Source organism: Streptomyces sp. TAA040, assembly GCF_000424845.1.
On the sequence record NZ_AUKR01000014.1, the window covers coordinates 57672 to 114485 of the forward strand.

Consider the following 56814-nt stretch of genomic DNA (forward strand, 5'->3'; position numbering starts at 1 on the left):
GGCAAAACTGGCCCGCAGCTTCTCCAGGGTCACCGGAGCGTCAGCGCGGAAGTGCACGCGCATGAAGAACAGTCCGGTGTCGTGGTCACCGAACTGCTGACTGTCCTCGATGTTGCACCCGGTCATGAACAGGTAGCTGGAGACCGCGTGCACGATCCCCTTGGTGTCCGGGCAGGACAGGGTGAGGACGTACTGATCGGCGGCGGCGGGCGGCGGCGAGCTCATGCGCACCAGGGTGGCACATGTCCCGCCGGCGTCAGACCGCCCGCAGCGTGATGGCGAGGACGTCCAGCGACTGGGGCGCCTGGTCCGGGTCGTCCCCGTCGTTGAAGGCGAGGAGCACGTGCGCCTCCCTGGCCATCCGCACGGCCTCGGGCCAGGCCGCGTGCTCCAGGTAGGCCGCCACCGGGGCGTCGGCGCCTATCTGGTGCATGAGGCGCAGCACCTGGAGGACCGCGGCGTCGACGAGCGCGGCCTCCTGGGCGTCCCGGAACACCGTGCCGACGTACTTCTCGGCGGACCAGTTGTCCAGCCAGGTGTCCTCGACGAGCCGGTACACGGCGTCCGTGACGTCCCCGTAGCCGGGACGGCCCGTCAGCCAGCACTCCTGCTGGAACACCGGGTCGGAGAGCATGTGCAGCGCCGAACGCACGTTGCTGCGCCAGCGCCACCAGGGCATGTCATTGAGCGGCATGGCGTCCATGGTGCGGGACCGACCACCGCGACGGGAAGACCTCTCCGGAGCTTGCACGGTTGCCGATCGTACGTTCCGGGTCTCCGGTGGACGGCACGGCCCCCGCACCGCCCACCGCGCGGTCACACTGTGTCAACGAAGGATGAGCGCTGTGTCACCGGTGGCTCGGCAGGGTCCTGGTACACGACTCCACGGCGCTCCACCCGCCTCCGTACGGGCCCGCAGCCCGCCGCGCGCTCCCTGGGGCGTCCGCGCACCCGTGCGCTGCGGCGGGCCGCTGCCACGCTGGCCGGTCCGCTGCCCGCCGGCTACGGTTCGCTGCCCGGGGGATCCTCGGCCGACGGCCCGATCACGGTCATGACGTGGGCGCCGGTGAAGAACCGAGCCACCAGCATGCCCTTCGTCACGGTGCTGGCGCACGCCTACGCGCGCTCGGTGAACAGCACCGGCGGCATCAACGGCCGCGAGTTGAAGGTGCTCACCTGCAACGAGAACGTCGGGGCCGCCCGTTGCGGCAGGCGGGCGCAGCGGGAGGGGTGTCACCTGTCGTCGGCTCCTCCAGCCAGCACGGACGGATGTTCATGCCGGTGCTGGAGAAGGCCATCCGGGACGGCTGACGCCCGGGAGCGCCAGCACGCCTGACGGCCGGCACGGACGCGCGCGGCGGCCCGTGCGGGGACGGTCCGGTGCGGGCGGTCGCACCGGAGCGGGTCAGGTCCGGCGGGCGGCGTCAGAGCTGTGTGGGCTCGCGCTCGGTGAGGCCGTAGTCCCTGGCCGTCGGGTTCCACAACCCGGCCGCCTCCTCCTTGGCCGCCGTGGCGTCTCCGCTGGCCCGGTTCCCCTTGGCCTGCCGGTCGGTCGACCCGGCCGAACCGCCCTCGCAGCCCTTGGGCTTCGCCACCTGGTCCGCCCAGGCGGCGTAGTGGTCGTCGGCGGCGGCCGAGGCCTTCCACGCCTTGGTCAGCTCGTCGCCCAGCTTCTCGTGTTCGGGCAGCTCCGACAGGTCCAGCTCTCCCAGCCGGACCACCAGGTCGTTGCGCTGCTCGGCGGCGTCGCGCAGGTCGTCGGCGGCCTCGTCGAGCTTCTCGCACTTGCGGATGTTCTCCACCGAGCGGATCACGGCCTCCCGGCTGTTGTTGCTGTCCGCGAGCAGCTCCTCCAACGCCTGGGCCTGGGCCTCCGCCGGGTCGCCGGCCGCCTCCTCGTTCTGCCCGCCGGCCGTCTCGGCCCGGCCGCCGGATCCCGGAGCCTCCTCCTCTCCGTCGTCCCCGCCGCTCAGCGCGGCCCCGCCCAGCAGCGCGGCGGCCACCAGAACGGCCAGGCCGATTCCGGCGAGCAGCTTCGGATGAAGCTTGTGTCCCGCCGCACGCCGGTTGGCCGAACGTCCTCCGCCGGGCGGCGTCGGTCCGGTGGGCGGCCCCGCGGCAGCAGCGGACGCGGGCGGCGCGGCGTCCTGCGGTGCACGTCCGCGGGCGGCGCGGCGCCCGCCCACCGGGCTGCTTTGCGTGTGCAGTCGCCGGCCCGTGTCGGGGGCGGGGGCGCCGGGCTCCGGCCGGAAGAGGTTGTCGAACTCGGCGGGCGGCTGGCGCTCACCGGGCGTCTCCGCGGACGCGCCGTAGGCCTCCTGCGTCGACGGGGCGGCCTGGTGGCCCTGTCCGGCGTCCCGGGGGAAGCCGCCGCCGTGACTCTCCGGGCCCCCGTCGCCCGGGTACTGCCCGCCGGAGGCGGGCGTCTCCGGTGGCAGCGGGCTGCGGACCGCGTCGGACGGCGGCCCCTGGTCGTAGCCGGCCGGGGCCGGGCCCTGGGGGTAGGGCGGCAGGAACTGGGTCGCGTCGGCCTGCGGACCGCCCTGCGGCGGGAGCATCTGCGTCTCCTCCGCTCCCGCCCGCGGACCACCCTGCGGCGGGAGCATCTGCGTCTCCTCCGCCTGCGGCAGCTGAGGGGGCTCCCGGTGCGGCTCCCTACCCTGCTGGGCGGCGAACCGACTGCGGTACTCAAGGGGTTGGCCGTCGTCCGGGTCCAGCGACGGTCCGGCGTACACCGGCCCGGACCCCGCGGGCGGCAGCTGGTGCGAGGCCGGCAGGTTGCCGTGGGACTGCTGCGGCGGATAGCCGTAGCCGCCGCTCTCCTGCTGCGGCTGCCGGTGCCGGCCGCGCTGTGCGCGGTGGCCGTCGCCCTCCGCGGTGGGCGGCTCGTACGGCGAGGGCGGCGGCACCTGCGGTCCGGACCCGTGCGCGGGCGGTTCGGCGACTGCGGACGTCGGGCCCCACGGCTCGTCCCACGGCTGGCCGACGGGCGGGCTGACCTGCGCAGGTTCCTGGCGCCCGGGAATCCAAGGCTCCCCGGTCGACGGCAGCACGATTCCCTCGCGCGGTTCGTCGCCCTGTCCGCTGTGCGCTGTCACGGGACTCCTCGTTCGCTTCGTTCGTCCGAGCATTTGATCCGACTTACGCAACCAACGGGCTACGCTACCGGGTACTTCGCACCCCGGACCACTTCCGCCCCGGTTGCGGAAGCCGCCCCCGGCGGCCCCCGCACGCCGTGCTCGGGGGGCGGCTCCCGCGCCGCCGCACCGGCCTCTGGCGCACGCCCGGCCGCCCCCGGCGGCCCGGCCGCCCCCGGCGGCCGGGCCGCCGCCGGGGGTCGATCGGACCGCCGACCGCGAGGCTCAGGCGACCGCCTCCAACCGGGCCCGCGACTGGAATTCCCGCACCACCGGCTCCTGCGCGAACGGCTCCAACCGGGACCTGAAGTCCTCCAGGTACCCCTGCCCGCGCTCCGAACGCACACCGCCCAGCAACTCCACCGCCTGCTGGGCGGTGTGGCAGGCCCGGTCCACTTCCCGCTGCTGCACCTGCGCGTCGGAGAGCAGCAGCAGGCCGATGGCGCGGCGCCTGGCCCGCCCCTCACCGAGCGCGTTCAGTGCCTCGGCCGCCCGCCGGGCCGTCTGGACCGGCTGTCCCAGGTCCCGGTGGCAGTGCGCCAGTTCGTCCGCCAGATACGCGGAACCGAAGTGCCCGATCCAAGGCGGGTCGTCACCGGCGTCGGTGGCCGACTCGGCACGCTCGAACGCGCTGAGGGCCCGTCCGGCGGACTGCTGGCAGGCGCGGGCGTCACCGAGCAGGGCGTGCCCCCGCGCCTCCGCGGCGTGGAACATCGCGTCCACCCGCGGTGTGACGTGCCCCCGCGCTCCCTCCTGGGCGGCCCTCGCCAACTGGGCGATCTCCCGGGGGTTGCCCAGTTGACCCGCCACGTGGCTCATGCTCGCCGCCAGGACGTATCCGCCGTATCCGCGGTCACCGGCGGCGTGCGCCAGTCGCAGCGCCTGGATGTAGTAGCGCTGGGCGAGCCCGGGCTGACCGGTGTCCACAGCCATGTAGCCCGCCAGTTCGGTGAGTCTGGCCGCCGCGGCGAACAACCGGCGCCCGACCGCGTCCCGATAGGAACCGGTGAGCATCCCGGCCACCACACCGTTCAGGTAGTGCACCACGACCGGCCGGACGTGGCCGCTGCCGAAGCGGTGGTCCAGGTCGGAGAGCGCGGCCGTGGTGGCGCGCACGGCCTCCACGTCGGCCGCCCCCACCCGGGCGCCGCAGGCGCGGGCGATCTCCGCGTCCGGGGCGCTGATCAGCCAGTCCCGGCTGGGCTCCACCAGCGAGGAGGCCGCCACCGAGCGTCCGGTCAGGAAGTCGCGGTGCCCCACGTCGCTGCGCCACAGCTCGCAGGCCTGCTCGACGGCGGCCGTGGCGGTGGAGGCGAATTGCAGGCCCACTCCGGCGGCGAGGTTCCGGCCGCCGGCCATGCCGATCTCGTCGATGCTGACGGTGCGGCCGAGCTTGCGGCCGAGTGCCTCGGCGATGATCCCCGGCGCCCGGCCGCGCGGCTGCTGACCGCGGAGCCAGCGGGCGACCGAGGTCTTGTCGTACCGCAGATCGACCCCGTGGTCGGCGCCGACCATGTTGACCCGGCGGGCGAGCCCGGCGTTGGAGCAGGCCGCCTCCTGAATGAGCGCTTGCAGACGTTCGTTCGGTTGCCTGGCGATGAGCGGTCTGGCAGCCATGGGCGGTCCCCCTTCGGGACGACGACTGAACTGGCGACCGGCGACCCGGCGGTTGTCCACCGCGGATCGCCGGCGACCCGCCGGACGGTCCTTCCCGGCGGCAGCGAACTTCACAACGGATCGCCACGAAGGTCACTGCCCAGTGCATTTGCAATGAATTCCGGCGGAACCCCGGCAACGCACCGCAGAGGTGACTACCCACCCGCGACCGTCCTCCCGCGCACGCGCCCCCAGCTGTGCATCCGTGCGCCCTGCGCCCGGGGTTCGGCGCCCCCCGCGAAGCGTGCGACCCCTTCCCCGGTGACCGCCGCCGTGACCAGCACCGGGCCGGGGCGCCCGGACGCCTACCGCGCGCCGAGAGGAGCGTCCGGGACCGTAACCCCGGCCGACGGGCTCAGTTGTGATGTGCGTGGAAGAGACGATCGAAGTCAGCCCAGGAGTCACGACAGCCCCGCGGATCCCGCAGCAGCGTGGCGAGCCACTGCTCGAACACGCGGTCCGGTACGCGAAGGAGAGGCACTGGGACGTCTTTCCCGGGACCTGGCTGGAGACCTCCGACGGCAGCGGAGGGACTCCGCGCTGCACCTGCGGGACCCTCGACTGCCCTGCCCCCGGCGGCCACCCGGGATCGGCCGACTGGCCGGAGCAGGCCACCGGCAGCGCCGCGGCAGCCCGGCGGCTGTGGGAGCGACAGCCCTCCGCGTCGGTCCTGCTGCCGACCGGACGCACCTTCGACGCCATCGACGTGCCGGACGTGGCGGGTTGCCTGGCGCTGGCGAGGATGGAGCGGATGGGACTGACACTCGGCCCGGTGACCTGCACCCCGGACGGCCGGATGCTCTTCTTCGTGCTGCCGGGCGCGTCCGCGAAGGTGCCGGGCCTTACCCGGAGACTGGGCTGGTCCCCGGGGGCCATCGACCTGGCGACCCACGGCGAGGGGAGTTGGATCGCCGCCCCGCCCACCCGGCTCGGGCTGCGCGGCTCGGTGCAGTGGGCCCGGCAGCCCACCGCGGCGAACCGGTGGCTGCCGGACGCGGAGGAACTCATGCCACAACTGGCCTATGCCTGCGGACGGGAGGCCGCGGCGGCCCGCGGGGACTGACCGGCGGGCGCCGGTCGCCGAACCGGCGCCACCCCGGGTCGGGTCGGACGGGTTGAGAGGCGCGGGTCAGGCGGGGGCCGCGGGAGGCAGACTGCGCTGCAGGAACGGCTCCACCACCTGCCGCCAGCCCTCGGGCTGGTCGTAGTGGACCAGGTGGCCGGCGTCCTCAACCTCGGCGTAGCTCCCCCGGGGCAGCACCCGGACCATCTCCTGCGCCTCGGCGCGGCCGAGTTCGCCGTAGAGCCCGCGGACCACCAGGGCCGGGCAGCGCACCTGGGCGAGTTCGTCCCAGTGGGCGTCGTAGACCCAGGTCTCGCGGGCCCGCAGCATCTGCCGGCGGGAGAAGACCGGAAGCCAGCCCTCCGCCGTCTCCGTCATCACCTCGGCGTAGAACTCCCCGCGCGAGGGGTTGGGGCGTTCGAGCGTGGGGTCGTCCTCACCGAACCAGCGGCGGACGTCGGCCAGGGTCGCGAACGGCAGTGGCCAGTACTGGAACCACTCCTCCCACTCGCGCTGCGACTGCTCCCCCAGCGCCGACGCCCGCATGTCGCAGATCACCAGCGAATGCACCAGATCCGGCCTGCGGGCGGCCAACTGCCAGGCGGTGAGGGCGCCCATCGAGTGTCCGATCAACGCCACGGGGCCCAGTTCGAGTTGCTCGATCGCCTGTTCGGCGTCGGCGACGTAGGCCTCGCGGTCGTACGGGCCGTCCTCGGGCTTGCCGCTGCGGCCGTGCCCGCGCTGGTCGAGGCCCACGGCGCGGTAGCGGCCGGAAAGCCATCTGGCTGTGCTCGCCCAGTGGGAGGCCCGGCCCATCAGGCCGTGCAGCAGCAGCACTCCGGGCGGGTCCCCCGGGGCCGGGCCGCCGGGGCCAGGCCCCGGGGGACCCGCCCCCTGCGGCGGCTCCTTCGGGGGGTCCGCGAACTCCCACGCCGCGAGCCGCACTTCATCCGCCCCGGTGATGTCGATACGTCGCACCATGCGTCCTGGCACCCCCATCCCTTTCGACCGCTGCCCCTGATATCCGGCTCCACCAAGCTATCGAATACACCTTCGATTAACTCCCCTCCGTGCCGTACAACCCACTTTCGAGTGACATCGCTCAAGGATTGCCACCGCGCGCCGAGGGGAGACAATGAGTGGGAGGCAGGGGCCGGATCGGGGCAGGGGGAATCCGGCGCCTGCGGGGAGCTCCGGGCCGCGTCAGGGGAGCGTGGGGAGGCGGGAGTCCGGCGGCTCGCCGCTCCGGCGTCCTGGTTCCTCGGCAGGCACATCAGACGGCTCCCCTCCCGTCCTGCGTACGCGTGGATGACAGCGTCCCACGCCGAGCCCCCGGCCGTCGCTGTTCCGGCCAACTGGGCTGGGCAACTGGGCTGGGCAATCGCCTCGTTGGCGCTCGGGCCGGTCCGCCTGCGGCTCGGATCGAGCGGCGGGGAGCAGGCCCCGTCCGCGCCGCGCCCCGGCGTCTCCGCTTCTTCCCCAGCGTGCTCGGGTTACGCGCAGGGGCGCAAGCGGGCGCCGCAGCAGCGGTCTTCGGGCGCCGGGAACGGCCCACCGGGCCCGTTCGGGCACCTGGGAGCCACCGGGCCCGGCGGGCCCGGTGGCTCCCACCAGGGCGCCGCGTCAGCGCTTGGCGACGAAGACGTGCGCGGCGACGTCCGACTCCAGCTCGGCGGCCTCACCGCCGCTGCCGACGTGCAGGTTGCCGCCCGGGCCCTGGGTCACGGTGACGACCGACCCGGGCTGCGCGCCCGCCCGGCGCAGCGTGTACATCACCTGGGCGTCCGTCTGGATCGGTTCGCCGATCCGGCGGACGACGACCGTCTTGCCGTCCACGCCCGGTGCGAGCTCGGCCAGGCTGACCATGGCCTCGTCGAGGAAGGGGTCCGCGCCCGCCTCCTCGCCCAGCTCCTCCAGCCCCGGGATCGGGTTGCCGTACGGCGACTCGGTCGGGTGCCGGAGCAGCTCCAGCACCCGGCGCTCGACCGCCTCGCTCATCACGTGCTCCCAACGGCAGGCCTCGGCGTGCACCTGCTCCCACTCCAGGCCGATGACGTCGACGAGCAGGCACTCGGCCAGCCGGTGCTTGCGCATCACGCGGGTGGCCAGCACCCGACCCTCGTCGCTCAGCTCCAGATGGCGGTCGCCTGCGATCGCGACCAGGCCGTCCCGCTCCATGCGGGCGACCGTCTGGCTCACCGTGGGCCCGCTCTGATCGAGACGCTCGGCGATGCGGGCTCGCATGGGGACGACGCCTTCCTCCTCCAGCTCCAAGATGGTTCGGAGATACATCTCCGTGGTGTCGATGAGTCCGGACATGCGTGCCCCTCGTCGGTTGGTGCGATGGCCCTGGTCCAATTCTCTCCCATCGCGGCGACGACCGGCCCCGGCCGGACGCCCCACGCTCTTGTAGCGCACTGGTACAGACCTCTACGGTGTGCGCCATGAGCGCCCGCGAGCTTGCCGACCAGTTCTTCGACCGGGCCATCGGCCTGCTGGAGAAAGTCCGGAAGGACGCCGCCGAGGACCTCGGAGCGGCGGGTTCACTGCTGGCCGACACGGTCGCGAACGGGGGCCGGCTGTTCGCCTACGGCGCCGGCCACTCCTCGCTGGCCGCCCAGGACACGGTCTACCGCGCCGGGGGGCTGGCCGTGATGAACCTGCTGCCCGTCCCGGGGACCACCGGCGTGGACGTTGTCCCCGCCACCCTGGGAAGTGCTCTCGAACGAGTGAACGGACTGGCCGCCGCCGTGCTCGACGCGAGCCCGGCCCGCTCCGGCGACACTCTGGTGATCATCTCGCTCTCCGGCCGCAACCCGCTCCCGGTGGAGATGGCGCTCAACGCCGGGGCCCTGGGCATCCGGGTCATCGGCGTCACCTCCGTCGCCTACGCGGAGGGCACCAGGTCCCGGCACGCCTCGGGCACCTTCCTCAAGGACCACTGCGACGTGGTGGTCGACAGCGGCATCCCGATCGGCGACACGACCCTCACCGCCCCCGGCGTCCCCGCGCCCTTCGCCCCGGCGTCCACCGTGGTCACCAGCGCACTGATGCAGGCGATGACGGCGGCCGCCGCCGGGGAGCTGCTGGAGCGCGGCATCGAGCCGCCGCTGCTGCGCTCGGGCAACGTGGACGGCGGGCACGAGTGGAACGACCAGGTGATGACCGCCTACGCGGACCGGATCTTCTACCGCCACTGAGCCCGCCGGCCGGCCCCGGCCCTGCCGCCACCGACCCGCCGCCGGCCCCCGGGGCTCCGGCCCCGTACGCCGGGCTCCGGCCCCGTACGCAGGGTGTCGGCACCGCGGCGCGGACGCCGAGTGTCAGCGCCGCGGGCCCGTACGCCCGTCCGGGTGGTGGCCGGCGAGGTCCACCGCGGCCGCGATCCGCACCGCGACGTCCTCCGCGTACCGCGCGTCCGAGCGGTCGAAGGGGCGGCGGGCGGCACTGCGCAGGAAGGTGACCACCCCGAAGGTGCGACCGCGGCTGCGCAGTACCGAGCAGAGCCCGTGCAGGGTGTCCACGGGCCAGCACCGGCCGGCGGCCCAGCCGGGCACCGCCGCTCCCCCTACACTCGTACGGACCGAACCGGCCCGCTCGTAGGCCTGCAGCGCCGGGTGCGCGGGCGCGTAGCGCATCGGCAGTCCGCTCTCCGCGCCGGGCGGGCAGGGCCCGGGAGCGCCGGACGGCGCCTGGAGCGCCCGCACCAGCGCGGGCCCGGCGGCCAGGTCGAGCAGCGCGTGGTCGGCGAAACCAGCGAGCGCGAACTCCAGGTGCGCGGCGGCCGCCTCCCAGGGGTCCTCGCATTCCGCGGCGGCACGGGCGGCGCGGTGCAGCTGGACGTCACGGAAGCGCACCCGGGACGCCTCCTGCTCCGCCAGCTTCGCCGCGGTGACGTCCTGGAAGAGCCAGGCCACCCCCATCGGCACCGGCTCCTCGGCGAGCGGTGAGGCCAGCCGCAGGAAGCCGCTGCGCCAGCAGCGGCGCAGCTCCTCCTCCGCGCCCGCCACGGCCCCGTCCTCCGCCGCGTCCTCCTCGTTCGGCCCGCCGGAAGGGGCGTGTGCGGCGCCGCCGTCCGGCCCGCGCAGCGTCACCCACAGGTCCGCGGGGGCGGGCGGGCTGCCCGACGCCAGCACGTGCTGGAGCGCACTCTCCAGCTCCTCGCAGCCGTGGCCGAGCAGCTCCCCCAGCGGCCGGCCCAGCATCGCCACCCGGCCGACCCCCATCGAGCGGGCCGCCCGGGCGTTGCCCACCGCCGGGCGGAGATCGGCGTCGACGAGCACCACCCCCCAGGAGGCGTCGTCGAACAGCGCTTCGCTGAGGGCCACGGAGCGTTCCAGGTCGATCTGGGTGTGCACCTCCTGGAAGGCGCAGTACACGCCAGCGGGGCGGCCGGCGGCATCGCGCACCCCGGAGGACTGAGTGCGGACGAGTATCCGGCCGCCGTCCTTCGTGACCAGGGCGAATTCGTGCACCTGACGGCCGGGGGACGTCATCGCGGACATCAGGCGGGACTGCACGTCCCCCGCGTCCGCGCTGCGCGCCGCCCAGCCCGCCAGCCCCGTCCGGCCGACGGCCTCCGCGCCGGTCCAGCCGAGGATGCGCTCGGCCTCGCGGTTCCAGTGGGTGACCACCCCGTCCGCGTCGAAGGCGCACAGGGCGGCGTCCATGCCGTCCAGCAGGGCCGCGAGCAACGGTTCCCCGCCGGGGGCGGACCGCGCCCCGTCCCGGTGCCTGCCGGAGCCGGCGGTCCCGGCGCTGCCGGAGCCCCCGGAGCCGTCGGCGGCCGGACCTGAGTGGGTATCGGGTTGAGCAGGCATCTGGCACCCCCGGATCGACGGACCCCGCACACTGCCGCGCACGATCATTCAACGCGAAGGTGACCCGGAGCACAGCAGCTTCCGGCAAATCGTTGCCACCCCGAAATTCGGTCGCCGCCGGCGGAACGCGGCGCCTAAGGGCTGTACACGAGAAGGGAGGTGGTCCGGCGGATGATCGACAACCGGACGCGTGAGGTGACTGCGGCCTAGCGGCCGACGTCGCGCTCAGTGCAGCGCCGGTTCCGCCGACCACTCCCGAGCAGTCACCCGACCCGCGGTGTCGCCGGCTCGTCCGACCGGCCCTCGCACGCCTGGCGCGCACGAGGAAGCGACCCGCGGGCCGCCGCTGTCTCCGGCCCCCTTCTGCCCCTTCCCCCTCCGCCCCTCGGAAGCAGGCTCCGCGTTCACGGCCGGCGCGGCAGGCCCGGACGCGGTCGGCGCGGCCCGGTGTCCGGCAGTACGGGGGTGAGGACGGTGGCGTTCCCCGGCGGGGCGACGGACGCCCGGCCCGCGCTGTCGCTCACCTTCAGCAGCAGCGCCACCAGTAGCCAGTTGGCCACCGTGGACGAGCCGCCCTGGGCCAGGAACGGCAGCGCCTTCCCCGTCAGCGGAACCAGCCCGGTGACGCCGCCGCACACCACGAACAACTGCAGCGCGAGCGTCACCGACAGGCCCAGCGCCAGCAGCTTGCCGAACGGGTCGGTGACGGCGAGCGCGATGCGCAGCCCCCGTTCGACGAGCAGCGCGTACAGGAGGATGACCAGCGTGGTGCCCAGCAGCCCCAGTTCCTCGCCGACGGTGGTCAGGATGAAGTCGCTCCGGCCTGCGAACTTGATCAGCCACGGCTGCCCCTCGCCGAGACCGGTACCGGTCAGCCCGCCGGTTCCGAAGCTGAACAGCGCCTCCGCCTGCTGGTCGGACACCAGGCCATCGGGCTGCCGCTCCGGCGGGAGGTAGATCGCCAGCGGATGCAGCCAGGCGGTCACCCGGCCCTTCACGTGCGGTTCGAGGGAGCCCACGACGAAGGCCCCGACCGAGGCCAGCAGCACCCCGGACACCACCCATCCGGTGCGTTCGGTCGCCGCGTAGAGCATGACCACGAAGACGCCGAAGAAGATCAGCGAGGTGCCCAGGTCGCGTTCGAGGACGAGCACCAGCAGGCTCAGGAGCCACACCACCAGGACGGGGGCCGCGTTCCGGCCGGGCGGCAGGGTCACTCCGCCGATCCGCCGACCGGACGCCGACAGGGCGTCCCGGTTCGCGGTCAGGTAGCCGGCGAAGAATATGACGATGAGGATCTTCACGAACTCGCCCGGCTGCACCGACAGCGGGCCGACGCTGATCCAGCGCTTGGCGCCGTAGGCGTCGGCACCGAAGAAGGCCGGTGCCATCAGCAGCACCATGCCCGTCGCCATCACCAGGTAGGGGTAGCGCTGGAGCAGTCGGTGGTGGCGGACCGCTGCCAGCACCGCGGCCAGCACCCCGACGCCGAGCGCGTTCCACACCACCTGGTCGGGCGCCACCTCGGGTGCGTCGTAGTGCACCGCGTAGCTGCGGTCCAGCCGCGACAGCAGCACCGTGCCCAGCCCGGCCAGCAGCACCGCGGACGGCAGTACGAGCGGGTCGGCGTACCTGGCGAAGCGCCGGACCGCGAGATGGGCGAGGAGCCCCAGCGAGCCGAGGCCGACCACCCGCAGGACGTAGCCGTCCGGCAGCCTGCCCGCGAGCGCCAGCTCCGCCGAGGCGTGGCCGGCGGCGCAGACCAGCAGCGCCAGGAGGACGAGCACCGCCTCCCGGTTGCGTCGGCGTCCGGCCCAGGCCGCCGCGTCGGAACCGCTCACGGGCAGAGCCGGTCCACCGACCAGCCGTCCCGGCGCCGCCGGTACAGCAGCCGGTCGTGGAGCCGGTTCTCGCGTCCCTGCCAGAACTCGACGGTGTCCGGGACCACGCGCAGACCGCCCCACTGCGGCGGCGCGGGCACGTCCTCCCCCTCGGGGTAGCGCGCGGCCAGGGCGGCGTACGTGCGGTCCAGGTCCTCCCGGGAGCTGACGGCGGAGGACTGCTCGCTGGCCCAGGCGCCCAGCTGCGAGCCGTGCGGCCGGGTGCGGAAGTACGCCGCCGTCTCCGCCCGGCCGATGCGCTCCGCACGGCCGGCGACGATCACCTGTCGGGCGATGCCGTGCCAGGGGAAGAGGAGCGAGACCGCGGGGTTCTGCGCGATCTCACGGCCCTTGCGGGAGCCGTAGTTGGTGAAGAGGACGAAGCCGCCGCTGTCGTACTGCTTCAGCAGCACCGTGCGGGAGCTGGGCCGCCCCTCGGCATCGGCGGTGGAGAGGACCATCGCGTTGGGCTCGTGCAGTCCGCTCGCCTCGGCCTGCCCGAACCAGCGGGAGAACTGGTCGACCGGGTCGTCGGCGAGGTCCTGCTCGGCGAGGCCCTCAGCCCGGTACCTGGCGCGCATCACCGACGGGTCGAGCTCCCGCCGGGCGCGTTCCCGGCGCCCCGCTCCCGGGTCCGCTCCACGGCCCCCTCCGGAACCGTCAGGGGGACCGCCGGGGCCGCTGGGCAGGGAGGACGGGCGGGAGGAGTGGTGTTCGGCGTGAGGCACGGCATCATCTTGCAGCACGCACCCGGTTCCGGGCTCGGTATTGGCCACCCGGATGGCTCGCCGCACGGCGCGGCACGCCCCCGCCGCCGCACCCACCGCCCTCCGCAGCACGCGGTCCGCGACCGGAGGTGCCCATTCCGCCACAGGTGGCGCGGGCTGCGCGAGTTTGCCCGCTTCCCCTGCGTCCCACACCCGCCGGGCGGGATTCGGCCCCTGTGCCGCTTCTCACCCTCCCCCGCAGGTCGCGAACCCGCCGAACCCGGCAGAATCGCCGCGAGGGAGCCGGGGCAAAAGGTGTGGCACACCGACGGCACCGGCTATGGTGTTCGATCGCCCGGGTTGGGTGACCACCCTCCGCACGGGGCATTGCCCGGATACCGGCAGCGGACCGCCAGCTCTCCACCGAACGGCGGCGGAACCGCTCCGACACACCACAAAGGGAGCCGCCTGATGTCCGACTTCGTACCCGGACTCGAAGGAGTCGTCGCGTTCGAGACGGAGATCGCCGAACCCGACAAGGAAGGCGGCTCGCTGCGCTATCGCGGTGTCGACATCGAGGACCTGGTCGGCAAGGTCTCCTTCGGCAACGTCTGGGGCCTCCTCGTCGACGGCAGCTTCCACCCCGGGCTGCCGCCCGCGGAGCCGTTCCCGATCCCGGTCCACTCGGGCGACATCCGGGTGGACGTGCAGTCCGCGCTGGCCATGCTGGCGCCCGTCTGGGGGCTGCGCCCCCTGCTGGACATCGACGCGGAGCAGGCCAGGGACGACCTCGCGCGTGCCGCGGTGACGGCACTCTCCTACGTCGCCCAGTCGGCCCGCGGTCAGGGGATGCCGATGGTGCCGCAGCGGGAGATCGACAAGGCGGAGACCGTCGTCGAGCGGTTCATGCGCCGCTGGCGGGGCGAGCCGGACCCCAAGCACGTCGCCGCGGTGGACGCCTACTGGACCTCGGCCGCCGAGCACGGCATGAACGCCTCCACCTTCACCGCGCGGGTGATCGCCTCCACGGGCGCGGACGTGGCCGCCTCGCTCTCCGGCGCGGTGGGCGCCATGTCGGGGCCCCTGCACGGCGGCGCCCCCTCCCGGGTGCTGGGCATGATCGAGGAGATCGAGCGCACCGGGGACGCGAACGCCTTCGTGAAGCAGCAGCTCGACAGGGGCGAGCGGCTCATGGGCTTCGGTCACCGCGTCTACCGGGCCGAGGACCCGCGCGCCCGGGTGCTGCGCCGGACGGCGAAGGAACTGGACGCCCCCCGGTTCGAGGTCGCGGAAGCGCTGGAGAAGGCCGCACTGGAGGAACTGCACAACCGCAGGCCGGACCGGGTGCTGGCCACCAACGTGGAGTTCTGGGCGGCGATCGTGCTCGACTTCGCCGAGGTGCCCCCGCACATGTTCACCTCGATGTTCACCTGCGCCCGCACCGCGGGCTGGTCGGCGCACATCCTGGAGCAGAAGCGCACCGGACGCCTGGTGCGTCCCTCCGCGCGCTACGTCGGGCCGGGCACCCGCAGCCCGCAGGAGATCGAGGGCTTCGGCGAGGCCGCCGGCTGAGACCGCCGACCCGGCCGCCACACGGACGGCGCCGCGGGCCCCGCCGGGACTCCGGTGGGGCCCGCGGCGTTTCCCGGGCCGGTGGCGCGGCGCGGGGCCACGCGGACGGGGGCGGGCGGCGCGGCGCCAGGAGCGCGGGTGCGTACGGGGGCCGGGGCGCGGGACCGGCTCCGGCTCACCGCGCGGCGTGGAGACGGTCCAGACCCAGTGGGACGGCCGGGGGCAGCGGTGCCGGCGGCGCGTCCTCGGCGCGCAGGGCGCGCAGCAGGTAGCCGACGAGGCGGCGGGACGCGTCCGGCGCCGCCTCCCCCGCGCAGGCGGTGACCCCGCTGTTGGCCATCAGCAGCAGGACGAGGTCCTCGGGGACGAAGTCGGCCCGCAACCGGCCGGCCCTCTGTGCGCGGCGCACGAGTGCGGCGAAACCGCGTTCCGCGCGGTCCCGCTCCTCGTCCACGGCGAACGCGTCCGGGAACACGGCAAGGAAGGCCGTGCTGAAACCCCGGTCGACGGCCTGCATGGCGCACACCCGCTCGATGACGGTGCGGAACCCGCGCCACGGGTCGGGGTCGGCCAATGCCTCGTCGACCACTCCCGCGCAGTCCGCCAGTTGCCCGGCGAACACCTCGGAGACCAGCGCCTCCTTGGTGGGGAAGCGGCGGTAGAGGGTCGCCGGTCCGACACCGGCCCGGCGGGCGATGCGTGCCATCGGCACACCGAGCCCGTGGGCCGCGAACGCCTCGTGCGCGGCCTCCAGAATGCGGTCGCGGTTGTGCCGGGCGTCCGCGCGCAGCGGGGGCTCCGGAGCGGCGACTCCGCTGGTCGACGGGATCCGGGACGGCTCAGTCGGCATGTCGCTCACCTTACCGTAAGCGGACGGACCTCTCCGTTTCCCGGGCTCGTTTCCCTCAAGTGGGGACCCGTCCGCTCGGGGTGCGGGGCCGACCGGTGCGCGCGCCGGTCGGCGCGGCACCCGCAGCGGCGGACGGGCCACCGGACGGCCATACGGGCACGTCCGGTCCGGAGCGACGGACGGCGGAGAGCAGTGAACGAGATGCGAGCGGCCCGGTACGACGGTTACGGCCCGCCGGAGGTCCTCCACGAGGCGGTGGTGCCGAGGCCGGTCGCGAAGCCCGGGGAGCTGCTGGTCCGGGTGCACGGGGCGAGCGTCAACGGCGGTGAGGTGGCGGCCCGCACCGGACGGCTGCGGGTGCTGACCGGCCGCCGCTTCCCCAAGGGGCACGGGTATCGACTTCGCGGGCGAGGTGGTCGCGCTGGACCCCACCCTGCCGGGCCGCGCCGTCGGCGACCGGGTCCGGGCACCCTGCCGCGCGGGCGCTTCGGCAGCGCGGCGGAGTTCGTGGCCGTTCGACCGGAGCAGGTGGCGCACGGCCCGGCCGGGCTCGACCTCGTGCAGGCCGCGGCCCTGCCGGCGGTGGGGGCTGACCGCGCTCATCGCCCTGCGCGGGAAGGCCGGACTGCGGCCCGGCGAACGGCTGCTCGTCCGCGGTGCCGGCGGCGGGGTCGGCTCCGTGGCCGTCCAGCTCGGCCGATCGACCGGCGCGCAGGTCACCGGACTCGCCGGCCCCCGCAGCCTGGCGCTTGTACGGGAACTCGGCGCGCACGAGGCCCACGGCCGGACCACCACCCCGCCGGCCGACCTGGGCCGCTTCGACGTGGTGCTCGACACCGTCGGCACCGGGCTCGGTGACTGCCGTCGGCTGCTCACCCCGACGGGCCGCATGGTGGCGATCAGCTTCGACCTCGGCCACCCGCTGACGTCCCTGGGGGCACATCCTGGGATCGACCGCCTGCGGGAAGCGGCGGGTGCGCTTCTTCAGCGGCGACGGCAGGCATGCGCGGCTTCGCCGAACTCACCCGGCTCGTCGAGAGCGGTGCGCCCGGTCGTGGACACCGTCCGTCCCCTCTCCGGCATCGCCGCCGCCCACCGGGCGCTGGAGGCGGGCGGCACCCGGGGGAAGCACGTCGTCCGCCTGGTGTGACCCCGCCCCCGCCCGGGGGCTGCCGGCCGGCCCGGCCGGCAGCCGGGGCCGGGCCGCTCAGCAGCCGGGCGTTCCCGCGGCGCCCGGCGGGGACGCGGCGGGGCCCCCGCCGACGGGCGGCAGCGCCTCCGCGAGCACCTCGGCCAGGTGCCGGCTGGGCACTCCGGCGAGCTGGTCGAGCTGGGTCCGGCACGAGTACCCGTCGGCCAGCACCTCCGTACCCGGATCGGCCGCCCGGACCGAGGGCAGCAACTGATCCTCCGCGCAGGCGCGCGACACCTCGAAGTGGCCCTTCTCGAAACCGAAGTTCCCCGCCAGACCGCAGCACCCGGTCGACAACTCACCTGTGAGCCCCGCCCGTTCCCGCAGCCTCCGGTCCGCCGCGTCCCCGATCACGGCGTGCTGATGGCAGTGCGTCTGACCAGCCACCGGCCTGCCCACGTACGGCGGCTCCCAGTCGGGCGCCCGCTGCTCCAGCGTCTGGGCGAACGTCCGCACCTGCGCGGCGAGTCGGGCCGCCCGGGGGTCGTCGGGCAGCAGTTCCGGCAGGTCGGTGCGCAGCGCCGCCGCGCACGGCGGCTCCAGCACCGTCACCGGAAGACCGGCGTCCAGCGCCGGCTCCATCCGGTCCAGCGTCCGCAGGAGCACCGCGCGGGCCCGGTCGAGCTGCCCGGTGGAGACATAGGTCAGGCCGCAGCACACCTGCCCCGGCGGCACCACGGGATCCAGCCCGGCATCCCGCAGCACCGCCACCGCAGCCGAACCGGCCTCCGGTGACAGGTAGTTCGTGAAAGTGTCCGGCCAGAGCACCACGGAGTGCCGCGCACCGCCGACCGGATCACCGCGCCGCGCACCCGCGGCGCCCTCCCGGCGCCACCACCGGGTGAACGGGGTGCGCGCCAGCTTCGGCACCGCACGCTCGGGGGCGATCCCGCCCAGGAGTTTGGCCGGTCCGGCCAGCGGCGTCGCGGCCAGGGCGTTCAGCAGCGGCGCCGCACGGAACGCCGAGGCCAGCCGCAGCCACCGCGGGAGCATGCCCATCGAGTAGTGTGCCATCGGCCGACGACGGCCCTCGTAGTGGTGGTGCAGGAACTCCGCCTTGTACGTGGCCATGTCCACCCCGACCGGGCAGTCGGTCCGGCAGCCCTTGCAGGACAGGCACAGGTCCAGGGCCTCGTGCACCTCCGGTGAGCGCCAGCCCTCCGTCACCACCTCGCCGGCCAGCATCTCGTGCAGCAGCCGCGCACGGCCGCGGGTGGAGTGCCGCTCCTCCCCGGTGGCCCGGAAGGACGGGCACATCACGTTCGCTCCGGCCGTCGTGTCCCGGCACTTCGCGACCCCGACGCAGCGGCGGACCGCCGCCGAGAAGTCACCGCCGTCGTGCGGGTAGGCGAACGCGGTGGTCACCGGCTCCTTCGGCAGCACCTCGAAACGCAGGTTGCGGTCGATCCGCTCCGGCCTGGCCAGCACCCCGGGATTGAGACCGGCCCCCGGGTCCCACAGGTCCTTGAACCGGTCGAAGACCCCGACCAGTTCCGACCCGTACATCCGCGGCAGCAACTCCGCCCGGGCCAGCCCGTCACCGTGCTCGCCGGAGAGCGAGCCGCCGTACGCGACCACCAGGTCCGCCAACTCCTCGGAGAACGCGCGGTACCGGGCCACGCCGGCCTCGCCCACCAGGTCGAAGTCGATCCGCACGTGGATGCAGCCGTCCCCGAAGTGCCCGTAGGGCAGGCCGCGCAGACCGTGCGCCCGCAGCAGGGCGCGGAAGTCCCTGAGGTAGGCGCCCAGTCGGGCCGGCGGCACGGCGCAGTCCTCCCACCCCGGCCACGCCTCGCTGCCGTCCGGCATCCGGGTCGCCGTGCCCGAGGCGTCGTCCCTGATGCGCCACAGCGCCCGCTGCTCCGCGGGGGCGGTCACCAGCGCATGACCGGTGCTGCCGCTCTCCGCCGCCCGGCACAGGGCGGCGGCCCGCTCCCGCGCGTCGGCCGCGTCCTCCCCGCCGACCTCGACGAACAGCCAGGCGCCGCCCCGGGGCAGCGCCGCCCCCGCCTCCGCCCCGACCAGGTCGTTCGCCATGCCCTCCACCGTGAGCGGCCCGTGCGGCAGCAGGGACGCGGCGGCCTCGGCAGCATCGCTCTCGTCCGGGTACCCGAGCACCGCCAGCACCCGCGCCGCGGGCGACCGCACCAGCCGCACGGTGGCCTCCGTCAGCACCCCGAGCGTGCCCTCGCTCCCGGTGAACGCCCGTGCCCAGTCCTCCCCGCGCTCCGGGAGCAACTCGTCGAGCGCGTAACCGGAGATGCGCCGCGGCAGCTCGGGGTAACCGGTGCGCAGCCGCGCCAGGTTCGCCCCGACCAGCTCCCGCACCCCGGCGCGCAGACGCTCCGGGACGCCGTCGCCGCCCCGGTCGAGCCGGGCGCGCTCACCCCCGTAGGTGACCACCGACAGCTCCGCCGTGTTGTCGGCGGTCGTGCCCCAGGCCACCGAGTGCGAGCCGCAGGAGTTGTTGCCGATCATGCCGCCGAGCGTGCAGCGGCTGTGCGTGGACGGATCGGGGCCGAAGGTGAGCCCGTGCGGGGCCGCCGCGTCCCGCAGCACGTCCAGCACGACGCCGGGCTGGACGCGCGCCGTCCCCGCCTCCGGGTCGAGCGCGAGCACCCGGTCCATGTGCCGCGTGAAGTCCAGCACGACACCGGTGCCGGTCGCCTGCCCGGCGATGCTGGTACCGGCGCCCCGGGCCACCACGGGGGCGCCGTGCGCCCGGCACACCGCGAGCACGGCCTCGACGTCCGCCGCGTCCCTGGGGGCCACCACGCCCACCGGAACCCGGCGGTAGTTCGAGGCGTCCATCGTCATCAACGCCCTGTTCGCGGCGTCGAACTCGACTTCCCCGCGCACCTCCGCGCGTAGGTCCGCCGCCAGTCGGCGGACGGGTGCCGGGCGCTGCCGCTGCTCTCGTGCCTCTCGTTGTCCCATACGGCCCAGCGTGCACCCTCGCGCGGGGGCCCGGCGCGGGTTCCGCCGGTGTGTCGGGGGCAGGCGGGTGCGTCGCGGGTGGGCGGGTGCGTCGGCGGGGGGGCGGGTGCTTGATTGGAGTGGACTACAGGGGCTTGGCTGAGGACATGGAGTACACACAGCTTGGACGCACCGGGCTCAAGGTCAGCCGTATCGTGCTGGGGACGATGAACTTCGGTCCGCAGACGAACGAGGCCGACAGTCACGCGATCATGGACGCCGCGCTCGACGCGGGCATTAATCTCTTCGACACGGCCAACGTGTACGGCTGGGGCGAGAACAAGGGCCGTACCGAGGAGATCGTCGGCAGCTGGCTCGCCAAGGGGGGCGGTCGGCGCGAGAAGATCGTGCTCGCCACCAAGGTGTTCGGCAACATGGGCACGGAGCGCGAGCCCTGGCCGAACCACGACCGGCTGTCCGCGGTGAACATCCGCCGCGCCGTCGACGCCAGCCTCCGACGGCTGGGCACCGACCACATCGACCTGTACCAGTTCCACCACGTGGACCGGTACACCCCGTGGGAGGAGATCTGGCAGGCGATCGATGTCCTAGTCCGGCAGGGCAAGGTCGTGTACGCCGGTTCCTCGAACCACGCCGGCTGGCACATCGCGCAGGCCAACGAGACGGCGGCCCGCCGTGGCAGCCTCGGCCTGGTCAGCGAGCAGTGCCACTACAACCTGGCCGAGCGGCGGGCGGAGATGGAGGTCGTCCCGGCAGCGGAGGCCTACGGGCTGGGCGTCATCCCCTGGTCACCGCTCGGTGGGGGCCTGCTGGGCGGCGCGCTCCGCAAGGAGCGCGAGGGCGGCAGCGTCCGCGGCGCCGACGCGCTCAAGCGGAGCAGCGTCCGCGCGCAGGTGCAGCAGTACGAGGACCTGCTCGACAGGCACGGCATGGACCCGGGTGAGACGGCTCTCGCCTGGCTGCTCTCACGCCCGGCGGTCACCGGTCCGATCGTCGGTCCGCGGACGGGCGAGCAACTGGAGACCGCGCTGCGGGCGGTCGAGCAGGAACTGGGCGAGGAGGTGCTGACCGCGCTCGACGAGATCTTCCCGGGGCCGGGCACCACTCCGGAGGCCTTCGCCTGGTGACGTGTCCCGGCCGGTGGCCCCGGGCCACCGGCCGACCGCACCGCTCCCGAGCAGGAAGGGGCGGGGGCGGGCACCGGAGCCTGCGGAACGGCGGAATACGGCCCGCAGGTGGGCCGCGGCCGTCAGCGGCCGACCGCGGAGGCCACGGCGACGACGGCGAACATCAGCACCAGCGCGCCGGTGACGATTCGCGTCCTGATCTTCGTGTTCACACCCCCACGCTATCCGCCCGGTTCAGCCGACGAGCGGCCAGCCCCCGATCCGCTCGTAGCCGGGCGTGTCCGGCGGCTCCTGCGGACCGCGGGGACGGCTGTGCAGCAGCACCAGCTCCCGGACCCGCCACCGGTCGGAGGAGAAGCCGTCGAGGGCTGCCGCAAAATCGGGGCGCACCAGGCCGGGACGGCTGCGGGCCAGCGTCAGGTGCGGGGTGTACGCGTGCGGGGTGCTCCGGGTGACCCGGGCCCCGCGGCCGGCGGAGACCGCTCCGGCCGCGAGCGCGCCGAGCGCCGAGGTATCGCCCGCGACGCCCGTCCAGAGCGCCCGCTCCCCGAACCGTCCGCCCCCGCTCAGCTGCACCTCGAACGGGGCACGGTGCCGGGCCGTCCGCTCCAGCCGGCGCCGCAGGTCGGGCAGCCGGGCGTCCTCCACCTCGCCGTAGAAGGCCATCGTGAGGTGCCAGTCGTCGGGGTGCACCCAGCGCAGTTCCCGGGCGTCCGGAAGCGCCCGCAGCCTCGTCCGCGCCACGGTCACTTCCTCCACGACGGCGGTCGGGGGCAGCAGTGCGGCGAAGAGTCTCATCCCGGCAGTCTCCCGCACCGGCGGCCGCCCGCGTCCGCGGGCGGCACGGCGCACGGACCCGCTGCGGGCCCGTGCGCTCCGGGATTCAGGTGCGGTTCTCGTCCGTGGGGGCCTCCGGGAGTGGCGAGGCCCCGCCAGGCGAGGTGCAGATCTCCTCACTGCCGCCCAGCGTGGCGCAGGCGCGGGCCGACGCCGGGTAGGGGGCCTCGACCATCGGCGAGTAGGTGTCCTGGTCGTAGCTGATGGTCCGCTGCTCGCTGACCTTCTTCGGCCCCACGGCGCGGGCGGTGTCGCCGACCTCCGCCTCGGTGATCCGGGCCCAGGCCGCCCGGCAGGCCGGGCTGTAGCGGAGTTCGACGTAGACCTCGCCGACCTGCCGGACGGCTGCCGTCCACACTCCCAGGTGGCAACCCAGGCGCTGCGGGTCCTTGCCCCGGCACTCGAAGCCGACGCAGCCGGGGGTCCGGGCACCGTGCGCGTCTGCCGAGCCGTCGGCGGCGGACACCGCCTCGGGTTCCCGACCGTCGGACCGGTTGGCGAAGCCGACGCCGGAGGCCATTCCCACCAGCAGCGCGGCCACGGCGAGCAGTACCGGGAGCGCGACCCGCCGGGCGCGCGCCGGAAGGGAGGCACCTCCGGCGCCCGGTCTCTCCCGGCCCGGCGACGAGCCGCTGCCGCCGCTGACGTCGGTGATGGCCGTCGCGGCCGCGGCGGCGGTCGCCGGGGTCGCGGTGGTTCCGGTCGGCTGTTCCGGCTCGGATGAGTGGCTGTGGACGGGGACGGGCTCGGGGAGTCCCCGCCCGGCCGCCGCCGGCTCCGGTGCCGGGGCAGGTGTCGGGGCCCGGGCAGCCGCGGCGGCCGAGCAGGCGCCGACGGTCGTCCCCGCGGTCCCGGCGCTCCCTGCGGCGGATTCGGCAGTGCCCGCGGCGGCGGCTCCACCGCCGGTGGCGCCCGCAGCGGCGCCGGCAGCAGTGGCGTCGCCTGTGTCCTCGTCGGCAGCGGCGGCGAGGCTGCGCAGGACCAGGAGGCGGGCGGGGTGCACTCCGACGGCGCGGGCGAAGGCCCGCAGCGCCTGCTCGGGCGGGTGCGCCTTGCCGTTGAGGTAGCGCTCCCACGAGGACTTGCTGTAGCTGGTGCGTTCGGCCAGTGCGGCCAGCGTCAGACCGCTGCGCGCCCGCAGGTGACGTAGTTCGCCCGTCAGATCGGGGCGGCGGGCCCTCTGCTTCCCCACGTCTCGTTGCGCCGTCATGGACGGTGTCCCCCTGTCCGGCAGCGAATGAATATGCCGTGGCAGCAGCGAGGGTACCGACCGACGCCGACAGGGCTGCGGCGTCGGTGACGGCCCGGCCAGGAGCGACCGGCCGACGCCGACGGCGAATCGGCCGAATAACGCCGGAGAACGGCCGGGACGGCACCGCCGCCGCTCAGAGCCCCGCTCAGGAGGCGACGGGCTCGGGCGGTCGCGCGGGCGGCGCCGTGCGCGGGGGAGCCTCCGTCGGGGCCCCCTCGGCCGGCCTTCCCTCGGCAGGCGATCCCGCGTCCGGCACCGGCTCGGCCGGTTCCCCGTGCGCCCGCGGCTTGCGGGGCACGAAGTCGAGGCTCCGCCGTCCCCGGCGCAGATCGACCCGCAGCCGCAGCCCGGCGGCCCGGGCGAGGCCGAGGCCGACCGCGATCGAGGCCAGCAGCGAGATCAGCCCGCCGGAGAGGAAGCCGACGCGTGCGCCGTAGCTGTCGGTGATCCAGCCCAGGAGCGGGCCGCCGAACGGGGTTCCGCCGACGAAGACCATCATGAACAGGCTCATCACCCGGCCGCGCATCACCGGGTCGGTGGCCAACTGGACGCTGGAGTTCGCGGTGACGTTGAACGTCAGCCCCATCATGCCGATCGGCAGCATCAGGGCTGCGAACAGCCAGAACGACGGCGACAGCGCGGCGGCCAGTTCCAGCACGCCGAACAGGGCCGCGGCGCCGACCATCATCCGCATCCGGGAGGTGTTGCGGCGCGCGGCAAGCAGGGCCCCGGTCAGCGAACCGACCGCCATCAGCACGTTGAGCATCCCGTAGGTGCCCGCGCCCTGGTCGAAGACGTTCTCCGTGAAGGCGGTCAGCCAGATGGGGAAGTTGAAGCCGAACGTCCCGATGAAGCCGACGAGGATGATCGGCCACATCAGCTCCGGGCGGCTGCGCACGTACGACAGGCCCTCACGGAGTTGCCCCTTGGCCCGCGGGACGGGCGTCGTCGGGTACAGCTCGGCGGTGCGCATCAGCAGCAGGCCGGCGATCGGGGCGAGGAAGGACAGCCCGTTGAGCAGGAAGGCCCATCCGCTTCCCACCGCGGTGATCAGCACTCCCGCGACCGCGGGGCCGATGAGGCGGGCGGACTGGAAGTTCGCCGAGTTCAGCGAGACCGCGTTGCGCAACTGGTGGGGTCCGACCATCTCGGTGACGAAGGTCTGCCGGGTCGGATTGTCGACGACGGTGACCATGCCGAGAGCGAAGGCGATCGCGTAGACGTGCCAGACCTGTACGACCCCGCTGAGCGTGAGGACGGCGAGGGCGAGCCCGGTCAGGCCCATCACCGATTGGGTGGCGAGGAGCAGCCGCCGCTTGTTGCAGCGGTCGGCGACGACTCCGCCGTAGAGCCCGAACAGCAGCATCGGCAGGAACTGCAGCGCGACGGTGAGCCCGACGGCGGTGGCCGAGCCGGTCAGACTGTGGACCAGCCAGTCCTGGGCAATGCGCTGCATCCAGGTACCGGTGTTGGAGACCACCTGTCCGGTGGCGAAGAGCCGGTAGTTGCGGATGCGCAGCGAGCTGAACATCGTGGTGGTGGCGGGTGCCGATTTCCCGGTGGTGGGTTCCTGCGGTGCGGGTGCGGAGTGTGCTCCGGGTCCCGGACTCAATGGTGCTTCGCCTCCTCGTCGGTGCTCCTTACAGGTGTGCGAGCTTCTCCAGCACCGGGGCCGCCTCGCGCAGCTTCGCCCACTCGTCCTCGTCGAGCCCGCCGGCCAGGTCGGCCAGCCACACGTCGCGCTTGCGCCGGGCGGCGGCGAGCATCGACTCCGCCTGCTCGGTCTGCGTGACGATCTTCTGTCTGCGGTCCTCCGGATGCGGTTCCAGCCGGACCAGGCCCTTGGCCTCCAGCATCGCGACGATGCGCGTCATCGACGGTGGCTGGACGTGCTCCTTGCGCGCGAGCTCGCCCGGCCCGGCCGACCCGCAGCGGGCGAGGGTGCCCAGGACGGACATCTCGGCGGGGCTGAGCGACTCGTCGACCCGCTGGTGGCGCAGGCGGCGGGAGAGCCGCATGATCGATGAGCGCAGGGCGTTCACGGCCGCGGCATCAGCGTCGTACAACAGGTCCGGCATGGTCGTTAGGATAACTCATTACCTCTGCTAACAACCAACCCGGGGGCGCATTCCGCCGGGCCGCGTACCCGTCGACGGTCCGCCCGCGCCCGGCGCGAGCCCCGCCTCCCGCCGGGTGCCCCCGGGCGCCGCGGGGGACGGGCCGGTGCCGGTGCCGGGTGTCTCCTCTCACACGTACGGGTGAGCCGGAGCGGAAAGACGCGGCGGCCGGGCAAGCCTGCCGGGACGGTAGGTACATGACATCAACGGTGCTCAGCCTGCGGCTGGACGACGAGCTTCTCGCCCGGATCACCGAGCACGCCGCCAGGAGGCGGATGAGCGTGCAGGACTACGTGGTGAGCACGCTCGTCCGGAACGACTTCGACGAACGCTTCCGGACGGCGGTCGAGGAGACGGAACGCTTCTACCGGGCCGGCTGAGCCCCGCGCACCACCCGCGTCGCACGCCCCGGGGTGCCATACCGCTCCGGCCCCGGTTCCGCCCGCGACCGCGCCGCACCGGCTGGATACCCTGGGGGGACACCGACGGAGAGGCTGGCCGAGACGATGCGCCTGAGCAAGTGGATCGACGGTGAGCGCGAGGCGCCGGAGCCGCTGGAGGGCAACATCGTCGCCACGGTCGCCGGCGGGACCGCGCTGTGGTTCGCGCTGTTCCTCGGCCAACTGCCGTTCTACGGCTGGTACGCCGACCACGGGCACGCGTGGTGGATCTGGAGCTGCCTGGCCGCCACCGGGCTCGGACTCTTCGGGCTCTGGTACGCCAGGGCCCGAGAGGCCGCGATCGCCCGGTCGCACGCCGAGGCCGCGTCCGGCCCCCGCTCCGAGGCGGCCTCCGAGCCACGGTCCGAGGCCGCTTCCGCGACCTCGGACGACACCGCGTCCGCAGCCCCGCCCGGAACCCACCCCGGCACTCCGTCCGCGACGTCGACCGGCGCGCACGCCGGAGCACCGGACGGCCCCCGGGACGGAACACGGGCAGCGGAGCCTTCCGACGGGCACGAACAGCGGTAGGCGGCCCGCGGTGAACGGGGCGGACGGGCCGGTGAAGGAACCGGGCGCCCGGCCCGGAGGGGCGCGCGCGGGCACGTTCCCGCATACGGTCGGGGCATGACGCATCGGGCGGAGACCGAACCCGGTGGCCACGGTTCCGACGGCGGCCGGGTCGTCGGCGGCAGCCGAGGGGCCGGAGACGGGGAGAGCGGCGGCCACCGGAGGGACGGCAGCGATGACGCGGCGGCGCGGGCACCGGGGCTGGCGGCCGGGGAGGTCGCGCGGCGGGTCGCCGAGGGCAAGGTCAACGACGTCCCCGTCCGCTCCTCGCGCTCCGCCGCGGACATCGTGCGGTCCAACATCTTCACCCGATTCAACGCCATCATCGGCGTGCTGTTCGCCATCATCCTGGTGGTCGGACCGATCCAGGACGGCCTGTTCGGGTTCGTGATCCTCGCCAACACGGGCATCGGCATCATCCAGGAGCTGCGCGCCAAGCGCACGCTGGACAACCTGGCGGTGATCGGCGAGGCGAAGCCGGTGGTTCGCCGGGACGGCACCGGGACGGCGGTGCCGTCCGGCGAGATCGTGCTCGACGACCTCGTGGAACTCGACCCGGGCGACAAGGTGGTCGTCGACGGCACAGTGGTGGAGGCCGACGGCCTGGAGGTGGACGAGTCCCTGCTCACCGGTGAGGCGGACCCGGTGGTGAAGCAGCCGGGCGACTCCGTGATGTCGGGCAGCTTCGTGGTGGCCGGCGGCGGCGCCCACACCGCGACCCGGGTCGGCCGGGAGGCGTACGCCGCGCAGTTGGCGGAGGAGGCGTCCAAGTTCACGCTCGTCCACTCCGAGCTGCGCAACGGCATCAGCACCCTCCTGAAGTACATCACCTACATGCTGGTCCCGGCCGCCGTCGGGCTGATCATCAGCCAGACGGCGGTGGAGAACCGCGACGTGGACGAGGCCATCCGGCGCATGGTGGCCGGCATCGTGCCAATGGTCCCCGAGGGGCTGGTCCTGCTCACCTCCGTCGCCTTCGCCATCGGCGTGATCCGGCTGGGCCGCAAACAGTGCCTCGTACAGGAACTGCCGGCGATCGAGGGCCTCGCCCGGGTGGACGTGGTCTGCCTGGACAAGACCGGCACCCTCACCGAGGGCGGTATGGACGTGACCGAGGTGCGGTTGCTGGACACCGCTCCGGAGGCGGCCGACACGCCGTACGTCGAACGGCTGCTCGCCGCGCTCGGCGCGTCCGACCCCCGCCCGAACGCCAGCCTCCGCGCCATCCGGGACGCCTTTCCGCCGGATGCCGAGGACCTCCCCCACTGCTCCGGGACGCTCCCGTTCTCCTCCGCCCGCAAGTACAGCGGCGCCCGGCTCACCGAGGCGGACGGCGGCAGCGCGAGCTGGCTGCTGGGCGCCCCCGACGTGCTGCTGCCCGCCGACTCGCCCGCGCTCTCCCGCGTCGACGACCTCAACACGCAGGGGCTGCGCGTGCTGCTGCTCGCCCGCAGCGGGACCGCCCTGGACGATCCGGCGGTCGCCGCGGAGGTCACGCCGTACGCGCTGGTGGTGCTGGAGCAGCGGCTCCGGCCGGACGCCGCCGACACCCTGCGCTACTTCGCCGAGCAGGACGTCGCCGCCAAGGTCGTCTCCGGCGACAACGCCGTCTCGGTCGGCGCGGTGGCCGGGAAGCTGTCGCTGCCGGGCGCCGACGCGCCGGTCGACGCCCGCGCCCTCCCCGCCGACGAGGAGGAACGCGGGATCGCCGTCGAGGAGGGGGCGGTCTTCGGCCGGGTCAGCCCGCAGCAGAAGCGGGAGATGGTCGGCTCGCTCCAGGCCCGCGGCCACCACGTGGCGATGACCGGCGACGGGGTGAACGACGTCCTCGCCCTCAAGGACGCCGACATCGGGGTCGCGATGGGCTCCGGCTCGGAGGCCACCAAGTCCGTCTCCCAGATCGTGCTGCTCGACAACAGCTTCGCCGCCCTGCCCTCCGTGGTGGCCGAGGGCCGCCGGGTGATCGGCAACATCGAGCGGGTCGCCAACCTCTTCCTGACCAAGACGGTCTACTCGGTGCTGCTGGCGGTGCTGGTGATCATCTGGCAGGTCCCGTACCCGTTCCTGCCCCGCCACCTGACGCTGCTGTCCACCCTCACCATCGGCATCCCCGCCTTCTTCCTGGCGCTCGCGCCGAACCGGGAGCGCGCCCGGCCGCACTTCGTCCGCCGGGTGATGCGCTACGCCGTCCCGGCCGGGCTGATCGGCGGCACCGCGACCTTCGTCAGCTACCTCCTCGCCCGCGGCCACTACGACGGGCCGACCGCGCTGGACGCCGAGACCAGCGCCGCCACCCTGACGCTGTTCCTGGTGGCGATGTGGGTGCTGGCCATCGTCGCCCGCCCGTACACCTGGTGGCGGATCGGCCTGGTGCTCACCATGGCGGGCGGTTTCGTGCTGGTGCTCGTGACGCCGTGGCTCCAGGAGTTCTTCAAACTGAAGCTGGTCGGACTGGCCATGCCGCTGACGGCCGTCGGCATCGCTCTCGTCGCCGCCGCCGTCCTGGAACTCACCTGGCGCCTGGTCACCCGGCGCTTCGCCGCCTGAACCCGCCCCTGCCCGCCCTGGCGGCCCCGCCCCCGTGCGGGCGGGCGGGGCCGCCCGCCCGCACGGTCAGCGCCCGGTGCGCTGCGCGCGGCCGCGGCGCGGACCGCCGGGTCGGCCGACCGTCCGCCGCCACGGTTCCGGCCCGCCCTCCGACCGCTCCTCACGCCCGGGCCACCGCTCCCCGCCCTGCTCCGCCCGCTCCGGGGAGGCGTCGTAGGGAGCGGCGACGCCCCAGGCGCGGTGCAGCGCGTCGGCGAAGGCGGCGGCGATGCGGTGCTCGCCGCTGGGTGAGGGGTGGGTGCCGTCGTAGGTGTCGCGGTGGAGGTCGTGGTCGGCCGGCGGCGGGGCCAGCAGCAGCGGGGACTCCGGGGTGGCGAGGCGCGCGGCCGTCTCGGCGAGCAGCGCGTTGAAGCGGCCGCACTGGGCCGCGAAGGCGGGGTCGGTGGCCGCCCTGGTGTTGGGGACCACCGGCAGCAGCACCGCGCGTATCCCGGGACGGGCGGCCCGGGCGGCGGCGAGGAACCGCTCGGCGTTGTCCGCGGTCTGCTCCGGGCCGGTGTAGAAGCCGAGGTCGATCAGGCCGAGGGAGACGAGCAGCGTGTCGGGCCGGTGCTGCCGGACGGCGTCCCCGACCAGCGGCGCCATGTGGAGCCAGCCCTCTCCCCAGCCTGCGAGATGGCCGCGGGCCCGTTCCGGGAACGCCGGGTCGCCGTACTCCTGGGAGCCCTCGTGCAGTGCCGTCCGGGGGCCGACCAACTGGAACGGCCCGCCCAGATGCCGGCTGAGATGCTGCCAGAGCCGGTAGCGCCAGGTGTAGTCGCCGGCGCTTCCGATCGTCGTCGAGTCGCCCACGCACATGATCCGCACCCGGTCATCCTGCCGCAGCCGCGCTCCGGCGGCGACGTGAGCCCCGTCACCGGCAGCCGGCGCGTGGTCCCCGGGGCCGTCCCGGCGGCCGCGCGGCTCGGGCCGCACACCGATTCAAGCGTCAACTTGTCCGGATTGCCGCGTACTTACCCGTGTAACGGACGCTTCGGCCACCGTTCAACCGTATTCGACCACAACGGGTGACCTGGCATTCCCCGACCGGTTTGGCGCCACTACGGTACGGAACGTCCGGAGAACGAAACGGGAGGGAACGACCATGCGCAAGCTGATCGGAAGCGCCGCGGCGCTCATGTTCGCCGCGGGGGCGGCGCTGGCCACCGGGGCGGGGGCCCAGGCGGCCGGTGCCGGTGCCCAGGCCACCTACCAGGGGTGTCCGTCCGGGTACGTCTGCATCTACCCGAACGCCTCGTGGAACAACGGGGTGCCGGAGCACACGTACTACACCTACGGAGCCCACAACCTCGTCGAGGAGTACGGCACCCACCGCATCTTCAACAACCAGACCGACGGAGCCACCGTCCAGACCTGCACGGGTTCCAACGGAACGAACTGCGGCAGCAAGATGGGGACGTGGGCCTACCGGGACCAGAACCTGACCCCGGTCAACTCCATCCGGCTGGCGCCCTGAGGACACCCCGCGCCGGGGCCCGTGCCCGACGACGCGGCCCCGGCCCCGGTGGACGCGGCCCCCGCCGGACCCCTGACCAGGGCCCCGGCGGGGGCCGCCGCCCGTTCCACCCGCGGCGCACGGCGGTGGCGCCCCCGGCCCGGTCGCGCCCGCCGGCGAGCCGGCACCCGGCGGCGGGGCCCGACCCGCGGGTGGCAGGCTTGGGCCATGCCAAGCCGTCTGCGCCTCCCGGTCGTTGCCCTCCTCCTCGCCTCGGTCGCCGTCCCGGCCACCGCGAGCGGCGCCGCGGCGGACGGGGCCGAGCCGTTCACCATCGAGGACCCGCGGATCGTGGAGTCCAGCGGCCTCGCCGCCAGCCGCAGCCACGACGGCGTCTACTGGACGCACAACGACAGCGGCTACAGCCCGCTGAACGTCTACGCGGTGGACAGCGCCACCGGCCGGACCGTCGCCACCGTCACCCTCGCCGGGGTGGAGGGCCGCGACGTCGAGGCGGTGTCCCTGGACGCCGACGGCAACGTCTACGTGGCCGACATCGGCGACAACCTGGACGGCACCTGGCCGGAGGTGTGGATCCACCGCTTCCCCGAGCCCTCGGAACTCACCGACCGGAGCGTCCGGGCGACCCGCTACACCGTGCGGTACGAGGACGGCGCGCGGGACGCGGAGTCCCTCGCCGTCCACCCGGTGACGGGCCGGGTGTACATCATCGGCAAGCACGAGGACGGCGACGGCCTCTACCGCGGTCCCGAGGAGCTCTCCGCCGAGGGCGTGAACACCTTCGCGCGGATCGCCGAGATCGACCTGTGGGCCACCGACGCGGCGTTCTCCCCGGACGGCAGCCGCCTCGCGGTGCGCGGCTACTTCGGCGGGATCATGTACGACTGGCAGGACGGGAAACCGGAGCGCATCGGACGGCTGAACGTCCCGATCCAGCAGCAGGGCGAGTCCGTGACCTTCACGCCCGACGGCCGCACCCTGATGTTCGGCACCGAGGGCGAGCGGAGCGAGGTCCGCCCGGAGGAGCTGCCCGAGGACCAGCTCCCGGCGGACGTGGCCGAGGCGGAGGCGGAGGCCGGGAAGAACGGCGGGGCGAGCGGTGCCGACGGCGGCGAGGGCGACCGTCCGAGCACCACCGCCCTGGGGGCCCTGGTCGTGGCGGCCGTGCTCGGCGCGTGGTGGGGTGTGCGGAAGCTCTTCCGCCGCGGCGACTGACCCCGTGCGGGGCGGGGCCTACTCGCCGATCAGGCGCAGTTCGTAGTGCACCGGGCGGTCCAGCCGGAGTGCGTAGCCGAGCGGGACGGCGACGCCGTGCTTGAGCGGGTGCTTCCGGACCAGGCGACGGGCCGCGTGCCGCGCCTCCGCGCCCTCCAGCCGCCGCGCCCTGGCCTTCATCGGCGCCCCCTTCGGCGTGCCGCCCGCGGTGGCCGGCACGATCTCCACCTCCGGGTAGCGGCTGAGACGCTCGGTCTTCTCGGCCCTGCTGTGGGTGCGGACGAAGGCGTGGTCCTCCTCCACCGCGATGCTGGCGGCATGCCCCACCGGGGCGCCGTCCCGGCGGTAGGTGGTCAGCCGGACGTGCCGCTCCCGGGCGAAGAGCGCGAGACCTGTCGTCGGAGTGGTCATGGGCCACGTGTACCCGGGGCCGCCGGGACCGAAAACCGCGGCACGGACCCGGCGGAGGCCCCCGACGCCCGCCCGGGCGTCAGGGGTGCGGGGGCAGCAGGGCCCGGAAGACAGCGCCGGCGCCGGGCGCAGTGTCGAACTCGACCCGGCCGCCGCGGCGCCGCCCCCCGGCGGGCGGGAGCGGGCCCGGTCCACCCGGTAGAAGCGGTCGAAGACCCGCGCGGCCTGGTCCCGAGCCCTTCTGCGTCCGGCACGGGCCGCCTCCCTGCCGAGGACATGGCAGGCACGTGACGCGGGGTGACGCCGGTGGGAACGCGGTGTCCCGTCGGTGCGGGGTCGGGTAGCGTACGGGCCATGTCGAGTCCTGAGTCGGACACGGTGGGGGCTTTCGGTCACGCCGTCAGCCCCCTGAACCACTGAGTTCTCAGCCCTGTCGTCGCGCCACATTCCGTGGTGGGACGCATGTGCGCCAGGGGCGGCCGCGGTGACGAGATGACCTTCTCGTACCTCACCTCGGAGCGACTCGATGCCTCTTCCCCTGTACCTGCTTGCCCTGGCCGTATGCGCCATGGGCACCTCGGAGTTCATGCTCGCCGGCCTTCTGCCGGACATCGCCTCGGATCTCGACGTCACCGTCGGGACGGCAGGCACGCTCACCTCGGCCTTCGCGATCGGCATGGTCGTCGGTGCCCCCCTCGTGGCCGCACTCGCCCGCTCGTGGCCCGTGCGCTCGAGCCTTCTCGGGTTCGTCCTCGTTTTCGCGGCAGCCCACGCCGTGGGAGCCCTCACCACGAGCTTTTCGGTCCTGTTCGCCACCCGAATCCTCGCCGCGCTCGCGAACGCGGGGTTCCTCGCGGTCGCGCTGACCGCAGCCGCCGCGCTCGTCCCGCCCGAGAACAAGGGGCGCGCGCTGGCCGTCCTGCTGTCAGGCGTCACCGTGGCCACACTCGCCGGTGTCCCCGGCGGGTCGGTGCTCGGCGCGCTGCTCGGTTGGCGCGCCGCTTTCTGGGCCGTCGCCGTACTCTGCCTGCCCGCGGCCCTCGGCGTCCTGCGGGGGACGCCCGCGGCAGGCGGGCAGGAGGAGACGGCCGGCGGACCGGACCTGCGAGCGGAACTCGCTCAGCTCACGCGGCTCCCGTTGCTCCTCGTGATGCTGCTCGGCGCGCTGGTGAACGCGGCGACCTTCGCGAGCTTCACCTTCCTCGCCCCTGTCGTGACCGACCCCGCCGGACTGGACGAGTGGTGGGTCTCCGTCGTTCTGGCCCTCTTCGGCGCCGGCGCCTTCGCCGGACTCACCGTGGCCGGCCGACTGTCCGACCGGCGGCCCGGCCCGGTCGTCGCGGTCGGCGGTCCCCTGCTGCTCATCGGTTGGCCGGCCCTGGCGGTGCTGGCCGACGAGCCTCTCGCCCTGTTCACCCTCGTGTTCGTGCAGGGCGCGCTGTCCTTCGCGCTGGGCGGCACGCTGATCGCCCGGGTCCTGCACGAGGCCGCGGGAGCCCCCACCATGGCCGGATCGTATGCGACGGCGGCACTCAACATCGGCGCCGCCACCGGCCCCGCCCTCGCTGCGACCACGCTCAGCACGGAGGCACGGCACCTCGGGCCGCTGTGGGCAAGCGGCCTGCTCGTCGCGGCCGCACTGCTCGTCGCGCTCCCCTTCCGCACGGTGGTCGCCGCCCGCGCGACCGCCGAGAGAGCCGGGTGACGCCTGCGAAGACCCGGCGCGGACGTCGAGGCCGGCTCCCGGGCTCCCGCCCCCGGAGGGGGCGCGCCCCGCCCGGGCGCGGGAACGGGCCCGGCGGAGGTCCGCCGGGCCCGTTCCCGCTGCCGGCCCGGGGCCGGCGGGGTGTCAGAGCTGGTCGATGACGTGGTCGATGCAGACGGTCAGCGCCTCGACGTCGGCCGGGTCCACGGCCGGGAACATCGCCACCCGCAGCTGGTTGCGGCCCAGCTTGCGGTACGGCTCGGTGTCGACGACGCCGTTCGCGCGGAGCACCTTGGCCACCGCGGCGGCGTCCACGTCCTCGGAGAAGTCGATGGTGCCGACGACCTGCGAGCGCTGCGCCGGGTCGGTGACGAACGGGGTGGCGTGCTTGGACTCCTCGGCCCAGCCGTACAGGGTGCGCGCCGAGGTCGCGGTGCGGCGGACCGCCCAGTCCAGCCCGCCCTGGCCGTTGATCCAGTCGAGCTGGTCGGCCAGCAGGAACAGGGTGGCCAGTGCCGGGGTGTTGTACGTCTGGTTCTTGCGCGAGTTGTCGATGGCCGTCGGCAGGTCGAAGAACGCGGGGATGTGCCGGTCGCTCGCGGCGATCCGCTCGGCCCGCTCCAGCGCGGCCGGGGAGAAGACTCCGATCCACAGCCCGCCGTCGGCGGCGAAGGACTTCTGCGGCGCGAAGTAGTAGACGTCGGTCTGCGAGACGTCCACCGGCAGGCCGCCGGCGCCGGAGGTGGCGTCCACCAGGACGAGTGACCCCTCGTCCGCGCCGTTCACCCGGGTGAGGGGCATGGCCACACCGGTGGAGGTCTCGTTGTGGGTCAGGGCGTAGACGTCCACGCCGGACTCGGCCCGTGCCTCGGGGTGGGTGCCGGGCTCGGAGGTCACGACGGACGGGTCGGCCAGCCACGGTGCCTGCTGGGCCGCCTTGGCGAACTTGGAGGAGAACTCGCCGAACGACAGGTGCTGCGACCTGGAGTCGATCAGGCCGTGCGTCGCGATGTCCCAGAAGGCGGTGGTGCCGCCGTTACCCAGGATCACCTCGTACCCCGCGGGCAGGGAGAACAGGTCGCGCACCCCGTCGCGGACCCGGCCCACCAGGTCCTTGACCGGGGGCTGCCGGTGCGAGGTGCCCAGCAGCGCGGTACCGGTGGCGGCCAGGGCGTCGAGTGCCTCCGTCCGCACCTTGGAGGGGCCCGAACCGAAGCGTCCGTCGGCGGGCTTGATGTCAGCGGGAATCCGGATCTCAGCCACGCAAGCGAGGGTAGCGGCTGGACGGCGGCCCGGGGGGCATGTCCCGGAGCGTGAGACGCCTCCGGCCCCCCGCCCCGGCCGGGTGGCGGGGGAAGGGGGCCGGGGGGCGGGGGGCAGGGCCGGGCTGCGGCCGGGGGTTCAGTCGAACCAGCGGGCGGCGGTCAGCTCGTCGGCCCGCGACGGGTCCTCCAGCAGCGCGGCCACCTCGAAGCGGCGCGGCCAGGCACCGACCGCCCAGCACAGCCCGGCGGCGACCCCCTCCAGGGTGGCCGCGTGCAGCTCCCCCTCCGGGAGGAACCGCCAGGCGACCTCCACCCCCTCGATCACCAGTTCCTCGTGCTCCAGGTAGCTGCCGGGGGCTTCCCGACCGGGGGCGGCCAGGCCGGCGAGCACCCGGCGCACCAGCTCGGGCACCTCCCGGCGGGCGCCGGCGGCCGGCGGCCGGGCCGCCACGACCTCGCTCAGCCGGCCGACGTCGAGCAGCGCGGCCAGGGCGGCTGCCCGGTCGGGACGCACCGGGAGCAGCGACCGGCCCCCGGCGGCGGGGAGCAGGTCGGGGGCGTCCGCGACCAGCGCCTCCCCGGCGTCCACCACGCGCACCCGGCCGTCCCGTACCGCCCGCAGGTCGTCGGGCAGGGTGACCTCCTCCGGGTCCAGCTCGGCCAGTAGGCCGTACAGCGCGTGCAGTTGGCCCGGAGTGACGGGCACCTCGGCGTCCGCGAGCCGGGTCAGCAGCTCGGCGGCACCACCCGGTTCGTCCAGCAGGGCGGCCGCCGAGGTGCGCACTCCGAGCGCCCGCAGGAAGAGCGGGTCGTCGAAGCCGGCCGCGTCGACCTCCTCGTAGAGCCCGGCCAGCAGCGGGTCGCCGCCCGCGGCACGCAGCCCGGCGGGACGGCGGCCGTCCAGCACCGGATGCCCGCGCAGCCACCACGCGGTGTAGGGGCGGACGTGCTCGGCCGTCCCGTCCGGGAGCAGCACCCGGACAGGAGCGGTGAGGGCGTCCCGCAGCGGCGGCCGGGCCAGCAGGGACAGGGCCTGCGGCCAGCGGTCGTCGTCGACCAGGTCGAGGTCGCGGACGGCGAGCAGTTCGGTGGCCACCGGCGGGACCGGCGTCTCCGGGAGCGAGTCGAGCGCGTCCTCGCACCAGACGTCCACCGCGTCGAGCAGTCCGGCGTCGTCCGGTTCGGCGTAGTCCCCCTCGGCGGGTTCGAGTTCGTCCGGGTCGAGGACCACGTCCTGGGCGCGGACCAGGGCGAAGGCGGCCAGGACGCCGACGGCGGTCAGTGGCTGCTCGCCCCAGCGCTCGGCCAGCGACGGGTCGCAGGCGGGCAGTTCGCCCTCGCGGATCACCTCGGCGAACGGGCTCCCGGGATAGACGAGTTCACCGGCCGGGGTGGGCTCACCGTCCTCGTCGGGCAGGGCGAGCGCGCCCAGCCAGGGTTCGTCGCCGGGGGCGAGGCCGGCGTCCCGCACCAGCGCCAGCACCGTCTCGGCCAGCTCGTCCGGGTCGAGTGCGTCCGGACCGTCGAGGCCGTCGTCCCAGCTCTCCTCGGCGTCCATCGAGGCGGCGACGGCGGCCCGCACCTGAGCGGTGGTCAGCACCGCCCTCGGGGCCGCCGGGACGGCTCCCAGCCGCTCCAGGAGGGGGTGCGCGGCCTCGGCATGGGCGATCTTGAGGCCGAGCCGGGCCAGCCGCACGGCGTTCTCCGCGTCCTCCCCGGCGCCGGCCTCCGTACCGGCCCCGTCCGCTCCGGGCCGCCCTGCCGTGCCGGACCTCTCGGCTCGTGCGCGGTCGGCGCCGGGCAGCGGCAGCAGGACGTGGCGGGGGCCGATGGTGGTGCGGCCGTCGGCCAGCGGAACCGGCAGGCCCGTCAGCCGGTCCGCGTCCACTCCGGCGAGCGAGTCGTAGAGCCGCCGCCACCAGTGCGGTTCCCGCTCCACTCCGGCGAGGCGGTCGATGATCTCGCCCAGCGGGATCCGGGGCACGTTGAGCACCCGCAGTTCGGTGCGCCGCTCCAGTCCGGCCGGCAGCAGGCTGGGGAACAGCTCGGCCAGGACGCCGACGGTCTCCGCACCCGCGCCCTCGGCGATCTCCGCGTCCCGCGGCCGCAATCCCGCGTCCTCGCGGTCGTCCCGGTCGGCCGCGTCGCGGTCGCCGGTCCCGAACCCGTCCGCCTCGTCCGGGGCCCCGGGCCCGGAGGCGCCGGGGTCCACCGGCCCGCCCGGGCCCGCCGTGCCGTCGGGACCGGCGGCGGTCGCGGTGGCCGCACCGGGGTCGGCGGGCAGCGCGCGGGGCAGGAACGGGACGCGCTGGAGCCGGGCGGGCAGCAGGGCGCGCAGGGCGCCGTCCAGCTCGCCCCGGCCGAGTGGCCCCGGCACCAGGCCGATGGTCCCGGTGCCCACCGGGCGCCAGTCCCGCAGCAGCGCGGCATAGGAGTCCGCGGCCCGCTCCAGCAGGAACCGGGTCAGCGGCCCCGGAGCCACGTGGCGGCGGGTGGGCTCCAGCGGGAAGGAGGCGATGAGCAGCGCGGGCAGTGCCAGCGGCTCCTCGGTCGGGGTGGGGGCGTGCACCACCGGGGCCGTACCGGGGGGCATCGGGGCCCCCTGCTCGTCCACCGGCACCGCCCAGGTGACCGACCAGCCGGGCCGGGCCCGCTCCTCCACCGGACGGTCCGCGAGCAGTTCGGGGCCGGCGGTGCCGGACTCGCTCACCACCCGCCAGCGGCGGTCGCCGATCAGCGTGTACGGGCCGTCCTGACGGCGGGTCAGCACCCGGTCCCGCGCGTCCTCCCCGGGGAGGCGCACGGTGATCTCGGTCAGGCCCGGCAGGGTGAGCAGCAGTGCGTCGTCGACGCCGCTGAGCAGCCGGTGCGCCAGCTCCCTGGCGGCGGCGTCCCGCAGCGGCAGGACGACGGCGGTGTCGTAGCCGTCGGGTGCGGTGCCCTCCGCGGGGAACGGCAGCCGCAGCAGCGGCACCTGGCCGTCCCGGCGGCGCAGCTCGTCGGTGAGACCGGGTCGGGCGGCCGCCAGGTCGCGTGCCTCCACGAGGGACCAGCGGACGCCGCCCGTGCGGCTGAGCACGGCCGGTTCGTCGCTGACGGCGAGGACGGCGGCGAAGCCGACACCGAACCGGCCGACGGTACCGGCGGCACCGCGCTCCGGCGGACCACCGCCCGTCGCGGCCCCCGGACCGCCGGGGGAGCCGTCCGGGCCTCCGAGGGCGCCGTCCGGGTCCTCGCGCTTGGCCGAGGCACGCAGCGTGGACAGCGACTCCACCCCGGCGGCGTCCAGGTGGGCGCCGGTGTTGGCCGCGACCAGGACCCCGTCCTGCACGGTCAGCAGCAGCCTGCCGGGGACGCCGGCCCGGGCGGCGGCGTCGGAGGCGTTCTGCGCCAGCTCCACCACCAGGCGGTCCCGGTACCCGCCGAGGGCGAGGTCCTCTTCGGCGTTGGCGTCCTCGCGGAACCGGGCGGGGGACGCCGTCCATGCGTCGAGCACGCGGCGGCGGAGGTCAGCGGTGCGGAAGAGGTCGTCGGCCATGCCGCGACCGTACCGCCACCCGGCCCGCTCGCGTCGCGGCCACTCGCGTCGCGAGCGCTCGCGTCGAGGGCCGCGGACGACCGGAGCGGCGGGGGCGCCAGCGCGGCGGGTGCCCCGGAGCCGGGGCTACCGGCGGCTGCCGCTACGGCGGCGCGAGCGGGCGGGACGGGCGGGCGCCGCGTGCCCGCGGGTGTCGCCACCGGCGTCGCCGCCGGGCGATGCACCGCCGGTGCCGCCCTCCTGCCCCCGGCCCGCGTCGCCCTCGGTGGCGGGCGCGGCCTCGGGCGGCGCGACGGTCGCCGCCCCGCCGTGGGTGCGGGAGTGCAAGTCGAGGTCGTCCACCCGGTTCTCGTCGATGACGGGCCCCGCGACCTTCGGCGGGCTCGGCATCTTGGCGGCCTCGGAGTGGCCACCGCAGCCGTAGGACAACGAGACGACGCGGCCGTCGGCCGGGCTGAACTCGTTGGCGCACACCCCGAAGGCCTGTCGCAGCGAACCGGCGAGCGGCACCAGGAAGCCGCAACTCAGGCAGGATGCGGGGGCGGACTGGGCCATCAGCGCCTTCGGGCCGTAGTCCTCCTCCCAGCGGTCGGCCGCGACGTGCAGCCCGTGCCGGGAGAGCACCCGGGCACGCCCCATGCCGATCTCCTCGGCGACCGCGCCCAGTTCCGCCGGGCGGGGCAGGGGCGGATCCTCCGGAGCCAGCGGCGAGTTGGGCGGCGGGGCGTCCTCGCCGGTGAAGCCGGGCTCCAGCCGCAGGTCCTCGGCGTCGGTCGGCAGGAGGTCGCCGGGACCGAGGTCGCCGGGCCGCAGGCGCTCGTTCCACGGCACCCAGTCGGGTGCCAGCATCGAGTCCGGCCCGGGCAGCAGGACCGTCTCGTCGACGGTCACCAGCTTGGCGCGGGACGCCCTGGCCACCGTGGCCGCCCAGCGCCAGCCGCGGTACCCGAACTGCCGGCACTCGAAGTAGTGGGTCACGACACGATCGCCGTCGGCGACCGCGTCCAGATGTGCGCCGACCGTGCCCGGCGGGGCGGCTTCGACAGCCGCCTCCCGGGCGAGTTCGACTGCCTCGGCGCACAGCCGGTCAGGGGTACGGCTTCGCATCGCAGCACTCACAAGAATCGTTTTCTCCTACGCCGTGTCGCGGGTACGCCACCGGGGAGGTCCGGCCGGCCACGGGGACGGAGCGGACCGGGGGACCGCTGCGACGTCCGCATCCACGGATGAGAACCGTACGGGGGCGCACTGCGCTCCCACGCTACCCCACCCGGGCGCTCCGGCGTCGTGGCCCGCCCACCGCGAGCCGGACCCGCATCCGGGCAGGACCCGGACCGTCCGCCGTCGCGGGCGCCCCGGCGCACCGGGGGCGGGGCGCCGGGCGGGCGCCTGGCCCGCGGCGCCGAATGCCGGGCGGGGCCGGAAGGTTGCCGGATAAGGACCCCTTCCTGGGGCACACTGAACGACGATGGGTGCCACACGGTTGTCGGAACAGGGACCCGGGCGGAAGCGCGGCGCCGCCCGGAGCATCGGCCACGCCGTCCACCGCCCGCCCGCGGCGCTCGCCCGGCGGATCCGCCGGGCGACGCATGCCCAGGGCGCCGGGGAGACCGGGCTCGGCCGGCTGATCGAACTGCACGCGATCAACTCGGCCGGCGACATGATGATCACCGTCGCGCTGGCGTCGACCATCTTCTTCGCTGTCCCCACCGACGAGGCCCGCGGCCGGGTGGCCCTCTACCTCGCCGTGACCCTGGCACCGTTCGCGCTGCTCGCCCCGATCATCGGGCCGCTGCTGGACCGCATCCCGCACGGACGCCGGGCGGCGATGGCCGGCGCCATGCTGGCCCGCGCACTGCTCGCGCTGATGCTGTCCGGCGTGGTGGCCACGGGCGGGCACGAGCTGTACCCGGCGGCGCTGGGGGTGCTCGTCTCCTCCAAGGCCTACAACATCGTCAGGTCCGCGGTGGTGCCGCGGCTGCTGCCGGAACGCATCTCCCTGGTGCGGGCCAACTCCCGGGTGACGCTGGCCGGTCTGCTGGCGACCGGGGCCGCCGCACCGGTCGCCGGCGGCCTGCACCAGCTCGGGCCGCAGTGGCCGCTGTACGGCGCCTTCGTCCTCTTCATCGTGGGCACCTTCGTGGCCTTCGGCCTGTCGCACACCGTCGACTCGGCGAAGGGCGAGCACAAGGCCAGGCTGGCCGCGGGCCCGGACGAGCCGGAGCCGTGGGTCGCCCAGCACGCCCCAGGGCACGAGCGGCGCACCCGGCGGCCCGGTCTGCGCTCCGTGGGATCCTCGGTCCTGAACGCGCTCCTCGCGAACTCCTCGATCCGGGCGCTCTCCGGTTTCCTGACGTTCTTTCTGGCGTTCCTGCTGCGCGAGCACCCCTTCGAGGGAACCTCGGCGCTCTTCTCGCTCGGCGCGGTGGCCGTCGCCGCCGGGGGCGGCAACGCGCTGGGCACCGCCATCGGGGCCTGGCTGCGGGCCCGCGGTCCGGAGATCATCGTGGCCTCGGTGCTGGGCATCGCCTTCACGGCCGCCCTGATCGCCACCCTGCTGTTCAGCACCGTGACGGTGACCGCCCTCGCCGCCGTCGCCGGCATCTGCCAGGCGCTGGCCAAGCTGTCGATGGACGCGATGATCCAGCGCGACGTGCCGGAGGAGGTGCGGACCTCCGCGTTCGCCCGGTCGGAGACCCTGATGCAGATGTCCTGGGTGGTCGGCGGCGCGATCGGCATCTGCCTGCCGCTGCTGGGCCCGCTCGGCATGGCCGTCGGCGCCGGCATCCTGGCCGTCGGCGGGGTGGCCACCGTGAGGGGACTGCTGGCGTCCCCGCGCCGCGGCACGCCGCACCCCCGCGTCGCCTGACGCGCACGGAACGATAGCCTGCCCCCATGACCAGCATGCTCTCCGGAGGCCGGGGCCGCCGCGCCGTCCGCACCGTCGTTGCCGCGGGCGCCGCCACACTCGGACTCGCCGCCCTGTCCGCCTGCGAGAAGCCGACCCCGGTCGCCACCGTGGTCTCCGGCACGGCCTCGGTCTCGACCGAGGCCGCCTGCTACGGGGAGGGCGACCTCTCCGAGAAGAAGGTCGGCTCCTGCACGGGCGAGAAGGCCACCGAGACGCTCACAGTCGAGGAGGGCTCTCAACTGCGCATCGGCATCGAACCGAAGGTCGCGGAGGGCGGCTGGATCCTCATGATCGACGGCAGCCCGGTGATGAGCGAGCCGCTGAACTCGACCTACCGCTCCTTCCCGAGCGAGGCCTTCTTCACGCAGCAGAACCCGATGGGCGGCCCGAGCGAGAAGACCGACTCGGTCGACCTCAGCGTCGCCGAGTTCGACGGCGAGAGCGTCACGGGCATCTGGAACGTCCGGCTGAAGAGCGAGTAGGCGGGCTCGTGCGCGCCCTGATCGTCACCGCCGTGCTCCCGGAGCGTGAGGCGGTCGCCCGCGGTGTCCGCGCGGCCGGCGGGGCGTGCATGGTGCTCGCCGCCGGCGTGGGCCCGGCCGCGGCGGCGGCCGGCACCGCGGGTGCGCTGGCCGCCGCCGCGGCGGAGGGCCATCCGTACGAGCTGGTGGTGTCGGCGGGGATCGGCGGCGGTTTCGTCCGCCCGGCGCTCCCCCCGCCCGGCCCCGAGGGCCCGACCGCCGGTCCGGACGGCACGGGCCGCCCGCCCGGCGTCGGAACGCCCGGCGCCTCCCCGGAACTGGTGGTGGCCTCGTCCGTCGTGGCCGCCGATCTGGGCGCGGAGACCCCCGAGGGCTTCCGGTCGGTGGCCGAGCTGGGCTTCGGCACTGACACCTTCCCCGTCCCCGACCGCTTGGGCCGCGCCGTCGCGACGGCGGCCGGGGCGGCGTACGGGCCCGTCCTCACCGTGTCCACCGCCACCGGTTCCGCCGCGCGCGCCGCCGCGCTGGCCCGGCGCCATCCGGGCGCGGCGGCGGAGGCGATGGAGGGCTTCGGCGCCGCGCAAGCCGCGGCGGCGTACGGGCTGCCGGTACTGGAGGTGCGCGCCGTCTCCAACCCGGTGGGCCCCCGGGACCGCGCCGCCTGGCGCATCCCCGAGGCGCTGGACGCGCTGACCGGGGCTTTCGGAAAGATCACACCCGTCATCGAGGGTTGGACAGAGCATGGTGGTTGAGCGATCCCCCCGCACCGGCCCGCTGGACATCGCGTTCTCGCCGTGCCCGAACGACACCTTCGTCTTCCACGCCTGGGCGCACGGCGAGGTCCCCGGCGCTCCGGAGCTGCGCGTGCGGTTCGCCGATATCGGCGTGACCAACGGGATGGCCCAGCGGGGCGAGTTCGACATCCTGAAGGTGAGCAGCGCGGTCCTGCCGTGGGTGCTGGACGAGTACGCGCTGCTGCCGTGCGGCGGAGCCCTCGGACGGGGCTGCGGGCCGCTGGTGCTCACCCGCGAGCCGGGGGCCGACCTGCGGGGCCGGACCGTCGCGGTGCCCGGCGAGCGCTCCACCGCGTACCTGCTGTTCCGGCTCTGGGCCGCGGCCGAGGTGCCCGGCGGGGTCGGAGAGGTGGTGGTGCTGCCGTTCGACGAGATCATGCCGGCGGTGCGCGACGGACGGGTGGACGCCGGACTGGTCATCCACGAGGCCCGCTTCACTTTCCAGGACTACGGCCTGCACCGGCTGGCCGACATGGGCGAGCACTGGGAGGGCACCACCGGGTTGCCGATCCCGCTGGGCGCGATCATCGCGAAGCGCTCGCTGGGCACGGAGACGCTGCACACGCTGACGGAGTCCCTCCGCAGCTCGGTACACCGTGCCTGGGAGGACCCGGAGGCCTCCCGGGCCTACGTCCGCGCCCACGCGCAGGAGATGGACCCGGCGGTCGCCGAGCAGCACATCGGGCTGTACGTCAACGAGTACACCGCCGACCTCGGCGAGAGCGGCTACGCCGCGCTGCGTGGGCTGCTGAGCCGCGCGGAGGAGGAGGGGCTGGTCCCCGCCCTGGCACCGGACGCGTTCCGGCCCTGGTGACCCCTGCGGCTCGTCCGCACACGCCCCCGCGCCCGCAGGGCGCTCACACTCCCGGCCGCCGTCCGGTTCGGGCCGGCCGGGCCCGGACGGCGGTCAGACGTCGAGCTGGTCCGCGACGGCCCGGAGCATGCCGGCGATCTTGCGGCCGTGCTCGCGGTCCGGGTAGCGTCCGCGCTCCAGCTGCTGGGACACCCCGTCCAGCAGGGTGCTGAGGTCCTGGACGATGGAGGCGAGTTCGTCCGGCTTGCGGCGCTGGCCCGCGGCGACCGACGGGGCCGGATCGAGCAGGGTCAGCGAGAGCGCCTGGTCACCGCGCTGCCCGGCCACGACGCCGAACTCCACCCGCTGGCCCGGTTTGAGCGCGTCGATCTCGCTGGGCAGCACCGAAGAGTGCACGAAGACGTCCCCGCCGTCGTCGCGCGCGAGGAAGCCGAAGCCCTTCTCGCTGTTGAACCACTTGACCTTGCCGGTAGGCACGTCTGTCCTCGTCCTCGTCCACTCGTACGGGCAGCCGGGCTGGTGGTCAGAAACCGGCTCTGCATAGCACTGCAGCGGGCCCCCGGACCCGCCGAAACCAAGATTAATCCCCACCCGTCCGGTGGCAAGACGCCTTCGGACGGTTGCTCCGTGCGCTTGCTCACCGGCTTACCCTGGACGGGTGACCAATACACCCGTCTCCGGGGCCGCCCTCCCGCAGCCCGCACCGACCGCCGCATCCGCACCGGACGCCCCCGGCACGCCGGAGGACCGCACCGGCGACCTGCTGGTACGCGGCGGCGTCGTCGTCTTCGCCGTCGGAGCGGTGGCGACGCTGATCACCTTCGCGCCGCTGTTCCTTGGCACCGAGCCGTTCCCGGCCGTCGCCTACTTCGTCTGCATGCTGATGGGGCTCGGCTTCGCCCTGGCTGCGGCCGGACTGCTGAAGTCGGCCGGCGCGCAGCGCCGTCAGGCGGGCCGGTCGCTCTCCGCCGCGTCCGCCCGCACCGGGAAGGACGCCCCGGCCCCGGCCTCCGCCGCGACGGACGGCCCCGCTCCGGAAGGTCCCGCGGCCACCCGGTAGCGCGTGTCGCCGGTGAGCAAGGCGGGGAAACCGGTCAGGTCCGGCAGCACCACGTCGGCGCCGGCCGCGCGCAGTTCGTCCGCGGAGCACGGCCCGGTGGCCACCGCGAGTGCGAGGGCGCCCGCCGCACGGGCACCGCGCACGTCACCGACGTGGTCGCCGACGTACACCGTGGCGCCGTGCTCGCGCAGCGCCACGGCCTTGTCCTCCGCCCACAGGCCGCCGACCACCGCGTCCGGTTCCAGACCCAGGTGGGCCAGGTGCTGCTCCGCGTTGGGCTGGTGCTTGGCCGTCACGACCAGTGAGCGGCCGCCGCTCCGGCGCACTGCGTCGAGCGCCTCCCGGGCGCCGGGCAGGGCGAGCGTCGGCGCGATGGCGTGCCGGACGTAGATCTCCCGGTACCGGTCGGCGGCGGGGCGGATCCGTTCGGCGGGGAACCAGTGGGCCAGCTCCTCCTCCAGCGGCGGGCCGAGCCGGGAGACCACCAGTGCGGTGTCGATGAAGGTCCCCGTCTCGGCGGCCAGGACCTCGTAAACCGCCCGGATACCGGGCCGGGAGTCGATCAGCGTCATGTCGAGGTCGAATCCGACCGTCACCGGGAGCGAAGCCATGCGCCCATTGTGCCGGGCGGACGGCTGCCCGTCCTCCCGCCGCCTCACTTCGGGAGCCGGCGGCGGGCCCGCCAGACCAGGAAGAGCGCACTGGCCACTGCCGCCCCGCGGAGTACCCAGGGGTAGGCGTCCACCAGGACGTCACCGACCGCGCCCTCCGGGACCGGGTCCCCCCAGCGGTCATCGAGCCGTCCCCAGAGCCAGACCAGGCCGCCGCCGGCGACGAGGCCGGGCATCCCCAGCAGCGCCCACTGCGCCTCGGTCCGGCTGAGCCGCGGCGACCACCAGGCGAGCACCCAGCCCAGACCGAGCGCCGGCAGCGAGCCCAGAGCCGCGCCGGCGATCAGGACGAGCGCCGAGACGAGTTCCACGAGTCCGCCGACCCGTGCGGCGCCCGCTGCCCGGCCACCGCCTCCGGGACGGAACCGGCCGGCCAGCCGGGCGCGGGCCGCGGCGGCACCTCGCGGAGCGGGCTTGGCCGGCTGCACGGCCGTCTGCTCGGCCCCGGCCGGTTCGCCCCTCCCCCTGCCCCCTGGGCCTTCCGGAACCCCTGGCACCGGAGAGGCGCCGGGCGACTCGCGCCCGGGGACGCCGGGGGCCCCGCGTCCGGGACCGGGCTGGCTGGGGATGGGGCTGCCACCCGGGGGCGGTTTGAGCATCTCGGGCAGCTCGATCCCACCGGTGAAGCCGCCGACCTCACCGCCGACGGTGCTCCGGGGGAAAGGACTGGTGTCCCCCTGCCACCAGTTCGGATCGGTCTCGGCGGGCGTGAGGTCGCCGAGACCGGCCAGGTGCGGGGGCGGGGCGGCGCCCTCAGGGGCGGCGCGCGGCCGGGCGGGGCCGTCGGACGGCTCCCGGGAGTCCGGTACGGAGGGGTGGTCGCCGACGGCCGCGGACGCCACGACCGCCTCCGGGTCCCCGATCCGCTTGAGGATCTTCTTCACCCCGGCGGCCGTCTGGGCGGCGGGGCCCTCCGCCGCGCGCTGCCGGTCGATGCCCGTGCGCAGCGCCCCGACCAGCCGGGCGCGCTCGGCCGCCGTCATCGACGTGCGGTGCGCCAGATCCCCGACTCGGCTCAGGTAGTCGAACACCAACTGCTCGCTCTCGATCCCCACGCCACGACCGTACCGTGCGCCGCCCGGTACCGTGGGAGGGATGACCAGCGAGACCGGCTCCCCGCGGACGCTCGCCGACGAGCTTCGCTCACGGCCCGACCAGGCACTCGCCGAGCTGCTGCGCCTGCGCCCGGACCTTCTCTCCCCCGTTCCCGGCGACCTCACCCAGCTCGCCACCCGTGCGGGGACCCGGGCCTCCGTGGTCCGCGCGGTGGAACGGCTGGACCGGTTCGCCCTCCAGACCGCCCAAGCCCTGGCCGTGGCGCCCGACCCCTGCGACCTGGCGGACCTGGCCGGGCTGCTCCCCGGTGGGGAGGCGGAACTGCCGCGCACCGTGGGCGTGTTGCGCGCCCAGGCGCTGGTGTGGGGCGGCGACGGACGGCTGCGTCTGGTGCGCGTCGCGCGGGAACTGCTGACCCCCTCCGCGTCCGTCGCCTCGCCGACCGGCCTGGGCCCCTCGCTGGCCGAGGCGACGGCCGGCAGCTCTCCCGGGCGGCTCCAGGAACTGCTCGGCCACTGCGGTCTGCCCGCCACCCACGACCCGGTGAGCGCGCTGGACGCGCTCACCGAACTCTTCACCGACCGCAAGCGGCTGGCGGCGCTGCTCGACGAGGCGCCCACCGAGGCGCGCGCGATGCTCGACAAGCTGGTGTGGGGCCCGCCCTACGGCACCGTCGCCGCCGTGGACCCCACGGCGGACGGCGGGCCTGCCGAGCGGACGGGCCCGGCCGGGGACATCGCCTCGCCCCCGGTGCGCTGGCTGCTGGGGCGCGGACTGCTGCTGCCCGCCGGGCGTCGCGAACCGGTCGCCCCGCGCGAGAGCACCGCCGCGCGAGAGGCCACCGGCGAGCGCCGGGGTCGACCGGGCGCGGCGCGGGAGGCCTCGCCCGCGGCAGCACGCCACCGGACGGTGGTGCTGCCCCGCGAGGTGGCCCTGCACCTGCGCGACGGACGGGCACACCGCGCGCTGGAACCGGTCCCGCCCCAGGTCGGGGCGCGGGCCGCGCATCCGGCCGCTGCCGTGGACGCGACGGCCGCCGGGCAGGCGTTCACCGCCGTCGGCACGGTGGAGGAGCTGCTCAAGGAGTGGGAACGGGCCGCCCCCGCGGTGCTGCGGGCGGGCGGTCTGGGCGTGCGGGACCTGCGCCGGACCGCCGCGGCCGTGGACCTGCCCGAGTCCGTCACCGCGTTCTGGATCGAACTCGTGCACGCCGCCGGCCTGCTGGCCTCCGACGGGGAGACCGACGAGCGGTACGCGCCGACCCCGGTGTACGACGAGTGGCTCGACGAAGCGCCGGAGGCGCGGTGGGCGGTGCTGGTGGCCGCCTGGCTGCCGACGTCCCGGGTACCGGGTCTGGTCGGCGCCCGGGACGCGAAGGGCCGGACGCTCGCCGCGCTCGGGCCGGGGCTGGACCGGACGGCCGCCCCGGGCCTGCGGCTGCGCGTGCTGGAGCTGCTGGCCGGTCTTCCGCAGGGCGCGGTGCCGGAGCCCGGGGCCGTCCCGGCGCGGCTGCGCTGGGAGCGCCCGCTCCGCGCGGGCGACGAACTGCACGCCCGGCTCTGCGAACAGGTCGCCGTGGAGGCGGAGGCGCTGGGCGTCACGGGCCGCGGTGCGCTCGCCTCCTACGCCCGCGCCCTGCTCCCGGCACCGGCGGACGGCCCGTCGGCGGGCACGGACGGCGCGTCGACGAGCACGGACGGCACCGCACCGGGCGCTATCGCCACGGTCGGCGCGTCCACCGGCACGGGCGGTGCGGGGCTGCTCGCGGCGGTCGGCCGGTCCGCCGAGCGGCTGGCCCCGTTGCTGCCCGAACCGCTCGACCACGTCCTGCTCCAGGCCGACCTCACGGCCGTGGCGCCCGGGCCGCTGCGCCGGCCGCTCGCGGACGCGCTCGGCGTGCTCGCCGACGTGGAGTCCAAGGGCGGCGCGACGGTCTACCGGTTCACCGCGGACTCGGTGCGCCGGGCGCTGGACGCCGGGCGCGGAGCGGTCGAGCTGCACGACTTCCTCGCCACGCACTCCCGTACACCGGTGCCGCAGCCCCTGACCTATCTGATCGACGACGTGGCACGGCGGCACGGCCGGTTGCGGGTGGGGGCAGCGTCCTCCTACGTGCGCTGCGACGACGACGCACTGCTCACGGAGATCCGGGCCGACCGCCGGTCGGCCGGACTGCGGCTGCGGATGCTCGCCCCGACGGTGCTCGCCTCACCCGCCGCACCGGACCAACTGCTGGCGACCCTGCGCGAGATGGGGTACGCGCCGGCCGCGGAGTCGGCGGACGGCGCGGTGCTGGTCGCCCGGCCGGAGGCACCGCGCACTCCGCCGCGCCGACCGCCGGAACCGGTCCCGGACGGGCCGCCCCGGCCGGACGGGGCCCTGCTGGCCGGGGCGGTCCGGGCGATCCGGGCGGGCGACCTGGCGGCGGTGGCGCCGCACCGGCCGAAGGCACCGCGCAACACCCCGGACGGCGGCCTGCCACGCACCGCCTCGGCGGAGACGCTGGCGACCATGCAGTCCGCCGTGCTCACCGGCGAGGCGGTGTGGATCGGCTACGTCAACGCCGACGGCGCGGCCAGCCAGCGGGTGATCGCGCCGGTGCGCGTCGAGGGCGGCTTCGTGACGGCGTACGACCACACCGCCGACGAGGTCCGCACCTACCCGCTGCACCGGATCACCGGCGTCGCCGAGCTCGCCGAGGGCTGAGCGGGCGCCCGGTGGCATCGGTAGCCTTCCGGGCCCGCGGCCGGCGAGGGCGCCGGCCGGAACGCTCCAGGAGGCACCGATGGCAGCCGGGCACGGCGCAACGCCCGAGCGGGCCGGCGGAGACCCGCGTCCGTCTGAAGGAGGGCGGACACGCGGTCGTCACCCTGGCGGCCGTGGCCGTGGCCGCGCTGCGCACGCCCGGGGACGCGCGGCACGAGGTCCTCGCGGTGGTCGGTGGGAAGGACGTCGGCGCGATCGCGCTGGTCCGCAGCGCTCTGGGCGGCCGGGACCCGTGGAACGCCGACGTCGCCGAGATCGCGCTGCGGGAGCTGGGCTCCAGCATCCTGGTGCGGCGCAGGTTCGACAACACCACCGGCGAGCCGATCCGGCTGCTCCGGGAGCAGATCAACCACTCCTCGTTCTGATCCGTTCCCGGCCGTCCGCTCCCCCGGCCTATCCCGGCGGCGGGGCCCGGCAGCGGGGCCCGCCCGTGGGCCGGTCCCCGCCGCGGTGCGGCGCAGTAGACTGGCGTGTTTCGTGTGGCGGCCAAAGAGCGACGCCCAGAGCCGGTCCGGTGCGGTCCCAATCGGTCCGATCCGGTGCGATCGAAGAGTGTGGAGGTGTGTGTGTCCTGTCTCATCGTGCAGAGCGACAAGACCCTGCTGCTGGAGGTCGACCACGAGGAGGCCGACGCCTGCCGCCGGGCGATCGCCCCGTTCGCCGAGCTGGAGCGCGCCCCCGAGCACATCCACACCTACCGGGTCACCCCGCTGGGGCTGTGGAACGCGCGGGCGGCGGGCCACGACGCGGAGCAGGTGGTGGACGCACTGGTGGCGTACTCCCGCTACCCGGTGCCGCACGCGCTGCTGGTGGACGTCGCGGAGACGATGGCGCGGTACGGCCGGCTGACCATCTCCAAGCACCCCACCCACGGGCTGGTGCTGACCAGCACCGACCGGCCGGTGCTGGAGGAGGTCCTGCGCTCCAAACGGATCAGGCCGCTCGTCGGTGAGCGGCTCGACGCGGACAGCGTGGCCGTCCACCCCTCGGAGCGGGGACAGATCAAGCAGGTGCTGCTGAAGCTGGGCTGGCCGGCCGAGGACCTGGCCGGCTACGTGGACGGCGAGGCGCACCGGATCGACCTCGACGAACGCGAGTGGTCACTGCGCCCCTACCAGCAGCAGGCGGTGGAGGGCTTCTGGCACGGCGGATCCGGGGTGGTCGTGCTGCCCTGCGGCGCCGGCAAGACCCTGGTCGGCGCGGGCGCGATGGCACGGGCGAAGGCCACCACGCTGATCCTGGTCACCAACACCGTGTCGGCCCGGCAGTGGAAGCACGAGCTGGTCCGCCGGACCTCGCTCACCGAGGACGAGATCGGCGAGTACAGCGGGACCCGCAAGGAGATCCGGCCGGTCACCATCGCCACGTACCAGGTGCTGACGACCAGGCGGAAGGGCGTCTACCAGCACCTGGAGCTGTTCGACTCCCGGGACTGGGGTCTCGTCGTCTACGACGAGGTGCACCTGCTGCCCGCCCCGGTGTTCAAGTTCACCGCCGACCTCCAGGCCAGGCGGCGCCTCGGGCTGACCGCCACCCTCGTCCGCGAGGACGGACGCGAGTCGGACGTGTTCTCGCTGATCGGCCCCAAGCGGTTCGACGCCCCGTGGAAGGAGATCGAAGCGCAGGGGTACATCGCCCCGGCCGACTGCGTCGAGGTGCGGGTCAACCTGACCGACTCCGAGCGGCTGGCCTACGCGACGGCGGAGACCGAGGAGAAGTACCGCTTCTGCGCGACGACCGCCTCCAAGCAGCGGGTGACCGAGGCCCTGGTCAGGCGGCACGCGGGCGACCAGACGCTCGTGATCGGCCAGTACATCGACCAGTTGGACGAGCTGGGCGAGCACCTGGACGCGCCCGTCATCAAGGGCGACACCGGCAACGCCAAGCGCGAGAAGCTCTTCGAGGCGTTCCGGGCCGGCGAGTTGTCGGTCCTCGTGGTGTCCAAGGTGGCCAACTTCTCCATCGACCTTCCGGAGGCGACCGTCGCCATCCAGGTCTCGGGCACCTTCGGCTCCCGGCAGGAGGAAGCGCAGCGGCTCGGCCGGGTGCTCCGCCCCAAGGCCGACGGGCACGAGGCACGCTTCTACTCGGTGGTCGCCCGCGACACCGTGGACCAGGACTTCGCCGCCCACCGGCAGCGCTTCCTGGCCGAGCAGGGCTACGCCTACCGGATCGTGGACGCCGACGAACTGCTCGCGGACGACGGGTCCTGATCGCCGCCACCCGCACCGCCGCCACCGCCCGCGCAAGCCGCCCGCACCGGCGCGCTGACCCGGACCGCCGCTGACCGTCTGCGCGAGTGCCGCCGTCAGTCGGCGGCGAGCTCCGGGGGCAGGTCGGCGGCGTGCAGGACGGTGAGCCCGGAGACGGCCCGGGTCAGCGCGACGTACAGCCGGCGCAGGCCGGTGCGCCGGTCGGGCTCCCCGGCGACCACCGCCGCCGGTTCGTCGAGCACCACGTGGTCGTACTCCAGTCCCTTGGCGAGCGTCGCCGGGACGAGGGTCAGCCGGGCGTCGGCGCTCGTCTCCTCCCCGGGTGCCAGGTGGGCGATCCCGGCGGCGGTGAGGGCGGCGGAGAGGACCGGCACACGGATGTCGGCGGCGATCAGACCGATGGAGCCCTCCCGCTCCAGAGCCTGCCGGCAGCCGTCCACCACGGCGTCGTCCAGCCCCCGGGCGGCCGCCCGGCGCACGGCGAAGTCGCCCGCCGACTCGCGTACCGAGGTGGCCGCGGCCAGGCCGGGGGCGATTGCCGGCAGCAGCCGGGAGGCGTAGGCGATCACCTGGCGGGGGACGCGGAAGCCGCGGGTCAGCTCCTCCAGCACGGCCTCGGACTTGCCCAGGTGGTGCAGTGCCTCCTCCCAGCTCCCGGTGGCCCAGGGCGTGGTGCCCTGGGCCAGGTCGCCGAGGACGGTCGCGGAACCGGTGCTGCACCGGCGGCCGACCGCCCGGTACTGCATCGGCGAGAGGTCCTGCGCCTCGTCGAGCACCACGTGCCCGAGCGAGGGCGTGCGCGCGACCAGGTCCCGGGCCTCGTCGATCAGGACGGCGTCGGCCGGGGACCAGCGGGCGGACCGGACACCGCGTACCGGTTTCGGCCACCGCAGGGCTTGCTGCTCCTCGTCGGTGAACAGGCCGTCGGCGTGCTCGGCGAGGAACGCGGCGTCGCCGAGCAGCCGGAGCACCAGCTTCGCCGGGTCCACGGCGGGCCAGGCCGCCTTGACCGCGGCCTTCACGGCCGGGTTGCGGGCCACCGCGTCCTGCACCCGGTCGTCCGGTGCCTCGCCGGCCTGCTCCATCCGCACCAGGACCGCGTGCGCGATCCGCCGCGGCAGCGCCTCCCGCGCGGCGCCGTAGCGGATGCGGCGGGCCAGCAGCTCCTCGATCATCTCCGCGGTCTCGTGCGCCGGGACCCGCCAGCGCCGTGAGCCGCGGACGACCACGCACGCCTCGGTGGGCGCGGTCACCCCGGACCGGACGGCCCGGCACAGCACCTCCGCCATCCGTGCGTCGCCCTTGAGCCGCGCCGCGTGCGGGCCGTCGGTACCGCGCACCTCGACGTGGCCCACCAGTTCGTCCACGGTGGACTGCGCCACCCGCATCTCGCCGAGAGCGGGCAGCACCTGTTCGATGTAGTGCAGGAAGGACCGGTTGGGACCGATCACCAGGGTGCCGGTGCGGGCGAGACGCTCCCGGTGCGCGTAGAGCAGGTACGCGACGCGGTGCAGCCCGACGGCCGTCTTGCCGGTGCCCGGCGCCCCCTGCACGCAGACGGTTCCCTCCACCCCGGCGCGGACGATCTCGTCCTGCTCCGGCTGGATGGTGGCGACGATGTCCCGCATCGGTCCGACACGCGGCCGTTCGATCTCGCGCTGGAGCAGGGCGCTGGTGCGCTCGGCCTCGACCTGGTCGGTGAGCCGCTCGTCCTCGTAGGCGGTGAGGTCGCCGCCGGTGTAGCCGAAGCGGCGGCGCAGGGCCACGCCCTGCGGATCGCGGCGGGACGCCCGGTAGAACGGCTGCGAGACCGGAGCGCGCCAGTCGATCACCATCGGGTCGCCGTCCGCGTCGTGCACGTGTCGGCGGCCGATGTAGAAGCGGCCGGCGCGCTCGTCGTCGCCGGGTTCCCCGTCGTCCCCTCCGTCTCCGCCGTTCCCTCCGGGGGCCGCCGGGTCGGGGGCGTGGTCGAGGCGGCCGAAGAAGAGCGGGGTGTGCGCGAGGTCCGCCAGCGAGGTGATCCGGTCCTCCAGCCCGGCGCGGAGCACCTCGGCGTTGACCCAGTTCGCGGTGACGTCGCGGATGTCGAGGGCCTCCGCGTCGGCGCGCATGGCCCGCAGCGCGGTCCGGGAGGCAGCGAGGTGCGCCCGCTCCCGCTCCAGCGGATCATCGGATTCCGCGGGCCCGGACGGGGCGGGGGACGCGGCCGCTGCGGAGGGCGCGGGTCCCCCGGCCGGTCCTGCGGAGCCGGGCGGTCCCGGGGGTCCGGGCGGTGCGGGACGACCGCCGGAGTGCGGTTCGGCGCTGCGCACCGCAAGGCGGCGGTCGTCGGAGCGGGCAGGGGCGGACACGGTTCGGCCTCCGGAGTACGGGTTCGCGAGGGGGCCGACCGATTCCCGTCCGGTCGGAGTCCTCCCGGGGTCCGTCGGGACCGGCAGGAGGCAGACGCGCGATGTTACCGGCGCGGGCGCACGGGGGCGAACCCTTTTCCCGCACACCGCCGGGAGGCGCCGGCGGTCCCGGACCCGCCGCCGCCGGGGCCCGAGCGGCACCGGGCCCCGGGAAGCACCGGACCGACCCGTAGGGGTAGCGGCACCCGAGGGGTGACACGGCGGCCGGCAGGGATCGGTCGTCGGACCGATGTGCGACGCCGCCCGAAGAGCGAACCTGGAGGCATGACCAGCGCATCGTTCACCCCCGCAATGAGCGGTCGGAGCCACGGCGCGACCGCGGTCGGCACCGCCGACTCCCACCCCCGACACCGGCTGGGCAGCACCCTGCGTGCCGTCCGGGTCTTCGCCCGCACCGCGTTCGGCGTCGCCGTCCTGGGCCGTACCGACGAGCAGACGCGGGAGGCCGCCGGCATCCGGGGCCGCCGGTGCTGAACCGCACCCCCTCGCCGGTTCCGCACCGGCGTCCCGGACTCCGCGTCCCGGACTCCGCGTCCCGGACTCCGCCCCGGCTCCGCGCCACAGCACCCGTGCCGGGCACCCGGAACCGCGTGTGCCGCCTCCACCCGGAGACCTGCCCCGCGGGACGGGCCGGGCGGCCCGTCCGGGTGCGGTCAGTCCGCGTCGAGCGCCGTGCGCCAGCGGCGGACCGCTGCCGCGTCCACCGGCGCGCCCCAGCCCGTGGGACGGGCCGCGCCGCCGATGTGGAAGGCGTCCAGCCCGGCAGCCCGCAGTTCCACGAGGTGCTCCAGCCGCAGGCCGCCGCCGACGAGGATGCGCGGCCGGTAGCCCGGCTCTCCCGCGGCCGTCCGCGCCGCCTCCTCGCGCAGTACCGGGAGGCCGTCGTCCACGCCGGTCGCCGCGCCGGCCGTCAGATACGTGTCCAGCCCCTCGGTGTCGGCGAGGGACTTGCGGAGCGAGGCGCGGTCGACCGCCCGGTCGAGGGCCCGGTGGAAGGTCCAGCGGGCACCGGCCACGACCTCCAGCAGCGCGCCGACGGCGTGCAGGTCGGGTCGTCCGGTGTCGTCGAGGAAGCCGAGGACGAACTCGTCGGCGCCCTCGGCCCGCAGCAACTGGGCCTGCGCCCGGAGCGAGTCCACCGTCGCGGCGTCCCCGGCGGCGAACCCGTCCGCCGCGCGCAGCATCACCCGGACCGGGAGGGAGACCGCCGCCCGCACCGCGGCGAAGGTCTCCGTGGACGGAGTCAGGCCGTCCGCCGCGATGTCGGTGACCAGTTCGAGGCGGTCGGCACCCCCTGCCTCTGCCGCGACGGCGTCCTCCACGTCGAACGCGATCACTTCAAGAATTGGTCTAGACATGTAGAAAGAGTGCCACAGCCTGCGCATCACGGGAAGATGCACCACACAATTGTCACCATGGCTGACGACACAACCGACCACGCCGCCCTGCTCTCCCGATGGAACAGCCTCCTCGTCCGGGCGCGAGGCGGCGCCCAGGCCCCCGACCCCGCTCTTTACGGACGCGATCTGCTGGGGCGCTGGGCCGAACCGCAGCGCCGCTACCACACCGCCGCCCACCTGCGGTCGGTGCTGGACCGGGTGGACGAGCTGGGCGCCCACGCCTCCGACGCGGACGCCGTCCTGCTGGCCGTCTGGTTCCACGACGCGGTCTACCGACCGGACCGTAGCGAGAACGAGGAGCGCAGTGCCGCCCTCGCCGAACGCGCCCTCCCCGAGGCCGGAGTCCCCGCCGACCGCACAGCCGAGGTCGCCCGGCTCGTACGGCTGACCGTCACCCACGATCCGGCCGAGGGCGACACGAACGGCGAGGCGCTCTGCGACGCCGACCTCGCCGTGCTCGCCGGCTCCCCGACCGAGTACGCCGAGTACGCGGCTGCGGTCCGGCAGGAGTACGGCTTCCTACCGGACGAGGTCTTCCTCCCCGGCAGGGCTGCGGTCCTGCGGCAACTGCTCGACCTGCCGCAGCTCTTCCACACTCCGTACGGGGTGCGGCGCTGGGAGCACGCCGCCCGCCGCAACCTGGCCACCGAGCTGGACCTGCTGAGCGCCTGAGCCGGGTCCGTGGTCCGCGTACGCCCCGCCACCGGCACGGGTCCGGGGGGGGGCGGAACGGATGCCGGTGCCCCACGGTGCGGCCCGCTCAGGTGTGCGCACCGGCGACCGGCACGCGGGCCGCGGCCTGCCCGGCGTCCGGCATACGGGCCTCGATCAGGAAGCGGGCCGAGTGCGCGACGAAGGAACCCTCGCGACGCATCCGCGCGTCCAGTTCCTCCAGCCGGTCGCGGTACCGGTGCACGGTGAAACCGGGCACCAGCCAGATCACCTTCCGCAGGAACCAGACGACGGCCCCGATGTCGAAGAACTCCATCCGCAGCCGCTCGGACCGCAGGTCGGCGACGTCGAGCCCCGCTGCGCCGGCCGCCGCTGCCGCGTCCCCGGGCCGGCGGGCGCGCCGGCTCTCCGCGGGAAGCGGTCCGCACAGGAACTCCACCAGCTCGAAGCCGCTCTCCGGACCGACCTGCTGGGAGAAGTAGGTGCCGCCGGGGGCCAGCACCCGCGCGATCTCCGGCCAGTGGACGGCCACCGGATGCCTGCTCACCACCAGGTCGAAGGCACCGTCGGCGAAGGGCAGCGGCGGCCCGTCCGGGGTCGCCACCACCGCGACCCCGCGGGGCCGGAGCAGCGCGGTGGCCCGCGCGGCGTTCGGCGGCCACGCCTCCGTCGCCACCGTCGGCACGGGAAGTCGAGGCACCCCGAGCAGCACCTCCCCGCCGCCGGTCTGGAGGTCCAGGGCGGCAGTGGCCCGGGCCATCCGCTCGCCCAGGGCGCGCTGGTACCCCCAGGAGGGACGCTCCTCGGTGGCGCGGCCGTCGAGCCAGGAGAAGTCCCAACCCTCCATCGGAGCGGCCTCGGCATCACGGACCAGGGCGTCGAAGGTGGGTCTCATACCCCGAGCATGGCAGCCGCGGCCGCCCGCCTCACCCGGATTTCCGTGCGGCGGCCGTGGCGCGGGTCATCACCGGGCACGACCCGGCTCGGGCTGGCAGCCTGGGAGCCATGGAACTCCTCGAAGCATTCGACCGGGCGCACGCCGCATTCGACCGCCGGGTGCACGAGGTGCCGGCCGACCGATGGACGGCCCCCACCCCGTGCACCGGCTGGACCGTACGGGACCTGGTGGCGCATCTGGTGTACGAGCACCTGTGGGCGCCGCTGCTGCTGCGCGGCGCGACGACGGAGGAGGTGGGCGACCGGTTCGACG

General features: G+C 74.9%; 47 protein-coding genes and 1 pseudogene (2 of these 48 running past the window's edge). 22 read left to right on the forward strand and 26 right to left on the reverse strand.

What is annotated here, in order from left to right; genetic code table 11:
• The 4 genes from purU to H300_RS0114205 all read right to left on the reverse strand — a co-directional run.
• A protein-coding gene (gene purU / locus H300_RS0114180) for a formyltetrahydrofolate deformylase (protein ID WP_028427964.1) crosses the window boundary here: on the reverse strand, nt 1–225 show its beginning. It extends 648 nt beyond the left edge of the window; only the first 225 of its 873 coding nucleotides appear in the window; the start codon lies at nt 223–225; its stop codon lies beyond the left edge, outside the window.
• A gap of 31 nt (nt 226–256) precedes the next feature.
• On the reverse strand, nt 257–703 hold the full coding sequence (locus H300_RS0114185) for an SCO4402 family protein (protein WP_028427965.1): 447 nt from the start codon (nt 701–703) through the stop codon (nt 257–259).
• Nucleotides 704–1424: 721 nt separating this feature from the next.
• Nucleotides 1425–3098, reverse strand: coding sequence for a hypothetical protein (locus H300_RS0114200; protein WP_028427966.1), 1674 nt, complete (start codon nt 3096–3098; stop codon nt 1425–1427).
• Between the two features lie 264 nt (nt 3099–3362).
• Complete coding sequence (locus H300_RS0114205) at nt 3363–4754, reverse strand: NsdA family TPR-like regulatory protein (protein ID WP_028427967.1); 1392 nt, start codon at nt 4752–4754, stop codon at nt 3363–3365.
• A gap of 409 nt (nt 4755–5163) precedes the next feature.
• On the opposite strand from H300_RS0114205, the gene H300_RS0114210 reads away from it, so the two are divergent.
• Nucleotides 5164–5856 (forward strand): bifunctional DNA primase/polymerase, encoded by a 693-nt coding sequence (locus H300_RS0114210; RefSeq protein ID WP_028427968.1) that lies wholly within the window; start codon nt 5164–5166, stop codon nt 5854–5856.
• A 66-nt stretch (nt 5857–5922) separates the two neighbouring features.
• On the opposite strand, the gene H300_RS0114215 is transcribed toward H300_RS0114210, so the two are convergent.
• Nucleotides 5923–6837: an alpha/beta fold hydrolase gene (locus tag H300_RS0114215; RefSeq protein ID WP_028427969.1), complete on the reverse strand. Its 915-nt coding sequence runs from the start codon at nt 6835–6837 to the stop codon at nt 5923–5925.
• Nucleotides 6838–7479: 642 nt separating this feature from the next.
• Complete coding sequence (locus H300_RS0114220; protein ID WP_028427970.1) at nt 7480–8175, reverse strand: iron-dependent transcriptional repressor DtxR; 696 nt, start codon at nt 8173–8175, stop codon at nt 7480–7482.
• Nucleotides 8176–8300: 125 nt separating this feature from the next.
• On the opposite strand from H300_RS0114220, the gene H300_RS0114225 reads away from it, so the two are divergent.
• Nucleotides 8301–9056, forward strand: a complete 756-nt coding sequence (locus H300_RS0114225; protein WP_028427971.1) for an SIS domain-containing protein — start codon at nt 8301–8303, stop codon at nt 9054–9056.
• Nucleotides 9057–9179: 123 nt separating this feature from the next.
• Here H300_RS0114225 and H300_RS26865 read toward each other — a convergent pair whose 3' ends face one another.
• From H300_RS26865 to pdxH, 3 genes are all read right to left on the reverse strand, one after another.
• Complete coding sequence (locus tag H300_RS26865) at nt 9180–10676, reverse strand: PAS domain-containing protein (RefSeq protein WP_106966842.1); 1497 nt, start codon at nt 10674–10676, stop codon at nt 9180–9182.
• A gap of 404 nt (nt 10677–11080) precedes the next feature.
• Nucleotides 11081–12517, reverse strand: a complete 1437-nt coding sequence (locus H300_RS26870) for an FtsW/RodA/SpoVE family cell cycle protein (protein WP_051270046.1) — start codon at nt 12515–12517, stop codon at nt 11081–11083.
• The gene (pdxH, locus tag H300_RS0114240; protein WP_028427972.1) at nt 12514–13137 is read right to left on the reverse strand and encodes a pyridoxamine 5'-phosphate oxidase; all 624 of its coding nucleotides are present in this window, start codon (nt 13135–13137) and stop codon (nt 12514–12516) included. Before pdxH ends, H300_RS26870 begins: the two co-directional genes overlap by 4 nt.
• A 597-nt stretch (nt 13138–13734) precedes the next feature.
• Here pdxH and H300_RS0114245 point away from each other — a divergent pair.
• Entirely contained in the window at nt 13735–14835 is a 1101-nt protein-coding gene (locus tag H300_RS0114245) for a citrate synthase 2 (RefSeq protein ID WP_028427973.1), read from the forward strand.
• A gap of 175 nt (nt 14836–15010) precedes the next feature.
• Here the strand turns inward: H300_RS0114245 and H300_RS0114250 are convergent, their stop codons facing one another.
• Nucleotides 15011–15685 (reverse strand): TetR/AcrR family transcriptional regulator, encoded by a 675-nt coding sequence (locus H300_RS0114250; protein WP_028427974.1) that lies wholly within the window; start codon nt 15683–15685, stop codon nt 15011–15013.
• Between the two features lie 412 nt (nt 15686–16097).
• On the opposite strand from H300_RS0114250, the gene H300_RS26875 reads away from it, so the two are divergent.
• Nucleotides 16098–16835, forward strand: coding sequence for a zinc-binding dehydrogenase (locus H300_RS26875; protein WP_486583829.1), 738 nt, complete (start codon nt 16098–16100; stop codon nt 16833–16835).
• Between the two features lie 57 nt (nt 16836–16892).
• Here H300_RS26875 and H300_RS0114260 read toward each other — a convergent pair whose 3' ends face one another.
• On the reverse strand, nt 16893–19814 hold the full coding sequence (locus H300_RS0114260; RefSeq protein WP_051270047.1) for an FAD-binding and (Fe-S)-binding domain-containing protein: 2922 nt from the start codon (nt 19812–19814) through the stop codon (nt 16893–16895).
• Nucleotides 19815–19960: 146 nt separating this feature from the next.
• Here H300_RS0114260 and H300_RS0114265 point away from each other — a divergent pair, with 146 nt between their 5' ends.
• The gene (locus tag H300_RS0114265; protein ID WP_028427976.1) at nt 19961–20941 is read left to right on the forward strand and encodes an aldo/keto reductase; all 981 of its coding nucleotides are present in this window, start codon (nt 19961–19963) and stop codon (nt 20939–20941) included.
• Nucleotides 20942–21175: 234 nt separating this feature from the next.
• On the opposite strand, the gene thpR is transcribed toward H300_RS0114265, so the two are convergent.
• The 4 genes from thpR to H300_RS0114290 all read right to left on the reverse strand — a co-directional run bounded on the left by thpR (nt 21176) and on the right by H300_RS0114290 (nt 25108).
• Nucleotides 21176–21739 (reverse strand): RNA 2',3'-cyclic phosphodiesterase, encoded by a 564-nt coding sequence (gene thpR / locus H300_RS0114275; protein WP_028427977.1) that lies wholly within the window; start codon nt 21737–21739, stop codon nt 21176–21178.
• Between the two features lie 85 nt (nt 21740–21824).
• Entirely contained in the window at nt 21825–22988 is a 1164-nt protein-coding gene (locus H300_RS32410) for a helix-turn-helix domain-containing protein (protein WP_486583830.1), read from the reverse strand.
• A gap of 187 nt (nt 22989–23175) precedes the next feature.
• On the reverse strand, nt 23176–24642 hold the full coding sequence (locus H300_RS26880) for an MFS transporter (RefSeq protein WP_078515993.1): 1467 nt from the start codon (nt 24640–24642) through the stop codon (nt 23176–23178).
• A 28-nt stretch (nt 24643–24670) separates the two neighbouring features.
• On the reverse strand, nt 24671–25108 hold the full coding sequence (locus H300_RS0114290; RefSeq protein WP_028427979.1) for a MarR family transcriptional regulator: 438 nt from the start codon (nt 25106–25108) through the stop codon (nt 24671–24673).
• Nucleotides 25109–25344: 236 nt separating this feature from the next.
• Here H300_RS0114290 and H300_RS30205 point away from each other — a divergent pair, with 236 nt between their 5' ends.
• From H300_RS30205 to H300_RS0114305, 3 genes are all read left to right on the forward strand, one after another.
• Nucleotides 25345–25527 (forward strand): ribbon-helix-helix protein, CopG family, encoded by a 183-nt coding sequence (locus tag H300_RS30205; protein WP_078515994.1) that lies wholly within the window; start codon nt 25345–25347, stop codon nt 25525–25527.
• Nucleotides 25528–25653: 126 nt separating this feature from the next.
• The gene (locus H300_RS32415; RefSeq protein WP_486583831.1) at nt 25654–26118 is read left to right on the forward strand and encodes a hypothetical protein; all 465 of its coding nucleotides are present in this window, start codon (nt 25654–25656) and stop codon (nt 26116–26118) included.
• Between the two features lie 96 nt (nt 26119–26214).
• Nucleotides 26215–28704, forward strand: coding sequence for a cation-translocating P-type ATPase (locus H300_RS0114305; RefSeq protein ID WP_028427980.1), 2490 nt, complete (start codon nt 26215–26217; stop codon nt 28702–28704).
• 66 nt (nt 28705–28770) lie between these two features.
• Here the strand turns inward: H300_RS0114305 and H300_RS26890 are convergent, their stop codons facing one another.
• Nucleotides 28771–29562 carry a GDSL-type esterase/lipase family protein gene (locus tag H300_RS26890; protein WP_078516007.1) on the reverse strand — a complete coding sequence of 264 codons (792 nt, stop codon included), beginning with the start codon at nt 29560–29562 and terminating at the stop codon, nt 28771–28773.
• A gap of 286 nt (nt 29563–29848) precedes the next feature.
• Between H300_RS26890 and H300_RS0114315 the strand changes: the two genes are divergently transcribed.
• Both H300_RS0114315 and H300_RS0114320 read left to right on the forward strand, forming a co-directional pair.
• Complete coding sequence (locus H300_RS0114315; protein ID WP_028427981.1) at nt 29849–30220, forward strand: hypothetical protein; 372 nt, start codon at nt 29849–29851, stop codon at nt 30218–30220.
• Between the two features lie 207 nt (nt 30221–30427).
• Nucleotides 30428–31435: a membrane protein gene (locus tag H300_RS0114320; RefSeq protein ID WP_037980357.1), complete on the forward strand. Its 1008-nt coding sequence runs from the start codon at nt 30428–30430 to the stop codon at nt 31433–31435.
• Between the two features lie 18 nt (nt 31436–31453).
• Here the strand turns inward: H300_RS0114320 and H300_RS0114325 are convergent, their stop codons facing one another.
• Nucleotides 31454–31846, reverse strand: coding sequence for a PPOX class F420-dependent oxidoreductase (locus tag H300_RS0114325; RefSeq protein WP_028427983.1), 393 nt, complete (start codon nt 31844–31846; stop codon nt 31454–31456).
• Between the two features lie 526 nt (nt 31847–32372).
• Between H300_RS0114325 and H300_RS0114330 the strand changes: the two genes are divergently transcribed.
• Entirely contained in the window at nt 32373–33551 is a 1179-nt protein-coding gene (locus tag H300_RS0114330) for a Cmx/CmrA family chloramphenicol efflux MFS transporter (RefSeq protein ID WP_028427984.1), read from the forward strand.
• Nucleotides 33552–33695: 144 nt separating this feature from the next.
• On the opposite strand, the gene serC is transcribed toward H300_RS0114330, so the two are convergent.
• The 3 genes and pseudogenes from serC to H300_RS26895 form a co-directional block, all read right to left on the reverse strand.
• On the reverse strand, nt 33696–34814 hold the full coding sequence (serC, locus tag H300_RS0114335; protein ID WP_028427985.1) for a phosphoserine transaminase: 1119 nt from the start codon (nt 34812–34814) through the stop codon (nt 33696–33698).
• Between the two features lie 138 nt (nt 34815–34952).
• Complete coding sequence (locus H300_RS0114340) at nt 34953–38354, reverse strand: hypothetical protein (protein WP_028427986.1); 3402 nt, start codon at nt 38352–38354, stop codon at nt 34953–34955.
• 279 nt (nt 38355–38633) lie between these two features.
• A pseudogene (locus tag H300_RS26895) lies at nt 38634–39461 on the reverse strand (DUF3027 domain-containing protein); the annotation flags it as partial.
• A 361-nt stretch (nt 39462–39822) separates the two neighbouring features.
• On the opposite strand from H300_RS26895, the gene H300_RS0114350 reads away from it, so the two are divergent.
• Genes H300_RS0114350 through H300_RS0114365 form a run of 4 tightly spaced genes read left to right on the forward strand, consistent with a single transcriptional unit; the run spans nt 39823 to nt 43355 of the window.
• Entirely contained in the window at nt 39823–41223 is a 1401-nt protein-coding gene (locus H300_RS0114350; RefSeq protein WP_028427987.1) for an MFS transporter, read from the forward strand.
• Between the two features lie 26 nt (nt 41224–41249).
• Nucleotides 41250–41747, forward strand: coding sequence for a hypothetical protein (locus H300_RS0114355; protein WP_028427988.1), 498 nt, complete (start codon nt 41250–41252; stop codon nt 41745–41747).
• A gap of 8 nt (nt 41748–41755) precedes the next feature.
• Entirely contained in the window at nt 41756–42499 is a 744-nt protein-coding gene (gene mqnB / locus H300_RS0114360) for a futalosine hydrolase (protein WP_028427989.1), read from the forward strand.
• Nucleotides 42489–43355: a 1,4-dihydroxy-6-naphtoate synthase gene (locus H300_RS0114365; protein WP_028427990.1), complete on the forward strand. Its 867-nt coding sequence runs from the start codon at nt 42489–42491 to the stop codon at nt 43353–43355. Before mqnB ends, H300_RS0114365 begins: the two co-directional genes overlap by 11 nt.
• 93 nt (nt 43356–43448) lie before the next feature.
• Here H300_RS0114365 and H300_RS0114370 read toward each other — a convergent pair whose 3' ends face one another.
• Nucleotides 43449–43832, reverse strand: a complete 384-nt coding sequence (locus tag H300_RS0114370; RefSeq protein ID WP_028427991.1) for a cold-shock protein — start codon at nt 43830–43832, stop codon at nt 43449–43451.
• Between the two features lie 181 nt (nt 43833–44013).
• Between H300_RS0114370 and H300_RS32420 the strand changes: the two genes are divergently transcribed.
• Nucleotides 44014–44415, forward strand: coding sequence for a hypothetical protein (locus H300_RS32420; RefSeq protein WP_028427992.1), 402 nt, complete (start codon nt 44014–44016; stop codon nt 44413–44415).
• Here the strand turns inward: H300_RS32420 and H300_RS26900 are convergent.
• Nucleotides 44301–45026: a haloacid dehalogenase-like hydrolase gene (locus H300_RS26900; protein ID WP_051270049.1), complete on the reverse strand. Its 726-nt coding sequence runs from the start codon at nt 45024–45026 to the stop codon at nt 44301–44303. The genes H300_RS32420 and H300_RS26900 overlap by 115 nt on opposite strands.
• A gap of 44 nt (nt 45027–45070) precedes the next feature.
• Entirely contained in the window at nt 45071–46141 is a 1071-nt protein-coding gene (locus H300_RS0114390; protein ID WP_028427993.1) for a hypothetical protein, read from the reverse strand.
• A 40-nt stretch (nt 46142–46181) separates the two neighbouring features.
• Here H300_RS0114390 and H300_RS0114395 point away from each other — a divergent pair, with 40 nt between their 5' ends.
• The 3 genes from H300_RS0114395 (at nt 46182) to H300_RS0114405 (ending at nt 51121) form a co-directional block, all read left to right on the forward strand.
• Complete coding sequence (locus H300_RS0114395; RefSeq protein WP_028427994.1) at nt 46182–48848, forward strand: helicase C-terminal domain-containing protein; 2667 nt, start codon at nt 46182–46184, stop codon at nt 48846–48848.
• A gap of 173 nt (nt 48849–49021) precedes the next feature.
• Nucleotides 49022–49273 carry a hypothetical protein gene (locus H300_RS0114400; protein ID WP_028427995.1) on the forward strand — a complete coding sequence of 84 codons (252 nt, stop codon included), beginning with the start codon at nt 49022–49024 and terminating at the stop codon, nt 49271–49273.
• 201 nt (nt 49274–49474) lie between these two features.
• Nucleotides 49475–51121, forward strand: a complete 1647-nt coding sequence (locus H300_RS0114405) for a DNA repair helicase XPB (protein ID WP_028427996.1) — start codon at nt 49475–49477, stop codon at nt 51119–51121.
• Between the two features lie 95 nt (nt 51122–51216).
• Here H300_RS0114405 and H300_RS26905 read toward each other — a convergent pair whose 3' ends face one another.
• Nucleotides 51217–53232, reverse strand: a complete 2016-nt coding sequence (locus tag H300_RS26905) for a HelD family protein (protein WP_486583832.1) — start codon at nt 53230–53232, stop codon at nt 51217–51219.
• A 564-nt stretch (nt 53233–53796) separates the two neighbouring features.
• Between H300_RS26905 and H300_RS0114415 the strand changes: the two genes are divergently transcribed.
• On the forward strand, nt 53797–54006 hold the full coding sequence (locus H300_RS0114415; RefSeq protein WP_028427997.1) for a hypothetical protein: 210 nt from the start codon (nt 53797–53799) through the stop codon (nt 54004–54006).
• A 179-nt stretch (nt 54007–54185) separates the two neighbouring features.
• Here the strand turns inward: H300_RS0114415 and H300_RS0114420 are convergent, their stop codons facing one another.
• The gene (locus H300_RS0114420) at nt 54186–54890 is read right to left on the reverse strand and encodes a copper homeostasis protein CutC (RefSeq protein WP_028427998.1); all 705 of its coding nucleotides are present in this window, start codon (nt 54888–54890) and stop codon (nt 54186–54188) included.
• A gap of 57 nt (nt 54891–54947) precedes the next feature.
• Here H300_RS0114420 and H300_RS0114425 point away from each other — a divergent pair, with 57 nt between their 5' ends.
• On the forward strand, nt 54948–55604 hold the full coding sequence (locus H300_RS0114425) for a hypothetical protein (RefSeq protein WP_028427999.1): 657 nt from the start codon (nt 54948–54950) through the stop codon (nt 55602–55604).
• Nucleotides 55605–55692: 88 nt separating this feature from the next.
• Here H300_RS0114425 and H300_RS26910 read toward each other — a convergent pair whose 3' ends face one another.
• Nucleotides 55693–56499 (reverse strand): class I SAM-dependent methyltransferase, encoded by an 807-nt coding sequence (locus tag H300_RS26910; protein ID WP_051270050.1) that lies wholly within the window; start codon nt 56497–56499, stop codon nt 55693–55695.
• A gap of 110 nt (nt 56500–56609) precedes the next feature.
• Between H300_RS26910 and H300_RS0114435 the strand changes: the two genes are divergently transcribed.
• On the forward strand, nt 56610–56814 hold the 5' portion of the coding sequence (locus tag H300_RS0114435) for a TIGR03086 family metal-binding protein (RefSeq protein WP_028428000.1). Its footprint extends 359 nt past the window's final position; the window shows 205 of its 564 coding nt (coding positions 1–205); it begins with the start codon at nt 56610–56612; the stop codon falls past the right edge of the window.

Excerpts from the sequence above, each read along its gene's own strand:
- H300_RS0114185 (WP_028427965.1), bottom strand. The coding sequence starts at position 703 with ATGGACGCCATGCCGCTCAATGACATGCCCTGGTGGCGCTGGCGCAGC.
- H300_RS0114205 (WP_028427967.1), bottom strand. The coding sequence starts at position 4,754 with ATGGCTGCCAGACCGCTCATCGCCAGGCAACCGAACGAACGTCTGCAA.
- H300_RS0114215 (WP_028427969.1), bottom strand. The coding sequence starts at position 6,837 with ATGGTGCGACGTATCGACATCACCGGGGCGGATGAAGTGCGGCTCGCG.
- H300_RS0114220 (WP_028427970.1), bottom strand. The coding sequence starts at position 8,175 with ATGTCCGGACTCATCGACACCACGGAGATGTATCTCCGAACCATCTTG.
- H300_RS0114225 (WP_028427971.1), top strand. The coding sequence starts at position 8,301 with ATGAGCGCCCGCGAGCTTGCCGACCAGTTCTTCGACCGGGCCATCGGC.
- H300_RS26865 (WP_106966842.1), bottom strand. The coding sequence starts at position 10,676 with ATGCCTGCTCAACCCGATACCCACTCAGGTCCGGCCGCCGACGGCTCC.
- pdxH (WP_028427972.1), bottom strand. The coding sequence starts at position 13,137 with ATGCGCGCCAGGTACCGGGCTGAGGGCCTCGCCGAGCAGGACCTCGCC.
- H300_RS0114245 (WP_028427973.1), top strand. The coding sequence starts at position 13,735 with ATGTCCGACTTCGTACCCGGACTCGAAGGAGTCGTCGCGTTCGAGACG.
- H300_RS0114250 (WP_028427974.1), bottom strand. The coding sequence starts at position 15,685 with ATGCCGACTGAGCCGTCCCGGATCCCGTCGACCAGCGGAGTCGCCGCT.
- H300_RS0114260 (WP_051270047.1), bottom strand. The coding sequence starts at position 19,814 with ATGGGACAACGAGAGGCACGAGAGCAGCGGCAGCGCCCGGCACCCGTC.
- H300_RS0114265 (WP_028427976.1), top strand. The coding sequence starts at position 19,961 with ATGGAGTACACACAGCTTGGACGCACCGGGCTCAAGGTCAGCCGTATC.
- thpR (WP_028427977.1), bottom strand. The coding sequence starts at position 21,739 with ATGAGACTCTTCGCCGCACTGCTGCCCCCGACCGCCGTCGTGGAGGAA.
- H300_RS32410 (WP_486583830.1), bottom strand. The coding sequence starts at position 22,988 with ATGACGGCGCAACGAGACGTGGGGAAGCAGAGGGCCCGCCGCCCCGAT.
- H300_RS0114290 (WP_028427979.1), bottom strand. The coding sequence starts at position 25,108 with ATGCCGGACCTGTTGTACGACGCTGATGCCGCGGCCGTGAACGCCCTG.
- H300_RS30205 (WP_078515994.1), top strand. The coding sequence starts at position 25,345 with ATGACATCAACGGTGCTCAGCCTGCGGCTGGACGACGAGCTTCTCGCC.
- H300_RS32415 (WP_486583831.1), top strand. The coding sequence starts at position 25,654 with ATGCGCCTGAGCAAGTGGATCGACGGTGAGCGCGAGGCGCCGGAGCCG.
- H300_RS0114305 (WP_028427980.1), top strand. The coding sequence starts at position 26,215 with ATGACGCATCGGGCGGAGACCGAACCCGGTGGCCACGGTTCCGACGGC.
- H300_RS26890 (WP_078516007.1), bottom strand. The coding sequence starts at position 29,562 with ATGTGCGTGGGCGACTCGACGACGATCGGAAGCGCCGGCGACTACACC.
- H300_RS0114315 (WP_028427981.1), top strand. The coding sequence starts at position 29,849 with ATGCGCAAGCTGATCGGAAGCGCCGCGGCGCTCATGTTCGCCGCGGGG.
- H300_RS0114320 (WP_037980357.1), top strand. The coding sequence starts at position 30,428 with ATGCCAAGCCGTCTGCGCCTCCCGGTCGTTGCCCTCCTCCTCGCCTCG.
- H300_RS0114325 (WP_028427983.1), bottom strand. The coding sequence starts at position 31,846 with ATGACCACTCCGACGACAGGTCTCGCGCTCTTCGCCCGGGAGCGGCAC.
- H300_RS0114330 (WP_028427984.1), top strand. The coding sequence starts at position 32,373 with ATGCCTCTTCCCCTGTACCTGCTTGCCCTGGCCGTATGCGCCATGGGC.
- H300_RS0114340 (WP_028427986.1), bottom strand. The coding sequence starts at position 38,354 with ATGGCCGACGACCTCTTCCGCACCGCTGACCTCCGCCGCCGCGTGCTC.
- H300_RS0114350 (WP_028427987.1), top strand. The coding sequence starts at position 39,823 with ATGGGTGCCACACGGTTGTCGGAACAGGGACCCGGGCGGAAGCGCGGC.
- H300_RS0114355 (WP_028427988.1), top strand. The coding sequence starts at position 41,250 with ATGACCAGCATGCTCTCCGGAGGCCGGGGCCGCCGCGCCGTCCGCACC.
- H300_RS0114365 (WP_028427990.1), top strand. The coding sequence starts at position 42,489 with ATGGTGGTTGAGCGATCCCCCCGCACCGGCCCGCTGGACATCGCGTTC.
- H300_RS26900 (WP_051270049.1), bottom strand. The coding sequence starts at position 45,026 with ATGGCTTCGCTCCCGGTGACGGTCGGATTCGACCTCGACATGACGCTG.
- H300_RS0114395 (WP_028427994.1), top strand. The coding sequence starts at position 46,182 with ATGACCAGCGAGACCGGCTCCCCGCGGACGCTCGCCGACGAGCTTCGC.
- H300_RS26905 (WP_486583832.1), bottom strand. The coding sequence starts at position 53,232 with ATGCGCGCCGACGCGGAGGCCCTCGACATCCGCGACGTCACCGCGAAC.
- H300_RS0114415 (WP_028427997.1), top strand. The coding sequence starts at position 53,797 with ATGACCAGCGCATCGTTCACCCCCGCAATGAGCGGTCGGAGCCACGGC.
- H300_RS0114420 (WP_028427998.1), bottom strand. The coding sequence starts at position 54,890 with ATGTCTAGACCAATTCTTGAAGTGATCGCGTTCGACGTGGAGGACGCC.
- H300_RS0114425 (WP_028427999.1), top strand. The coding sequence starts at position 54,948 with ATGGCTGACGACACAACCGACCACGCCGCCCTGCTCTCCCGATGGAAC.
- H300_RS26910 (WP_051270050.1), bottom strand. The coding sequence starts at position 56,499 with ATGAGACCCACCTTCGACGCCCTGGTCCGTGATGCCGAGGCCGCTCCG.